The sequence below is a fragment of the Paenibacillus sp. ACRRX genome, assembly GCF_022346885.1.
GTDB lineage: Bacteria > Bacillota > Bacilli > Paenibacillales > Paenibacillaceae > Paenibacillus_B.
Window position 1 is genome coordinate 692,059 of the sequence record NZ_JAKRNK010000001.1, and the last position, 57,671, is coordinate 749,729.

At 42.6% G+C, this 57,671-nt stretch carries 58 protein-coding genes, 1 riboswitch and 1 other annotated feature (2 of these 60 only partly in view); of the genes, 46 read left to right on the forward strand and 12 right to left on the reverse strand.

Annotated features, from left to right (window positions below; all coding sequences use genetic code 11):
* The 10 genes from MH117_RS03055 to MH117_RS03100 form a co-directional block, all read right to left on the reverse strand.
* Positions 1-1,549 carry the start of a phage tail spike protein gene (locus tag MH117_RS03055; protein WP_239327168.1) on the reverse strand. It extends 1,976 nt beyond the left edge of the window, so the window shows 1,549 of its 3,525 coding nt (coding positions 1-1,549); the start codon lies at positions 1,547-1,549; the stop codon falls past the left edge of the window.
* A gap of 17 nt (positions 1,550-1,566) precedes the next feature.
* Positions 1,567-2,208, reverse strand: coding sequence for a phage tail family protein (locus MH117_RS03060; protein WP_239327169.1), 642 nt, complete (start codon positions 2,206-2,208; stop codon positions 1,567-1,569).
* Between the two features lie 4 nt (positions 2,209-2,212).
* Complete coding sequence (locus MH117_RS03065) at positions 2,213-2,848, reverse strand: hypothetical protein (protein WP_239327170.1); 636 nt, start codon at positions 2,846-2,848, stop codon at positions 2,213-2,215.
* Positions 2,849-2,866: 18 nt separating this feature from the next.
* Positions 2,867-3,463, reverse strand: coding sequence for a distal tail protein Dit (locus MH117_RS03070; protein ID WP_239327171.1), 597 nt, complete (start codon positions 3,461-3,463; stop codon positions 2,867-2,869).
* 17 nt (positions 3,464-3,480) lie between these two features.
* A complete protein-coding gene (locus MH117_RS03075) occupies positions 3,481-9,024 on the reverse strand; it encodes a phage tail tape measure protein (protein ID WP_239327172.1) in 5,544 nt (1,847 codons plus the stop codon).
* 190 nt (positions 9,025-9,214) lie between these two features.
* Positions 9,215-9,724, reverse strand: coding sequence for a hypothetical protein (locus MH117_RS03080; protein ID WP_239327173.1), 510 nt, complete (start codon positions 9,722-9,724; stop codon positions 9,215-9,217).
* 76 nt (positions 9,725-9,800) lie between these two features.
* Positions 9,801-10,571 carry a hypothetical protein gene (locus MH117_RS03085; RefSeq protein WP_239327174.1) on the reverse strand — a complete coding sequence of 257 codons (771 nt, stop codon included), beginning with the start codon at positions 10,569-10,571 and terminating at the stop codon, positions 9,801-9,803.
* A 38-nt stretch (positions 10,572-10,609) separates the two neighbouring features.
* Entirely contained in the window at positions 10,610-11,344 is a 735-nt protein-coding gene (locus MH117_RS03090; protein ID WP_239327175.1) for a hypothetical protein, read from the reverse strand.
* Between the two features lies 1 nt (position 11,345).
* Entirely contained in the window at positions 11,346-11,804 is a 459-nt protein-coding gene (locus MH117_RS03095; protein WP_239327176.1) for a hypothetical protein, read from the reverse strand.
* A 279-nt stretch (positions 11,805-12,083) separates the two neighbouring features.
* Positions 12,084-13,295 carry a hypothetical protein gene (locus tag MH117_RS03100; RefSeq protein WP_239327177.1) on the reverse strand — a complete coding sequence of 404 codons (1,212 nt, stop codon included), beginning with the start codon at positions 13,293-13,295 and terminating at the stop codon, positions 12,084-12,086.
* A 542-nt stretch (positions 13,296-13,837) separates the two neighbouring features.
* Here MH117_RS03100 and MH117_RS03105 point away from each other — a divergent pair.
* From MH117_RS03105 to MH117_RS03210, 22 genes are all read left to right on the forward strand, one after another.
* Positions 13,838-15,160, forward strand: coding sequence for a DNA sulfur modification protein DndB (locus tag MH117_RS03105; RefSeq protein WP_239327178.1), 1,323 nt, complete (start codon positions 13,838-13,840; stop codon positions 15,158-15,160).
* Between the two features lie 26 nt (positions 15,161-15,186).
* Positions 15,187-16,158 (forward strand): tyrosine-type recombinase/integrase, encoded by a 972-nt coding sequence (locus MH117_RS03110; protein WP_239327179.1) that lies wholly within the window; start codon positions 15,187-15,189, stop codon positions 16,156-16,158.
* 136 nt (positions 16,159-16,294) lie between these two features.
* The gene (locus MH117_RS03115; RefSeq protein WP_239327180.1) at positions 16,295-16,735 is read left to right on the forward strand and encodes a hypothetical protein; all 441 of its coding nucleotides are present in this window, start codon (positions 16,295-16,297) and stop codon (positions 16,733-16,735) included.
* A 442-nt stretch (positions 16,736-17,177) separates the two neighbouring features.
* Complete coding sequence (locus MH117_RS03120) at positions 17,178-17,408, forward strand: hypothetical protein (protein ID WP_239327181.1); 231 nt, start codon at positions 17,178-17,180, stop codon at positions 17,406-17,408.
* Positions 17,409-17,535: 127 nt separating this feature from the next.
* Positions 17,536-17,687, forward strand: a riboswitch (FMN riboswitch).
* 526 nt (positions 17,688-18,213) lie between these two features.
* The gene (gene ribD, locus MH117_RS03125) at positions 18,214-19,338 is read left to right on the forward strand and encodes a bifunctional diaminohydroxyphosphoribosylaminopyrimidine deaminase/5-amino-6-(5-phosphoribosylamino)uracil reductase RibD (protein WP_239327182.1); all 1,125 of its coding nucleotides are present in this window, start codon (positions 18,214-18,216) and stop codon (positions 19,336-19,338) included.
* A 2-nt stretch (positions 19,339-19,340) separates the two neighbouring features.
* Positions 19,341-20,024 (forward strand): riboflavin synthase, encoded by a 684-nt coding sequence (ribE, locus tag MH117_RS03130; protein ID WP_239327183.1) that lies wholly within the window; start codon positions 19,341-19,343, stop codon positions 20,022-20,024.
* Positions 20,025-20,076: 52 nt separating this feature from the next.
* The gene (locus MH117_RS03135) at positions 20,077-21,318 is read left to right on the forward strand and encodes a bifunctional 3,4-dihydroxy-2-butanone-4-phosphate synthase/GTP cyclohydrolase II (protein ID WP_239327184.1); all 1,242 of its coding nucleotides are present in this window, start codon (positions 20,077-20,079) and stop codon (positions 21,316-21,318) included.
* 47 nt (positions 21,319-21,365) lie between these two features.
* Positions 21,366-21,833 (forward strand): 6,7-dimethyl-8-ribityllumazine synthase, encoded by a 468-nt coding sequence (ribH, locus tag MH117_RS03140; RefSeq protein ID WP_239327185.1) that lies wholly within the window; start codon positions 21,366-21,368, stop codon positions 21,831-21,833.
* A 67-nt stretch (positions 21,834-21,900) separates the two neighbouring features.
* Positions 21,901-22,692 (forward strand): segregation and condensation protein A, encoded by a 792-nt coding sequence (locus MH117_RS03145; protein ID WP_239327186.1) that lies wholly within the window; start codon positions 21,901-21,903, stop codon positions 22,690-22,692.
* Positions 22,661-23,269, forward strand: a complete 609-nt coding sequence (scpB, locus tag MH117_RS03150) for an SMC-Scp complex subunit ScpB (protein WP_239327187.1) — start codon at positions 22,661-22,663, stop codon at positions 23,267-23,269. The genes MH117_RS03145 and scpB overlap by 32 nt, the downstream gene beginning before the upstream one ends.
* A complete protein-coding gene (locus tag MH117_RS03155; protein ID WP_239327188.1) occupies positions 23,269-23,973 on the forward strand; it encodes a metal-dependent hydrolase in 705 nt (234 codons plus the stop codon). Before scpB ends, MH117_RS03155 begins: the two co-directional genes overlap by 1 nt.
* A gap of 171 nt (positions 23,974-24,144) precedes the next feature.
* Positions 24,145-24,831, forward strand: a complete 687-nt coding sequence (locus MH117_RS03160) for a DUF2953 domain-containing protein (protein WP_239327741.1) — start codon at positions 24,145-24,147, stop codon at positions 24,829-24,831.
* Complete coding sequence (gene ytfJ / locus MH117_RS03165; protein ID WP_239327189.1) at positions 24,801-25,247, forward strand: GerW family sporulation protein; 447 nt, start codon at positions 24,801-24,803, stop codon at positions 25,245-25,247. Before MH117_RS03160 ends, ytfJ begins: the two co-directional genes overlap by 31 nt.
* 222 nt (positions 25,248-25,469) lie before the next feature.
* Complete coding sequence (locus MH117_RS03170; protein ID WP_481857224.1) at positions 25,470-26,735, forward strand: D-alanyl-D-alanine carboxypeptidase family protein; 1,266 nt, start codon at positions 25,470-25,472, stop codon at positions 26,733-26,735.
* Positions 26,736-26,765: 30 nt separating this feature from the next.
* Positions 26,766-27,392 (forward strand): nucleoside recognition domain-containing protein, encoded by a 627-nt coding sequence (locus MH117_RS03175; RefSeq protein ID WP_239327191.1) that lies wholly within the window; start codon positions 26,766-26,768, stop codon positions 27,390-27,392.
* A gap of 42 nt (positions 27,393-27,434) precedes the next feature.
* Entirely contained in the window at positions 27,435-27,968 is a 534-nt protein-coding gene (locus tag MH117_RS03180; protein ID WP_239327192.1) for a spore maturation protein, read from the forward strand.
* Between the two features lie 164 nt (positions 27,969-28,132).
* Positions 28,133-28,882 (forward strand): pseudouridine synthase, encoded by a 750-nt coding sequence (locus MH117_RS03185; protein ID WP_239327742.1) that lies wholly within the window; start codon positions 28,133-28,135, stop codon positions 28,880-28,882.
* Positions 28,883-29,032: 150 nt separating this feature from the next.
* Positions 29,033-29,557 (forward strand): thiol-disulfide oxidoreductase ResA, encoded by a 525-nt coding sequence (gene resA / locus MH117_RS03190; protein WP_239327193.1) that lies wholly within the window; start codon positions 29,033-29,035, stop codon positions 29,555-29,557.
* 21 nt (positions 29,558-29,578) lie between these two features.
* Positions 29,579-31,252, forward strand: a complete 1,674-nt coding sequence (gene resB / locus MH117_RS03195) for a cytochrome c biogenesis protein ResB (RefSeq protein ID WP_239327194.1) — start codon at positions 29,579-29,581, stop codon at positions 31,250-31,252.
* Positions 31,249-32,502, forward strand: a complete 1,254-nt coding sequence (ccsB, locus tag MH117_RS03200; RefSeq protein WP_285102932.1) for a c-type cytochrome biogenesis protein CcsB — start codon at positions 31,249-31,251, stop codon at positions 32,500-32,502. Before resB ends, ccsB begins: the two co-directional genes overlap by 4 nt.
* Before the next feature lie 68 nt (positions 32,503-32,570).
* A complete protein-coding gene (locus tag MH117_RS03205) occupies positions 32,571-33,287 on the forward strand; it encodes a response regulator (RefSeq protein ID WP_239327195.1) in 717 nt (238 codons plus the stop codon).
* 1 nt (position 33,288) lies between these two features.
* The gene (locus MH117_RS03210) at positions 33,289-34,731 is read left to right on the forward strand and encodes a HAMP domain-containing sensor histidine kinase (protein WP_239327196.1); all 1,443 of its coding nucleotides are present in this window, start codon (positions 33,289-33,291) and stop codon (positions 34,729-34,731) included.
* Between the two features lie 284 nt (positions 34,732-35,015).
* Here MH117_RS03210 and serA read toward each other — a convergent pair whose 3' ends face one another.
* Together serA and MH117_RS03220 are read right to left on the reverse strand one after the other, a co-directional pair.
* A complete protein-coding gene (gene serA, locus MH117_RS03215; RefSeq protein WP_239327197.1) occupies positions 35,016-36,605 on the reverse strand; it encodes a phosphoglycerate dehydrogenase in 1,590 nt (529 codons plus the stop codon).
* Between the two features lie 214 nt (positions 36,606-36,819).
* Positions 36,820-37,055 (reverse strand) — a binding site (T-box leader).
* A gap of 282 nt (positions 37,056-37,337) precedes the next feature.
* Complete coding sequence (locus MH117_RS03220; RefSeq protein WP_239327198.1) at positions 37,338-38,249, reverse strand: hypothetical protein; 912 nt, start codon at positions 38,247-38,249, stop codon at positions 37,338-37,340.
* 201 nt (positions 38,250-38,450) lie between these two features.
* Between MH117_RS03220 and MH117_RS03225 the strand changes: the two genes are divergently transcribed.
* From MH117_RS03225 to spoIVA, 24 genes are all read left to right on the forward strand, one after another.
* A complete protein-coding gene (locus tag MH117_RS03225; protein ID WP_239327744.1) occupies positions 38,451-39,041 on the forward strand; it encodes a CPBP family intramembrane glutamic endopeptidase in 591 nt (196 codons plus the stop codon).
* The gene (locus MH117_RS03230) at positions 39,038-39,394 is read left to right on the forward strand and encodes a hypothetical protein (protein WP_239327199.1); all 357 of its coding nucleotides are present in this window, start codon (positions 39,038-39,040) and stop codon (positions 39,392-39,394) included. Before MH117_RS03225 ends, MH117_RS03230 begins: the two co-directional genes overlap by 4 nt.
* 2 nt (positions 39,395-39,396) lie before the next feature.
* On the forward strand, positions 39,397-40,245 hold the full coding sequence (locus MH117_RS03235; protein ID WP_239327200.1) for a metallophosphoesterase: 849 nt from the start codon (positions 39,397-39,399) through the stop codon (positions 40,243-40,245).
* A 73-nt stretch (positions 40,246-40,318) separates the two neighbouring features.
* Positions 40,319-40,759 carry a DNA-directed RNA polymerase gene (locus MH117_RS03240; protein ID WP_239327201.1) on the forward strand — a complete coding sequence of 147 codons (441 nt, stop codon included), beginning with the start codon at positions 40,319-40,321 and terminating at the stop codon, positions 40,757-40,759.
* A 273-nt stretch (positions 40,760-41,032) separates the two neighbouring features.
* The gene (locus tag MH117_RS03245) at positions 41,033-41,650 is read left to right on the forward strand and encodes a genetic competence negative regulator (RefSeq protein ID WP_239327202.1); all 618 of its coding nucleotides are present in this window, start codon (positions 41,033-41,035) and stop codon (positions 41,648-41,650) included.
* Positions 41,651-41,841: 191 nt separating this feature from the next.
* Positions 41,842-42,612 carry a glutamic-type intramembrane protease PrsW gene (prsW, locus tag MH117_RS03250; RefSeq protein WP_481857240.1) on the forward strand — a complete coding sequence of 257 codons (771 nt, stop codon included), beginning with the start codon at positions 41,842-41,844 and terminating at the stop codon, positions 42,610-42,612.
* Between the two features lie 69 nt (positions 42,613-42,681).
* Positions 42,682-42,831, forward strand: a complete 150-nt coding sequence (locus MH117_RS03255; protein ID WP_169450857.1) for a hypothetical protein — start codon at positions 42,682-42,684, stop codon at positions 42,829-42,831.
* Between the two features lie 102 nt (positions 42,832-42,933).
* Complete coding sequence (gene ypeB / locus MH117_RS03260) at positions 42,934-44,271, forward strand: germination protein YpeB (RefSeq protein ID WP_239327203.1); 1,338 nt, start codon at positions 42,934-42,936, stop codon at positions 44,269-44,271.
* 160 nt (positions 44,272-44,431) lie between these two features.
* Positions 44,432-45,079 carry a flagellar brake protein gene (locus MH117_RS03265; protein ID WP_239327204.1) on the forward strand — a complete coding sequence of 216 codons (648 nt, stop codon included), beginning with the start codon at positions 44,432-44,434 and terminating at the stop codon, positions 45,077-45,079.
* A gap of 493 nt (positions 45,080-45,572) precedes the next feature.
* Positions 45,573-46,274, forward strand: a complete 702-nt coding sequence (cmk, locus tag MH117_RS03270; protein ID WP_239327205.1) for a (d)CMP kinase — start codon at positions 45,573-45,575, stop codon at positions 46,272-46,274.
* A 4-nt stretch (positions 46,275-46,278) separates the two neighbouring features.
* Positions 46,279-46,872: a lysophospholipid acyltransferase family protein gene (locus MH117_RS03275; RefSeq protein ID WP_239327746.1), complete on the forward strand. Its 594-nt coding sequence runs from the start codon at positions 46,279-46,281 to the stop codon at positions 46,870-46,872.
* 119 nt (positions 46,873-46,991) lie between these two features.
* A complete protein-coding gene (gene rpsA, locus MH117_RS03280; protein ID WP_239327206.1) occupies positions 46,992-48,224 on the forward strand; it encodes a 30S ribosomal protein S1 in 1,233 nt (410 codons plus the stop codon).
* 84 nt (positions 48,225-48,308) lie between these two features.
* Positions 48,309-48,923 carry a hypothetical protein gene (locus tag MH117_RS03285; RefSeq protein ID WP_239327207.1) on the forward strand — a complete coding sequence of 205 codons (615 nt, stop codon included), beginning with the start codon at positions 48,309-48,311 and terminating at the stop codon, positions 48,921-48,923.
* Between the two features lie 71 nt (positions 48,924-48,994).
* Entirely contained in the window at positions 48,995-50,317 is a 1,323-nt protein-coding gene (der, locus tag MH117_RS03290; RefSeq protein ID WP_239327208.1) for a ribosome biogenesis GTPase Der, read from the forward strand.
* A gap of 12 nt (positions 50,318-50,329) precedes the next feature.
* Entirely contained in the window at positions 50,330-50,938 is a 609-nt protein-coding gene (gene plsY, locus MH117_RS03295) for a glycerol-3-phosphate 1-O-acyltransferase PlsY (protein WP_239327209.1), read from the forward strand.
* On the forward strand, positions 50,928-51,959 hold the full coding sequence (locus tag MH117_RS03300) for an NAD(P)H-dependent glycerol-3-phosphate dehydrogenase (protein WP_239327210.1): 1,032 nt from the start codon (positions 50,928-50,930) through the stop codon (positions 51,957-51,959). Before plsY ends, MH117_RS03300 begins: the two co-directional genes overlap by 11 nt.
* A gap of 69 nt (positions 51,960-52,028) precedes the next feature.
* The gene (locus MH117_RS03305; protein WP_239327211.1) at positions 52,029-52,307 is read left to right on the forward strand and encodes a stage VI sporulation protein F; all 279 of its coding nucleotides are present in this window, start codon (positions 52,029-52,031) and stop codon (positions 52,305-52,307) included.
* Positions 52,308-52,433: 126 nt separating this feature from the next.
* A complete protein-coding gene (locus MH117_RS03310) occupies positions 52,434-52,613 on the forward strand; it encodes a DUF2768 family protein (protein ID WP_239327212.1) in 180 nt (59 codons plus the stop codon).
* Between the two features lie 11 nt (positions 52,614-52,624).
* Positions 52,625-52,924 (forward strand): 2Fe-2S iron-sulfur cluster-binding protein, encoded by a 300-nt coding sequence (locus tag MH117_RS03315; RefSeq protein WP_239327213.1) that lies wholly within the window; start codon positions 52,625-52,627, stop codon positions 52,922-52,924.
* A 66-nt stretch (positions 52,925-52,990) separates the two neighbouring features.
* A complete protein-coding gene (locus MH117_RS03320; RefSeq protein ID WP_239327214.1) occupies positions 52,991-53,617 on the forward strand; it encodes a hypothetical protein in 627 nt (208 codons plus the stop codon).
* Between the two features lie 51 nt (positions 53,618-53,668).
* Positions 53,669-53,998, forward strand: coding sequence for a 2Fe-2S iron-sulfur cluster-binding protein (locus MH117_RS03325; RefSeq protein WP_239327215.1), 330 nt, complete (start codon positions 53,669-53,671; stop codon positions 53,996-53,998).
* The gene (locus tag MH117_RS03330) at positions 53,992-54,732 is read left to right on the forward strand and encodes a hypothetical protein (protein ID WP_239327216.1); all 741 of its coding nucleotides are present in this window, start codon (positions 53,992-53,994) and stop codon (positions 54,730-54,732) included. Before MH117_RS03325 ends, MH117_RS03330 begins: the two co-directional genes overlap by 7 nt.
* A gap of 298 nt (positions 54,733-55,030) precedes the next feature.
* On the forward strand, positions 55,031-56,782 hold the full coding sequence (locus MH117_RS03335) for a methyl-accepting chemotaxis protein (RefSeq protein ID WP_239327217.1): 1,752 nt from the start codon (positions 55,031-55,033) through the stop codon (positions 56,780-56,782).
* 441 nt (positions 56,783-57,223) lie between these two features.
* Positions 57,224-57,671: the 5' portion of a stage IV sporulation protein A gene (spoIVA, locus tag MH117_RS03340; RefSeq protein WP_239327218.1), read on the forward strand. 1,031 nt of this gene lie beyond the right edge of the window; the window shows 448 of its 1,479 coding nt (coding positions 1-448); its start codon is at positions 57,224-57,226; the stop codon falls past the right edge of the window.

Below are 57,671 nucleotides of genomic sequence, written 5' to 3' on the forward strand. Positions count from 1 at the left end.
CAGCTTTGAGCAGATCCTCCTGATCCACATACTTATCATCAACGAACTCTTTCTCAATCACATAAACATTAAGCTCTTCAAGCTGCTTTTTCGTAAAATGATTGCTGCTGTCCAACTCTTTTTGCAGAAGCGCTATTTTTTGCTTCACCTCAGCTATCAGGGCTTTAGTGCTTTCTAGTTCAGCTTGCTTAGCTCTAATCGCTGCTTGTCTATAGTCCAGGCTATACTTCTCAATCAATTCCTGCTCATTCGAAGCTGTATTGTATTCGTCAAGCGAAATGTTAGCAACCTGAATATATACCTCAGTGGAGCTGTTGCTTGATACGGAGATGGAGGCCGTATTGATATGATGCAGTTTTCCTAAGACAACCCACTGGTTAACAGGTACTGGGTAATTGTTCCCATTTAAGCTTACTGCGCCTGACGATGAAGAAGTCAATTTAATGAAGACAGCATAGGGCAAGTGGGGGGCTAACGAAAACGATGTCGTATTCGATAATGAGTTGTTTAAGTTGTATTTGTCAAAAAACATACGCTTGTCGAATTGTTGATTTAATACAATGTCTGTCGTAGACGCTTCCTTCTGACGATGCTGGTCGAGGTCAGCGGTTTGCTGTGATGCAAGCAGCTCATAGCCACGTCGTTCCTTGAAATAGGTATCAAACACACTTCGCTTTGTCTCTGTGTAGGCAGCATAATCCAGCAAAGCATGACAAAGGGAATCAGACATATAGTAACTTGAGGACAGGACTTGTTTATTAGCATCCCGCTGGAAGGGATACATAAAGTAGCTATAATCCTCGATGTAAGGCTGCCCTGAAGGATTTACGGCATGGATGGAGAGACCTTCATGACCGTATGCCTTAAGCCGTGTTACCATCTCATCAGCTTTTGAATCTTTGTCCAGTGTTTTGAGATAGTGGCCGTATGAAAACTTTAACCCTTTGTTGATGCCGAAGAACTCTGGCTTGTGCATGGAGATGGTTCGTTTTACTGTGTCCCACTGAATGACTGCGTTATAAGTTTCAGCCACATTATAGATGGCATCCAGAACGGTCGTATTTGTAAAGTCGAAAGTGCGGTAGGTTAACTTAAAATCAGCATCTAAATAATCAATGGACCATAGTGTGGATGCCAACAGTTGGGACAACACTTGTTCCGCATGCGAGGATTCTAATGAAACATCTCGGATCAGCTTGTCCTTTAATTCAAAAGGGAGCAAGAAGCATTTCACTTCAAAATAACAGCTTCCGCCATCTTCCATTTTTTCATTTATGTTTGAAATAACATATCGTTCGATGCTGTCACCCAACTCAACCTGAATCACATACCTGCCTTTAATCCAATCTGTGTGTCGATTGGGCGTAAGCAGATGGTTGCGGTCGAGATCATAGGGAATCTTAAAAGATAATTCGTTAAGAGAAGCCAGACGAAGACTTTGATGGATATCATAGGCCTCAGCAATTTTACTAATAAGTGTAAGATCTGGACGAGCCAAAAATAATTGCGGCTGGACAGGTGATTTTAAGTAGTCAATGTCACCTAACAATCGTTGCACCTCCTTTATCAGTGTAGTCGTGTAAATTGATAACGGAATTGGAGTTTAGCGGAGCCTTGCACCCTCAGCACATTTCGTCCTGCTGGCAGCACCAAATACTCGTTGTTAAAGTTAGTATAACGATACGTATTTGGTAAGTTGGTTTGAATTTCTTCACGTTCGTTGTGCACATATAGGTGCTCTTGATCGATCAAATTTTGAAATGAAAATGGTTTGTTTCCATTATTCATATTTAAAAGTGTCAGGTTGCCGTTGCTTTGTTTGGTAATCCATACTTCAGGTCTGCATGTCAAATCTCCTTTATTATCAATCACAAGGACAGGCTCAAGATAGAGCTGCAATTGATGAAAGACTGGAGAAGTCCGATAGTCTTGAGATTCAAATAGAATTCTGAATATAAGTTCAGAACGCGACGACATGAGTGAAGTACCCTCAAAGGGGAGTGGTGCTCCATTTGTGCAAATATACCAATCAGACCAGTCTTGTTGCTGTAATTGACGTGTACGTACCTGGACAGTTATCGCATCCTCTGTAGAGGAGTCGGCCTGCCAAGATATTTTACTTATGAGATCATCGCCGCTCATGTTAATTTGAATAGGCTCTGTTATATACGTTCCTCTTAAATGACAGACAGTTAACCAATTCGACATATCATCACCCAATCATGCCAAAAGGTTTAAAGGAAGCAGCCACCCCACGTTCTGCCCACTTTGCAACCTTGAGACTAATCCACACGGCAGTATTGTCATAGACGCTGGCACCATTAATGGAGCTCCAGACAGGCTCTTTAGAGCCGCTTTCGCCATCTTTGACACAAACATAGAAACGTCCAATGTCTGTTGTTGGAAATACAATATTATCCTTGTAATACAGGGTGGAAGGCTGCCAAGTAGAAGCTCCTCTTGTATCCTGAACTTCTGCAAGATCGGTAGTAGGAAAAACGGGTTCAAGCACCCCCGTATAGCCTGCCTGAATGCATTCATACACATGACCGTTGTCAGTAGTAGGGACAACATAGGAATGTAGATCATGGAGTGTAGTAGGTTTCCATGACTTGGCTGCTCTCCCTTCCCGAGTGTTGATCCAGCCAGCCGGTTTGCCAGTAGCAGGTGCAGTATTCCATATGCGAGCAGCCAGTGGCCAAACACCATCTAGCGGAGCCAGAGAACTACTCTTCTCAGCTAAATGATCAAGTTTTTCAAAGTTGGTACCCAAGTCCTGAATTGTTTGATAAATCTCGTCTGTGTAATCGGGCTTTGTTAAGCCAATATGCTGCGTAATTGTTGACATCTCAATACCTCACTTTGTTTACGGAATGTCCGACCATTTTGTTGGTGGTGAATATTGCTGCCATGTCGGTTTACTAGGATCAAGCACAAGATGCCCTTGTGCATTGAGTATGATGCCTTCACGTTGACCTTTGTCAAAGGTGTCGATGGTTTGTTCATACGTTCGATCTTGAAACTCATATATTTGTGATGTATATACGGGTGAATATGAGTAGGGGGAACTACAGCGAAAAGTAAGCGTCAAATATCCTTCATTCATACCGTTGTGCAGCAGTGTAGGATCATCAACTACGATGGCGTAGAAGATACGTTCAGGGTCTGTTGAGAAGCTGAGCTCTTTGTAATAATCAACTTCAGTCAGCCATTTGGTTACTTCTCTTATTTTTGAGGTATCCCAACCTTCTTCAAAGGCAAACGTCAAATGGAACTTTAGAGGTTCTTTTTGTATCGTTTGAGAATAGGGCTTATCACGTCCAGCAATCCGAAATTCAGTAATATTTCGGGTAGGCGCAAATGCTTCTTCCAACAGTCCGCCACTAACATTCACATTTACGATGCCAAATGTTTGACTGGATATTCCATTATATGTGAAATATTCTGCGTTTCTTATCGTCATAATAGGGAAAAAGGAGGCTAAAGCCCTCTTTTAAACTCAACTCCTTTCGCTTTAAGTCCGTTGATAATAGAGGAGAACACGTCATCGCCGTTCTTCTGAGCAAAGTTTCCTTGCACGGACACATGCAAATTTTCAATTACATTTCCGCTTGTGGCTAGACTAGGGAACTTAAATGATCGAATTGAGTCCATCATATGACGAGTGACATCAATGATTTTAAGGAGGTTAAACGTATCGGTTTTATTTAAAATGAGTTCCTTTTCATGTGCAAGCAAGTACTTTCCGCCGCTTCCCCAGGCTGGTGTCATCCCGCCTGTCTCCGCGGTGAACGGAGCTTTTCCCCTCAGCTGACTATATGGCAGGTCAGGGAATTTATATGCTGCCCGATAGTCGTCATTCTCTTGCCGAAGCTCATTAATTCTAACCTTATTTTTACCTTTATCCTTTATGATCAGGCCTTCTGCCTCTTGTTTGTTAGCGAGGTATTTATTCCAGGCTGTATTAACATCCTCATTGGATGGATTTACAGGTGCTGTTGAAGATTGATTTCCGATTGCAGGCGGTACGTTTCCAGCCTGGTTAGAGTTCCCGTAGTCGGACAAGTCTTGTGCGAACTGACCGCGAAGATGATCAGCCATTTGTTGACCTACAAGCGCACTATTCGTCTTTAGAAACTCAAAAAACTTATCATATTCGGTTCGCATATCTGCTATGCCCTGATTAAATACAGCTTTATCTTGACTCATGAGCTGCTGTTTTAAGGTGGAGAAGAGAATTTCCTTTTCCATGAGCAGTTTATGCTTTTCTTCAATTGCTGTTTTTTCTTTTTCAAGTCCTTTTATTTTGTCATTATGAAGGTTGTTTTCTAGTTCTTTCTCTTTGTCAAGCGTCGTTTTAAGATCATCTAATTGGTCTTGTAGTCCTTGTTTACGGAGATCGCGTTCTCGACTTTGTTTGAATTTGTTTATTTCATCATCTTTTGCATTTAATTCCTCTTGTAGTGTTTTGCGCTTTGCTTTTGCCTCCAAGGAATTATCAAGATCCAGCAAATGGAGCCTGTCCTGAACGGCTTGGCGCTCATCCACCATTTTTTTCAGAGAAGCATCATAATCTTCGGTTTGATTGGAGCGGTCAAAAGATTTTAATTGCGCATTAATATAATCTTCGTTTCGTTTTTGAAGATCGTCCAGAAGTTTGATTTTTTTGTCGTGTTTCTCTTTTTCAAGCCGTATTTCTTCGTCCTTCGCCTTGATCTGCATTTCCTTATGCTTATCCAGCATTTTTTTGTAATTATCAATGATGGCATTGGCGTTGTCATTACGAATCTTGAGTTCCTCGTCATTCATATCAACGAGTTTCTTATTGACGTTTTTTTGTTCTTCTTGCAGCGATTCCAGCTTGGCCTGACGTTGATGTGTATCAAGAAGGGAAGCGCCTTTTTTCTTTAAATTTTGTTGAACCAGCTTGATTTCATCTTCTATTTTTTTCTGCTCATTAATTAGAGTCGTTTTGATATCAGTAGTAATTTTAGCAGCTTGCTTTTTCTCTTCATCGGTGTCAATTGTACCTAACAAGCTTTTCTTGTACTCTAATTCAGATAGCTGCTTTTGGTAGCCATTTAATAATGCATCAGCTTGTTGTTTTCCGGATTCCTCTGCTTTGGACACGAGCTCAGATTCTACGTTTTGCTTGGCACTCCTCAGAGTCTGTGCATAAATTTCATTCGCACTTCTAGCTTCTGCGGATGCTTTTGGATTGTTGATTATACGCTGAGCCTTATATAACTCATCATTTATTTTCTTTTGTTGCAGGGCTAGCTCAGATACGATTTCTGCAGAGTAAGCTGCGAGCAGCTTTTTCTCGGCACTTGTATTGATTTCGCCTAACAGTGATATTTTATACTGGCTTTTGGCTATTTTTCGTTCACTGCTGCTTTTGATTTGCTCGAGCCCTTTGTTAAGCGTATCTGCTAAATTCATGCTTGCTTGCTGAAGTTGTGATTTTGTATTGTTTATTTTATCGGTCAAATCTACATACTGCTGCACTTGCTGTTCCAACTTTTCCATTGCTTCAGGGTTTGAGCTTTTGGCCAACTTATTAAGTTTGTCGGCAACATTATCAACAACTTGCCCTTTTGACAATAATCCTTTATCCGTTAATGTCTTCTTTAGCGATGCTTGCTCTTGTACTTGAGAAGTATGCAATTTCTTCAAGGAATCGATTAAGCGATGATGAATGTTAATACGAGCGTTAAGTAGTTTCTCGTAATTCTGGCCTTTAGCGATCGCGGTTTCGATCGCTTGGTTGTTGGCTTCAAGTGAGGCAGTATGATTTTTTATATCTTCTTCGTTTTGATCTAACTTAAGTTTAGATTCAAATTTTGCTTCGTTAGCTGATGTCGATCCGCTGTTAGATGAACCGGATGGCTTACTTGATGGTGATCCCTCATTAATTGTAGATTCGATGGCACCTAGTGCATTCATATACGCGATATTTTCACGAATACCTTTTTGATTTTCGAGTAGTGTATTTTTGTTATTTAGAGCTGCTGCTTTAATTTTTTCACTGTACTCAGGGGGAAGAGAATTTACAGCATTAGAGTTTAAAACATGGTCTTCAAAAAGCAATTTTCCAGTTACTTCGTCCATTAGATTTTTAGCATCTTTTACATTATTAATGGCTTGTATTTCAATGCCATACATTTCTAATCTACTTCTAATATTATTCAGAGTGATTAATGAAGCGGCCTTCTCATTTTTTATATCATCTTTTACTTTTTTTGATTTTTCTTTACTTAGATCGGATATAGCATGTTGTTCAATTTTCCAGCCATCAGCGGTTTTGTAAATATTACTTGCAAGTTCAGGATACTGTATGATGAGGTCATACATTGCATCCGATGACATTGATTGGCCCGAGGCCATATCAGATAAAACACCGTTCAGCTTTCTAATATCCGATACATTGTCTTTAATCTTGTCATTAAAACTAGAAGTTCGATCCTCTAGACTCAAGAGAGAATCTGAAACATGATTAGTACCCTTATTGAAATTGGAAAAATTTATTTTTGTGATTTCGTTCCTAAAACCTCGGATGGAGTCTTCATTAAGATTCAGAGTTGCAGGTATTTTCTCAAAAACAGATATTGCTTCTTCGATAGATGTAATATTTTGCTGCTGAAATACATCAAAAATACTCCGGAAATCAGAATCGGAAATGTTTACATTATTTACTGCTGCAACTTGAGCTAACGCACCAGTGAGCAAACGGGTGCTTTCAGTAACTTTTTCCCCTTTAGCTGCATAACCATCGATAAATGCTTGCAGTTCAGCGCTTTTGCCTGTTTCAGCTATGACAACGGAATCACCAAATTCCTTATTCGCGGTGATCATTTTTTCATTTGCCTGTTTAACTTCAGATGCGAGCTGTTCCCCTAATCTTGCTATACCGGCTTGAGCAGTTTGTTTATTGGGATCAAATTTGACCGAGGAAAATAGGTTGTTGGAGAAATAATTATTTTCATTACTAATAATCTCTTTATTGTCTCTTTTACGTATAAATTCCGCATGTTTTTTCGCGGCATCTTCATATTCTAGCCTAGCAGACTCTTTTTTGTCTCTTTTGTTAGCAATATCCTTATCAATACTGGATTTATTGCTTTCATACTCCAGCATCGCCGATTCCCTTTGAAGACGGATCTCTTCTTCCATTAACGTGAGTTTTTGCTTGATGGCTTGAGAGTTGAGATCATAAGCATTTGCTTGGTTGCTAACCGAATCGATCGAAATGCCGTATTGGGCATTTAGCTCACTTTCTATTGCAGAGATGCGTAGTTTGTCTTGAGAAGTTTTACCCTGCACCTCAGACAATTTTTGATACTCCTCTGAAAGCTGCTTGAGATGGGTCGTATCACTAATGGTCTTATTGACCTCATCCATCGAGTTTTTGAATTGCTCCGTGCTATCCTTGGCTCCGCCAAACTTATCCATGAGCGAGCTTGCAAGTGTTCCAACTAATACTAACGCTAATCCTACGCCTGTTGAAGCTAGCAGTGACTTTATGGACAGACCCAAGGTTCGGAGCGCACCGGACAATCCGGTGACACCTGCCGTAGCTGCAGTAGTTGCAGGAGCAATCCCGAATAGGCCTGCAATCATAATGGCATTGCTGGCAATGGCTTGTCTAAACATAACATACAATATGCCAATTGCTGAAGTAACACCCACTATTAAGACAGGCAGGGTACCAAACGTATTGGTGAGCCATACGAGGCCGCTACCTAAGCCAGTTAGGATATTAACAAGTACAACTAATGAATCGGTTACAAAAGCTTCACCGACTTTCAGTGCTAGCTCTTGCCAGGCTGTACGTAATCGCTCTGTTCTGGCTTGTAAGGAGTCCATATATTGCGCATTTTCGCCCATTGCCGAGCCGTGGGAACGATATGCATGGCCTGAAGCATCTATTGCCACTTGATAATTGCTCATTAAGGCTGAGAATTGTTTAAACTGTTCTTTGCCTGCAATCGTAACACCTAAATTTTGTTTTGTACTGTTACTTAAGGTGTTCCATTTTTGAGCTAGTTCGCCTAGTATAGCCGAAGCAGATTTCATGGTTCCGTTGGTGCTGTCTATAACTTGAATGCCAACCTGCTGCAACAAGGTCGAGGAACTGCCAAGAGTTGTAATTTGGCTGTAAATTGTTTTTAGTCCTTCACCGATCGAATCGCCTGACTCTCGTGTCACATCATGGATAGCCGTTGTATGCCCGAGTAACTCCTGTATACTTACGCCATACTGTCTAGCTTGTTCGCCTGCTGATCCTAGAGATGCCGAGAGATTTTGTGCTGAGATCGCATATTCGTTATCCACCGCGTTGAGCTGATCTACGATTTTAATGCTTTGACCTGCCTGAATATTAAAGGCATTCATAGCAGTAGTGATCGTATCTATGGCCTGATCAGCAGATAAGTTAGTCACGTTTTGTGCGAGTCCAACCGATTGGGTAAGTGCCATCACCTGAGGGCCTTCATAACCTGAGCCGGCTATTTGTGCCGACTGCTCGACAACTGAGCTGATCGACATGCCTAATTGCTTACTTAAGGCAATGGATTCGGACAACATACGGTTAAAGTTAGTGTCTTCATTCATTACTTTTTTCAGCTGTGTCATTTTAGAATCGACTTCCATCACGGTTGCGGAAATCGCGAGCAGGGGAGCCTGAAGAAAGGACAGCGATTGAGCAAATTGTTTTACGTGTTCGGCCTTCCCTGACAAAAACTGCTTAAAGGTTGTGTTTAAGGCAGGATTGTCAGCAGTGACAGCTAATCTGCGCATTTCTTGCTCTACATTGCTGATTGCCTGTTGATAATTTCCTGCTGAACTTGTGTTTCGCAGCTTGGCGTTTAAGCTCTCGATATGACGAGCATAATGGTCATCTGATCCAATTCGGTTATTAAGCTCTGCCAACTTTGCAGCAAGCTCTTCTCTTGAACGGAGGTATTCTTGTTCTCTTCTTCTATTTTCCTGGAGGGCATTTTCATGAATTCTTGCGCTAACCATCCCATTATCACTCCTTTCTGTGTCATTTGAAGAGACGTGTTACGACTGCGAAGGCTGTTCCTCATCTATTAGGGGATGAGCGAATATGTAGCGTAGTTCATACATGGCATCTTGCTCTGTGAAGCCTTCGACCGGAGTGCGATTTAAAAACTGTAATACATTTTTCACCATATGTTCGGATAGTTCATACCTAGGCATTTTTTTTACCTCGCTTCGTAACTGCTGGCCCCTCAGGTTTGGATGAAGATGCTTCCGTATTATTGATTTCATTAAGTTTTTCTTCAATCGCATGATTGATGAGCTTTAATGTTTCGTCGATATCCTTATACACTATGCCTAGTTGTGCCGGATCAAATGACTCCAGAATCTTGTTGGTATAGTTACCGTCATTGAGCGTATAGAGCATATCTAATAATCCATCATAACCTTTGACATCTGCTTTAATTGAAGTAAAGTATTTAACGACTAACATCGTCTGAATCGCAAAAAGAGTCGGAGCATCCAGCTTTTTCTTTTGTTCCATTGCATCAGAGAGCACGTCGATAAGCTCGGTTTTGAGCTTCGTTATTTTAGAAGGACGTAGAACAAGATCAACATCAATCTTGGTTCCATTTTCAAATGTTAATACTGTTGTATTTTTATATTTTTCAGCAGCTTCTTTTTTTACTTGTGCGAGTGATAAGTTACGGATTTGGGCCATCAGACAAATTCTCCTTTACGGGGTGATTTGAAATAAAAAGAGGCAAAATATATATTTTGCCTCTTTAATAGTTAGATTATTCTTCGAGCAAATCAATGACAACCATTGCAGTTGAACTAGAATCTTTTAAGACTTCTGTACTAAATGTAAATGGAGTAGGGTCACCAGTTGCTGCCATGTTAATATTAAAGTTAGGCAGTACTTTAAGCTTAGGAATGGTAAAGACGGCAGGAACGTCTACACCATCCTCGTTGCGCCACAGTGTCTCACCCTCAAGTGTGTATGTACCAGGGAACACATCAGATGCAATCGTAATGCTTTTTGCTGATACAGGTGCATCTACATAATAATCAGCGATTACGATATCGCCTTCTTTGATGCTTGCACCAGTCAATACAACCTTAGTAACTGCAGGAGTACCAGTTGTGGTTACTGCAGCTGTAAGCTTTTCACCAATAGCAGCTCCATCCGCTGATTTGTAGAAGAAAGATTTAACATCAACGTTAGCAGTTGGTGCAGTTGCTAATTTTACAGACAAGTCAGTGCCATCTTTTTGCACACGCAGCACTTCTTTTTTATGGACAGGTTTGGATGCAGCTGTAAATTTGGAACCAGTCAACACTTCAAGTCCTTCTTTGGAGATCAGTGTATCCTCCATATTCATCGTAATTTCTTTTTCACTATCCCAGCCGATAAGCTTAGCGTTACCACGGCCGCCACGTGCATATACAGTCGTTCCTTTTGTCTCCAGTGCACTTGTTTTCAATGATTCTAAGTAAACAACGGGTTCCTGTGTTTTAACGTCTTTTAATACCACATTACAAATCTCACGTACTCCATAGCGCATAAATAAATCCTCCTAGTTTATATTGTCAAATATATATTTTATATTTTTGACATCCAATGTTTGATATTGATATGATTTGAGTCTGCTCCGTGGAGCAGTGCTTGAATATTAATTTCGTACTCGTCAATCATCTTCATACGATTAAATTGATCATTAAACTGAAACATATTTAAATCAAATACATTGAACAGATTAATGCCGTTGGCATTCGATACAAGGATTGAAATGAGATCCAGCAAGGTTAGCTGTTCATCATTGGAAGATGATTTTTTTAATTCTTGTATCTTCTTTTTGTTGGCCAGCATTTTTTGCTGAATCAATCGTGCTCGTTCATTAAGTGGACGAAATTGCTCATCTTCCATATGGCGATGAATGCAATTCTGAACGCGTATCACTTGCAACATATCCTCTAGCGAGGAGTAGGGGAGAGAAACATCTCCCAGACGTATTACATCTTCATGCAGATCAAGCTTATCTGTATCCGTAAAATAACGAATGCTGTCTACTATTAAGTCAACATATTCATATTGATGACTCATACGCATTAATTGCAGAAGCGTAATGTCTGAAGGGAGCTCTTTCATAACTTGGGGCGGAAAGACATCCTCTTTTTGTACAGTCAAAATACCTAGATTACGGTTGTATGTCTCATATCCGTCCTCTATAATACTTTTTAAATTTTTAGGAATAATTTCAATTCCATGGATGAAATAAGGGAGATTTGCAATTGTCTTAAGTCGGATAACTTCAATTAGGTTATTGTTAATTGTCATTTTAATAGAAATCCCATATTTTATATGATACATATAAATCTATGTAACCTGATTTTAATGCCAATTCATCCATCCGATTAAATTCAAGCTTGCCCATTCCCAGGCCTGTCTGCCCATTCATCAACTCATCAATCAGACTAATGATATAATCAGTACGCAGTGCACCATAATCTGTCTTCATGAGATCTTTATGTACAAGGGTATGGATATAAAGCAATCCTGATGAGAATGTTGAGTTTACCAACTTCATGTTTTTGAAGCTTACCGTTAGATACGAAGCAGGGCTTGTAGTGCTGTCTATAGGATGTTGATAAGGGAATACATTGTGATAGAGCAGCTGCGAAGCACTAATGTCAGGCTTATCAAGAAAATTGGAATCGTTATAGAATAGAGCTTTACGCAATTCTTGATGAGCCAGTATGTTATTTACGATGGCTTCTTTTTTCTGAATCCAGTTCATTCGACTGTGCATGTTATGCAACACCTTTAATGTAAGTGAATAGGGGATGTAGCATCAGTACACCTCTTTCATACCTTTCGTGACCATGTACAGAGTATGTTACGATGTTATAAAACTAAGTAAATCCATAAATACACATCACTCACTTCACCTCCTTTCAAGTTAATTAAAATGCATAATTTATTTTTTAAGGATCAACATATGTTTCATTCTTTATTGTCTACTGTTTTACCTTCTCATATCTATATAGGGTCTTTCTCATTTTTTTGACCAAAATAATTATCGAAGCGATAAATAATGCTTTCTTATGCTTTGTTTATATGTAATAGCAAGCCTTTCTGATATTCTATCGATATACCTTTTTATTTGTCTCGTTGTATATAGCCTGCCCTGAGTTGCACTGACCTGTGCAGATGCTCGTTCAATAATTTCATATTTAGGATTAATCGTAAATGAACTCAATTTCTTTTCTGTTTTTAACATATCATTTATATTATCATTATTTATTTTATAAAACTTAGCTTCATTAATATATGATTTGTATGCATAACTTAAATCAAGCTGTAGCACGTTATGCAGTATAGTGCGTTCTATTGTTGATAGCTTAGCTGAATTAACAAGTTGAATAAAATCTCGTAAAATTTCAAACATCATTTCATTTACCTTGCCTTCATACAAAGTACTAAGCTCAGCAAATTGATATATTAGCCCTTTAACATGTTCAGTTTTACGCAAATCAATTTTGTTTTCACTAATATGGATATATTCATCGTTATGTAAATAACCTGTATCCTCAGTCCAGCAATACATGGTTCGGCCATTGGAGACACCAAAAGAAAATGAACCTCGGATCATTTCATTCATAAGAAACATTTCGTACTTCAAATCGCCGATAAGTCTTGTCACTTTTCTTCTTGCTAATTGATTTGCTAGCGTAGCTTTAGATTTTTCTAGATTGTTAATATTCAGATGAATTTGTTGTAGATATATGGATTTTTTGATTTCTTTCATACTTACTTTTCGATCCTGCAATGCTTTCTTTTTTGACTTGCGGTAAAGAGTGGCTTGTTGCGTAGTCTCATTTAAGTCGTCAAGTGCTTTCTCACGCAATAAATTGTTAGATTTTTTATTATTAGTCAAAGTAGGATAGGTTAATTTCAAATCACTAACTTCGTTAGCTTCAATTTGCTGCTTATGCGACTCGTTTTTATAGTCAGTAAATAACAGATAGTCGGCTACTTGTTCAAGGAGCTGAGAAAATCCATCACCTTCGGAAATTTGTTGTGTTTTCCCTTTGACTTGTTTCTTAGCAAATTGCTCTGTTAAAGAATAATCAGACAACCAGGAGTGTTCAGACAAAATTGACTCCAGATATTGAATCCGTTCATCTGAATAATGCAAAGAGTAATCAAGTGCTTGTTTCATTTCTTTTATTAATTCATATTTCCCTTTGTTATTTATATCGTATTCTTTGTATTTTACATTTAACATAATGAAGCCTCTTTTCTTTTCCGATGTGATATGGCTGCAATATAACAAAAGTATATAAAAAAAGTCAACCTGCTATGCGCTAACATAGCAGGTTATCGTTAAGGTTGTGTAGTTATCCGATCCCAACAGAAATCAAATTCGTCAGCTATGATGAGGTGACACTTTCCTGATTTAGTATGTACGTCCATTTCAACTTTCAGTGTATTTGCATTATTTAAAATAGCATAAGCTTTGGCAATTGCATTCTCTTGAGATACAGAATTCACCTTTAACATTAAAGGGAAAACTACCGTACCGTGTACATAGCAGCATTGGCTCATTCCAATTCATCTCCTAAACGGGTAATATCGTGGGCATCTGGCGTACATTTATTTTACATCATAAATTAGAAAATATCAAACATATGTTCGTATTTATTTTGATTAACTTTTTATGGCTTTTTAGAGAAAAAGGTTTTATTTATTTAAATCGTATTTGTATAATTTCCACTTTAAGTGATATAATAGACATTAAACTTATACATAAGCAAAGGAGAAACAAGCATGACTATTGAATTAGTAGACGCGCTCTCATCTGTGTTATCAGATGTCGTTAAGAATAAAGAACTGCAGCGGGATATTGATAATCGTTTATATGAAGGATATAATTTTCCTCGTTCCACATTTATTGAGATTCTAGTTAACAATGAAATATTAGATTCATTGCCAGAAGAAGAGATTATCGTCATTATGAATACTGTTTATGAAGTAACTAATGATGATAGAATGAATCCCCAACATCATTTCAAGCCTCGGGATATTAAGAAAGCTTTGTCTTATTTTAGGGAAGATGAGCTTCAGGCTGCATATCCTTATACTTTACAAAATGTGATCTCTGCGCCTACTGGGAGAGACTACGTTACAATTATGAGCTTTAAAGAGTTAAGAGCATTATGGGAATCTAAGATTATTACGTATAACTTTAGTACTCAACGATTGTCGAAGAAGAAAGTCAGGAAAGATGGTGAAATAGTTGAAAAGCCTGACGTCAATCTTAAAAGTGTCAAAAATATATCGCGACTGATGGTAGAGGGAAAGTATAAAGCGGACACGATATTATTGAATATTTTAGTCGATGGTCACGATGATATACAATATAATGATGGCAAACTGACAATTCAAGAAGGAACGACAGTAAATCTAATAGATGGCATGCATAGAGTCCAGGCGATATTAAATGTGCTTGAAGAGGATCCTCAGTATGAAGGATTTATTAATGTCTCGATTAAGCATTATCCGCTGCAGGAGGCACAATTTTTATTAGGTCAGATTAACACAGTTAATCGTTTTGACAAAACATTAGTAAAGCACTATATGGCTGAAAGTATTGGCTCTCAAGTTACGAAAGAGCTTATGAATATTCCAGAATTGAGAAAACGAGTTTCTATAAAAACTACTCTGGATAAAAAGATGAATTATTTAACTAATTTTTCTATTTTATCGGAGTCAATAGAAAGTATTTTTCAACCTCAAAATAATAAAGACCGGTATGATATTACAGAAGTTCTGACTAAATTTTTTGGTTATCTCATTCCTGCTTTTGAGGAAGAGTTTTTAACCCATACAAAGGAAGTTGCCAAAACGAGTTGGGTAAATCACCATAATACGTTTGTTGGGTACATTGTCATTGCAAAGAAACTCTTTGATAAATACGGTAAAGATTATCCGGTGGATGAGATTGTGCGGATAGTGAATGGTATTAACTTATCTAAAGTAGATTCCGATTATAATGATTTGATGACAACACAAGGGAAAGTGAACTCTAACAAAATTAAAAGGCAAATAAGAGAATTTTTTGAGCATTGTGTTGATAAATTATTAGCCTAATACCTTTATGATGGACGGTGACGAACATGGCTAACATTGTATACGAAGATCGATTATACAATGAGAAGACAAAGCTGGCATTTATGTCTGAGTATGCTGAATCAACTCAAAAAATACTTTCGAGGCTGTTTAAGGTATCGCAGACATTAGAATTCGATTTGGATAAAGATTTATTTGAGTTTAATCGTGAACAGCTTAGGCGATTATTTTTTTTGTATCTTCCCAAAACTGCCTATTCTTCAAAGGCAAATGTGACCTGGGTCTCAAAATATATTGATTGGGCATTAGAAGAAGGATATTTGGATGGTTTAAATCCTTTGGATGGAACCGCTAAAGAGTGGAAAGAACAGTTCGTCATGAAGTCATTAAAGAAATATTGGACAGCCAAAGAACTGGACAAAATTATTAATAAATGTGTGAATGCTCAAGATGCAGTGCTTATTAGTCTTCTTTTTAATGGAGTGAGAGGAACTGCGAATAGTGAAATCCTAAATTTGCAAAAGAGTGATATTTTATTTAGTACCAATCAGCTGAGTTTAAGAGATGATGATGGCACATCGAGAATAATTACAGTTTCTGATGCTTGTATAAGTCTGTGCGAGAAGGCTTTAAGAGAAAGTGAATATGAGAAGAAAAATGGAAACGCAAGTAAAGATATCAAGTCTCCTACTGCTGCCTTAGTTTCCAATGATTTTGTGGTGAAAACTGCCTTTACTCGAACAGAACATTTTCATGAGGCAGAGAAAAACATTGTGCATAGACGACTGTCCGTTATAGGCGAGGAAATCAATGAACCTAATTTTACACCGTTTAATATTTGTTACTCAGGAATGCTTGCATTAGCAAAGGATCTTTTTTTGCAGTCAGGTGAATTAGGTGATCATGAATATGAGGTTGTGTTTAGGCAATTTCAAGAGAAGTCTGATCAGTCCATTTATCGTATTAAAGCCGAATTTCTGAATCTGACTCAATTAAAAGAGTTATATAAAATATCCTAGTTCAAGCTAGGATATTTTATATTGACTATTAAAAATAAAATATGGTAGTATTGTGATTAAAATGGAAATGATATTTAATAACAAGGTGGATGACTTTTTATTGCAAATCATTACATATATGTAGGGGGAAATAAGTTTGGTAAGTGACAGCGAGATTAGCAAACAACAGCGATTTATAGCCTCAATCATGATAATTTGTGGATTGAATAAAAGCGATCCTTTAATTAAGAAGCTACAATTTTTAATTCGAGACGAACAAGATGTTCAACAATGGATTTTACTTTTTAATGGTAATATCGACGATGTCGTATCTACTACTGATGATTTTCGTGATTGGAAGTTAAGAAATGAGATGATTAGCTTAAAGGATTTTTTAGATTTAGCGCAGAATGATTTAAAAAATGCAATGGACGGATTATTTTATGAGGAAAATGAGGAATGGATTATGGAAAAACTTTATATTAAACTTGAAAATAACGAAATCAGTTTAGAAAAAATATACTACTTGCTAAATAATGATGCCTGGTATAACAGTTTGAGGAAAATAGTTAAAGCAAACTGGTTAATTGATATATAAAATATGAATAAATGATCAAATATAGTTTTAAAAAATTATAAGTTTAGTTTAAAACATAACTTTAAATTCGTGGTATGATCAATTTAGAAAATAAAAAATTTAAAGGTGATACATATATGAAGACAGTGGATGACATTTTGAACTATTACAAACAAAACGCAAATACTAAGTCTGAAGCAGAACATGAGGAGCCTAAATACAATATTGAAAAGAGTGATGAAATTGAGTGTACAACTGAAATGCGATATCACTGTAGAAGTAAAGTTTGATTTAGATGATACAATTGTATTGTACGAAATATTAAATAAATGTTTAGAGCATGTATACATGCCAGATTCTGATTTTAACTTAACTTCAGCTGAATATTTATTAATTACTACACTAAGTAATAAAATAAAAAATGAAAAAATAATAAGTTACATATAAATTATAGGAGGGTAACATGTCACAACATAAAATATACACGAAGATCAGAAATGAACAGAATGAGACCGTTTTTTTAACTTTTAGAGATGAGAAATCACTTGATCAATATCTTTATAAAAATAAAAAATCAATTATATTATACAAATCTAATAATAGACCGATGAACAAAGATTTAATTCCCTCTTCCTCCTTGTACTTCAGCTTAGTTGATTATGTTGCTGGTCACTATGCTGGAAAGAGAGCATAATTTTTTTGGAATTGACTTGCAAAGTTAAGGTACATATAACTTAGATAATCAAGAGGGGGGATGGTCTTGATTTTTTGTTGACAGGGTGATAATCTCATAAAGTAAGCAATTTAATAGCAATAACTGTACAAACCTTCAGGGCAGGGTGCAATTCCCGACCGGCGGTGTTGAATAAGCATAGCTTATTCTCAGTCCGTGACCCGTAAGAGGATAACCTCAAGCGGTGGATCTGGTGAGACTCCAGAGCCGACAGTATAGTCTGGATGGGAGAAGGGAGTCAGGATGCAGTTTTATAATAGGGGACAGTCGTATTCTCATCAAGCGAATACATCTGAGCAGCCTTTTATTTAGCTGTGCAACGTGTTTTTTTTCACAAAAAGAATAGAGGATGCTTCCCTATTTCATTTTGTATGGAAGTTTATATTGTTGTATCCTTTGTGTCGCTCTTTGTTAGGGATTAGAGCTTTCTTTTGTTCTATTCTCTAGGAGACAGATAAGGTGACATTAATCCTTATGTCCATGTTTTGAGGCTGGACTTCTTTATTGTGGGAGAGAATACGTGCCTGAGTCTATATATTTCCTATGCGCCCTTCGGAGGTTATCCGGAGGGCTTTTTGTTTTTCATTCTTTCGTGCAGTGTTAACAAGTGGATGGAGAGGGAGGTCGTACATGAATGCCACTGTTCATGGAATCCTAAGAGCTAACGGCTGATGTAGGCGAGTTGGCAGATCTTAGTTTAGTGTCAGCTTAGTGTGATTCCATTCCAGATTCAATTCGATGAGCAACTCTAGTCAAGGAGGATGTTATGCACACCGTAATCAACGATGAATTTTATATGAAGCTTGCGATCGAGCTGGCGGAACGGGTAATCGGCCAGACCGGTATCAATCCTGCTGTGGGCTGCGTTATCGTTAATGACGGTCAGATTGTTGGCATGGGAGCGCATCTGAGGCGAGGAGAGGGCCATGCTGAAGTTCACGCTCTACAGATGGCTGGATCACGTGCTGAGGGTGGTACTGCCTATGTGACACTTGAGCCATGCAGTCATTTCGGCAAGACTCCACCATGCAGCTTGCGTCTAATGGAGGCAGGTGTGAAGCGGGTAGTGGTCGCGTGTACAGATCCCAATCCTGTCGTCGCTGGCAGTGGCTTAACATTGCTGCGCCAACAAGCAATTGAGGTCAAGGTAGGGGTATTAGCACTAGAGGCGTACCGGATTATCGAGAAGTTTGCCAAATACATCACGACAGGATTACCTTATGTCACACTTAAAACGGCGCAGACATTGGACGGCAAGATTGCTACACATGAAGGGCACAGTCAATGGATTACGAATGAGCAGGCAAGGGAAGTAGTGCACACGCTGCGCCATCGCCATCAAGCCATTATGGTAGGCATCGGAACAGTTTTGCAGGATGATCCTTCATTGACGACTCGTTTGTCTGTACAAGGACTGAACCCCATCCGTATGATCGTGGACTCCAAGTTGAGATTGCCACTAAGTGCTAAAGTAGTCAGCGACAAGTCGGCCCAGACCTGGGTACTTACCACGATCACAGCAGATCAGGATCGTGCGGCAGCACTTGAACGTAATGGAGTAACGGTTATTCGGATAAATGAAGGAGACCGTGTGGATGTACGTAAGGCGATAGAAGCTTGCGGTCAGCGCGAAATCAGCTCCATCTTATTGGAAGGCGGTGGCCACCTGAATGGTTCTATGTTGGAAGCAGGCTTGATCGATCAAGTGGTTCTTATGATTGCGCCCAAAATAGTAGGGCATAAGGATGCGCCTGGGAGCTTTATTTTCCCAGGACCCGCAAAGATGAGTGATGCTTACTGCTTGGAACAAATAAGCGTGGAGACGCTGGGTGATAATGTTATCATTAGCGGTCTGCCGGTTCGGCAAGAGCAAGAGGGAAGGGAGGAATAGCTGTGTTTACAGGATTGATTGAAGAAATTGGGACGATGCAATCTGTCACTAAGCGTGGAGAGGCGATGGTATTACGTATTAAAGCCTCCAAAGTGCTTGCAGGAATTGGGCTGGGAGATAGCATTGCGGTTAATGGCGTCTGTTTGACAGCTACTTCTTTTGACAACTCGTCGTTCTGCGTTGATGTGATGCCGCAAACTTTTCGACATACGAATCTGAAAGACTTAAGCCCTGGACAGCCCGTTAATTTGGAGCGGGCGATGGCTGCGAATGGGCGGTTCGGGGGTCACATCGTACAAGGACATGTGGATGGGGTTGCAGTCATTACACGGCGGACACCGGATGCAAATGCGATTGTGTTTGATTTCCGAACAGAAGAGTCTGATTTGGAGCGGTATTTGATTCCAAAAGGCTCTATTACAATTGATGGCATCAGTCTGACGCTTGTTCGGGCAAACGAGGACGGCTTTGCGGTATCGATTATTCCGCATACATTAGCACAGACTGCTCTAGAGAAAAAGCAGCCTGGTGATACGGTGAATATCGAATGTGACATTCTTGGTAAATATGTGGAGCATCTGCTTCGTTATGGTTCAGGAATAGGGGGCCATAATACTTCTAATACATCTGTCGCCAAGCCATCTACTATTAGTACTGCTTTCTTAGCTGAAAATGGATTTATCTGATTCCATAATGAAAATACACAACACCCGTTATATAGGAAAGGGGCGGCTACTTATGGACGACCAAGTTCGTTTTGATTCCATTGAAGAAGCGATTAACGATTTAATAGAGGGGAAAGTCATCATTGTGGTGGACGATGAGGATCGGGAGAACGAAGGCGACTTTCTTGCATTAGCAGATAAGGCAACACCAGAAGTGATTAATTTTATGATAACCGAAGGTCGCGGACTAGTATGCGTGCCCATTTCACCTGAACGTGCCGATGAGCTCGAGCTGCCCCCTATGGTCACTCACAATACGGATAATCATGGTACGGCATTTACGGTATCGATTGATCATGCAGATACATCTACAGGAATATCTGCCCATGAGCGGTCCCAGACGATTTTGGCTTTAATTGATCCTGCCGCGAAAGCAGCAGATTTCAGAAGACCAGGTCATATTTTCCCATTGATTTCGAAAAAAGGCGGCGTGCTGAGACGCGCAGGTCATACAGAGGCAGCGGTTGATTTAGCTCGGATGTGTGGATCAGCACCTGCAGGTGTGATCTGTGAAATTATGAAAGAAGACGGATCGATGGCGCGCCTCCCAGATCTGGTGGAATTTAAGAAAGAGCACAATATGAAGTTGATCAGTATCCAAGATCTTATTCAATATCGCAACGAAACAGAAAATCTAGTTAAGCAAGAAGTAGAGGTGAACATGCCTACTGATTTTGGTCAATTCCGCGTAGTCGCTTTTACGAATGAGGTAGACAACAAAGAGCATGTTGCATTGGTAAAAGGAGAGATTGATTCCTCTCAGCCGATACTGGTTCGGGTACATTCGGAATGCTTGACAGGTGATGTGTTCCATTCTCATCGTTGTGATTGCGGACCACAGTTTGAAGCTGCGCTTCGTAATATCGAGGAGGAGGGTACAGGTGTCCTACTCTATATGCGTCAAGAAGGGCGCGGCATTGGTCTAATTAACAAGTTAAAAGCTTATAAGCTGCAAGAGCAAGGCTATGACACCGTCGATGCTAATTTGAAATTGGGATTTCCACCTGATCTGCGTGATTATGGAATAGGTGCACAAATGCTCAAACATCTTGGCGTGAGACAAATCAGGCTTATGACAAACAATCCGCGTAAAATTAAAGGACTGGAAGGTTATGGGCTAAAGATCGTGGAGCGAGTTCCTATTCAGATGGCAGCAAATGAAGACAACACAAAATATTTGCATACGAAGCAAGCTAAACTAGGTCACATGTTGACTTTTGATAACGTGGAGCAAGATGAAAGTGCTAACGTATAGATTTTGATTTTCCCATAATATCGAGCTAATTTTGAGGAGGATACAACATGCCACACATATTCGAAGGACATTTAGTATCAGAAGGATTAAAATATGGAATCGTTGCTGGTCGGTTTAATGAATTTATCGTATCGAAGCTTGTATCAGGTGCGTTGGATGCCTTAAAGCGACATGGAGTTAAAGATGAAGAAATTGACGTCGCTTGGGTGCCTGGTGCATTTGAAATACCATTAATTGCTCAAAAGATGGCTGAAAGTGGGAAATACGATGCTGTCATCACGCTGGGAGCGGTTATCCGAGGTGCGACGCCGCATTTTGACTTCGTATGCAACGAGGCAGCCAAGGGAGTTGCACAGATTGGCTTAAAGACAGGCGTGCCTACTGTGTTTGGTGTGTTAACGACGGATACGATCGAACAGGCCATTGAACGTGCTGGAACAAAAGCAGGAAATAAAGGCTGGGAATCTGCTGCGACCGCAATTGAGATGGCAAACTTGACGAAACAGTTAAAATAGTGCTTAGTTAATGTAGTACCCTTTTTAGGGTGCTACATTTGTTTTTTATTTCAGGAGGTTTTATCGGTTGTCCGTTACATATAAATTACAATCGTTCGAAGGGCCGCTCGACTTGCTGCTCCATTTGATCGATAAAGCTGAGATTAATATTCAGGATATCTCGATTAGTGAGATTACAGATCAATATCTCGAATACTTACACAGCATGCATGAGCTTGAGCTAGAGGTTACGAGTGAATTCCTTGTCATGGCAGCAACGCTATTATCGATGAAGTCGAAGCAGCTGCTGCCCAAGCCTCCAGTCATGGACTGGGAAGACTTCCCTGAGTATGAGGAAGAAGAATATGATCCGCGTGAAGAGCTTATTCGAAAGCTGATTGAATATCGTAAGTACAAAGGAATTGCAGAACATTTGCGCGAAAAAGAGACGGAGCGGAGTTTAATCTTTTCAAAGGAAGCGGAGGACTTAACACCTTTTCTACCGAGCACTCCAAGCAATCCGGTGGAAGGTTTGCATGTGGACGATTTGATACAGGCCTTTCAGCGTGCGCTTCGTAAGGCGGTCAGAAGAACGCAAGTCGCTACTATTCATCGTGATGAGATATCGGTTAAAGATCGCATAAGGGACATCGTTACGATTTTAAAGCCTTCGGGTAAAGGCTCTAAAGTAATGTTTTCCAATTTATTGCATCAGGAGATGTCGCGGCATGAAATTGTAGTGACTTTTTTAGCTCTGTTGGAATTGATGAAGCTGAAACAGATTCGTTGTTACCAAGATCAATTATTTGAAGACATTGTGATTCAATGGCACGGGGAGTTGGAGTCGGATGGAATTTCAGACGTTGAAGTCGATTATTGAGGGCTTGCTATTTATGGTTGGTGAGGAAGGGCTAAGTTTAAAACACTTGGCCGAAATTACCGAAATTCGCGCAGAAGTGGTTGAAGAGGCGTTGCATGATTTGAAAGGGGATCTGGAGCGTGCCAAGCGTGGGATTCAACTGGTGGAAATCGCTGGTATGTTCCATTTTACAACTTTGCCTGAGCATGTCCCTTACTTTGAACGAATGGCCTATTCACCGTCTCGCTCGTCGTTGTCACAAGCTGCTCTTGAAACGCTGTCCATTGTAGCCTACCGTCAACCGATTACACGCGTAGAAATTGAAGAAGTGCGGGGTGTAAAATCAGATCGTGCCATTCAAACATTAGTGAATAAGGATCTAATCGAAGAGGTAGGTCGTGCTGAAGCTATAGGGCGGCCGATTCTATATGGAACTACAAAATCTTTCCTTGATTATTTTGGATTGTCTAACTTATCCGAGCTGCCGGAGGCATCTGAATTTGAACGAACGGAAGGTTTGGAGGAGGAAACCCAACTGCTGTTCGAGAAGTTAGAAGGCAGGCAGTTAACAATTGAAGATGTAGGGGGCGAAAAATAATGCGGTGTACATTCCACGGACATGCTTGTGTGGAAATTCAAAGCGACAAGCATCGTTTGATCATCGATCCTTTTTTGACGAGCAATCCATCGGCTACCGTTCAGGCAGTCGATATTAAAGTGGACACTATCCTGCTCACGCACGGACATGGCGATCATATTGAGGATGCCGCAGCAATTGCTAACCATAATGAAGCAACCGTTGTGGCTATTGTGGAATTAGCTGACTTTATGTCTAAGCAGGGTGTTCATTCGACCATCGGAATGAATCTTGGTGGTGGAGCAGAGTTGTCATTTGGTCATATCAAATGGGTTCCTGCGCTGCATAGTTCTTCTTACTCGGTTGATGGTCAAAATGTGTACATGGGCAATCCTGCTGGCATTGTAATGCAGATAGATGGGATGACTATATACCATGCAGGTGATACTGCCTTGTTTAGTGATATGAAGTTAATCGGTGAGCGATACAAGCCGGATATCGCATTTCTCCCAATCGGCAGCTTCTTTACGATGGACCCAGTAGATGCGCTGCAAGCGGCTAAATGGGTACAGGCTAAGCATGTGGTACCCGTACATTACAATACGTTTCCACCTATTCAACAAGATGGTCGTGCTTTTGTGGAACAACTGGCTCATTCCTGTATTCAGGGCCACTACATGGAGCCTGGACAGACGTTAAATACGGCAGATTGGTCTGTGAATTAATTCAGTCACATTATTGTACCTCATATAGATTTATTATTCCCAATGTATTTGGGGCTCTTAGGCCCTTTTTGCATTGGGTTTTTTGTGCTGTCAGGACACCATTGACGAATGTTGTATGCGATGGAAGGTCATAATACGGTTAGCATGGAAAAGGGAGGTGTTTTCGTGAATATGTGGGTGTTGATCTTGTTATTGTTTGTGTTCGTCCTTGCTTTGCTCGTGATAAGTATTTTGATGTCTAATATAGAAATTAAATTACTAATACATAAATCGGGTCGTTACGAGCGAATATGGATAGGCGTTCGGGTGTGGCATGGCATTATACGTTGGCGTTATGAGATTAAGTCCATCCAATTCAAAGGGATGGAGGAGGGATTTAATTTAGGCGTTCAGCATAAAGATAACTTTGGGACAGGTCATGCTGGCAGTTATCAGGATAATGTCAACAAACAGAAAATAAGACGAGCTGTAGATTGGGTGGAACTGTGGAAGAAGCATATTTACGGAATATCGCAGTGGCTAAAAGAAACATTTTTCAAAATAAAGGTGACACAGTTTATATGGGATACTGAGGTGGGAGCGGGACGGGCACCCGATACAGCCATTTTGTCCGGACTGACGTGGAGTGCGACCACAATGATTACGGGGATCATGACACGTTATTTTCGATTTACGGACATGCCGCGATTAGAAGTGGTCCCGCATTTTAATACCCCTTATTTTTCCACTAGAGTCGTTTGTATAAGCCGTATTCGTGTGTCACAAGCTATAGGAGCAGTTCTTGTGCTTATATACCGCATGATGCGGGTAGAAGGAGGATTAAGGCCATGGCGGATCATCCAATCGAAGGCCTCATGAGGGCCGCTCTTGAAAATATAAAGGCTATGGTTGATGTTAATGCAATCGTTGGCGATCCCGTGCAGACACCAGACGGAAGCGTTATTCTACCAATAAGCCGTGTTGGAATAGGTTTCGCTGCTGGAGGTAGCGACTTCCGCGTGGAAAGTAAAGGGGATCATCGTGGTGAACATGCAGGCAACCAGAACCATACGAAGCCGTTTGGCGGTGGAAGTGGGGGCGGTGTGTACATTAATCCAATCGCTTTTTTAGTTGTAGGGAAGCACGGCGTACAAGTCGTATCTGTGGACAATCAGACGCATCTGCTAGAAAAATTAATTGACTCTGCACCACATGTCATTGATCGCATTGAAGCCATGTTTAAGCGTCAAAGTAAACAAGAGAAACCAGTATCGGATGATATCATCATTCCATGACGAATTAACAAGTTTAGCGTCAATTGCTGCACACACGCCGCACATGTCCGTTGCATTCAAGCGGGATGCCGCGCAGTGCGAATTGGCGCTTTTTGCCGATTGCTTGACGGAGAATCTGTGTTCAATTAGAAGTATCACTTAACTGTTGGACATACCTGCCAGTTTGTCTGCATACATATGGAGTAACTTCGTATGGTTGTCTGGAAGATGAAGGAGGATTATATGTTGCGAAGAAATTACAAATGGAACAGTATTCTGCTTAGCTTAACTTTACTAAGCTTGACGATATGCCCTCTGTATATGGGTGAAAAAGTGTATGCAAACTCCTATACGTTAAGTGCTTTGCAGGAGCAGCAAGAGAAGCAGGAGAAGAACCCAGTAGCCAAGCCGGACACAAATGCGCGAGCTGCTGCTCTCATTGACGTAACTACAGGACGAATTCTCCATAGTGAAAACGGTGATATAGAGCTGCCTATGGCTAGTACGACGAAGGTAATGACGGCTATCATAGCGATTGAAGCAGGCAAACTGCAGGCTAAAGTGAAGACGAGCAAACAAGCATATGCTAAAGAGGGATCATCTATATATTTGCGACTAGGTGAGGAAATGTCACTTCATCACATGCTTTACGGATTAATGCTGAGATCTGGCAACGATGCGGCTACAGCAATTGCTGAGCACGTAGGGGGATCAGAGGAAGGTTTTGTTTATTTAATGAATCAAAAGGCAGAGGAATTAGGATTGGAACACACACAATTTCGTAATCCCCATGGTCTGGACGAGCCTGGTCACTACACGACTGCTAATGATTTGGCACGACTGAGCGCGTATGCACTACAAAACGCTACGTTTCGTGAAATCGTGAAGACCAAAGTGAAAGTCGCTCCTAATCCTAATGATCAATGGGATTACAAATGGGCTAACAAAAATAAAATGCTCCGATTGTATGAAGGTGCGGACGGAGTGAAGACAGGCTACACGAAAAAGGCTTTACGCTGCCTCGTAAGTTCTGCAACACGCAATGGCCAGCAGTTGGCTGCCGTGACGTTAAATGATGGATCAGATTGGGTGGATCACGAAAAGATGTTAGATTACGGATTTGCCACCTACCCGTTATATACAGTAGTAGATAAAGGTCAGAAAGTGAAAGGATATCCGCTGCAGACGGTTCGGGACTGGAGGTATCCTTTGTCGGATCAAGAGCGCGCACAGACAACGTTTAAAGTTGACTTGCATAAGCAGCACAGTCTCGATTATCAGCTAGGGTACCGGGGACATTTGAAAGTGTTTTTAGAAAATACAGAAGTAGGCAATGTACCGCTTGTAGACACGAAAAATCCATCACAATCGAGCAATCAGCCAAGTGAGGCGGAGCAAGTGACATCTATAGAACGTTCAAATCAACTGTCTCAAGATGCAGCTGAAATGCAAGGCTGGCTGCAGCAATTTCAAACTGTGGTCGTTGAATTGTTTCGACTGGGAGCATAGATTGAGGAGTTGCTGGGGGAGGAGATATTGATGATCAACGTAATCTGGATCTTTATGCTAGTAGTAGGCTTTGTAGCAGCGGCAGCGCAAGGGCGTGTTGAAGTCGTAACCGAAGCGGTATTTGATGGTGCAAAAACAGGGGTTAGCGTTAGTTTTGGCTTAATTAGCATTATGGTATTTTGGCTGGGAATGATGCGAATAGCTGAGGATGCAGGACTGCTGCAAAGACTGGCGAAGTTACTCGGCCCGGTTGTGCGATATTTGTTTCCTGATGTACCCCGCAATCATCCGGCATTGGGTTTTATTATGTCAAACATGAGTGCTAATTTGCTGGGCCTTGGCAATGCAGCGACACCGATGGGCATTCGTGCTATGCAGGAGCTTCAAAAGATTAATCCGGATAAGTCTGTTGCCTCTCCTGCCATGTGCACGCTGCTAGCCATAAATACGTCCAGTATAACGTTAATCCCGACAACATTGATTGCCATCAGAATGAATTTTGGTTCTGCTCATCCAGCCGAGATTGTTGGAACGACGTTAATTGCTACGATTATTGCAACGATAGCGGCTATTTTGGCGGATCGCTGGTACAGAAGCAGGCATAAACCGCCAATCATACCTTCACTACCTCAACAAGATCAGGCAGCGGTTGGTTAGGACATAAGAGCGCCGACGATTTTCAAGAGAGGGAGGATATCCGTGTACGCGTTAATTTCTACGATATCGACGTGGGCGATACCTGCTATCATTGTATTTATTCCTTTATATGCTTACTTTCGAAGAGTTCCGGTATATGAGTCGTTTGTAGAAGGGGCAAAAGACGGGTTCCAGACCTCCATTAATATTATTCCTACTCTCGTTGGCATGATGGTTGCCATCAGTGTATTTCGGGCATCCGGTGCGATGGATTGGATCGTAGGCTTGATGAGACCGCTGCTTGATATGTTTGGGGTTCCTGGAGAAGTCATGCCGCTTGCATTCCTGCGTCCGATCACAGGTGCTGGCTCGCTAGCTTTTACAACGGATCTAATTAAGACATTCGGTGCTGACTCCTTAATTGGTCGCATTGCCTCCACGATACAAGGGAGTACGGATACCACGTTATATGTCTTAACCGTTTATTTTGGTGCCGTAGGCATACGCAAAGGGAGATACGCTTTAAAAGTAGGACTGTTTTCGGATATGGTTGGTTTTGTGGCAGCGATAGTGATATGTATGATTATATTTACATAAAATATAAAGAAGATTGTTTACGCACTTATAAGGTATTTTAGATCGGGCAGACTCCTAGTAAAGCAGGAGTTTGCCCTTTGTTTTGCATTTCGACAAGTTTTTGAACGATTAACTTGTGGTATCGTTCACAAACGGATATCATAGTTGTGAGGTGAATGACACAAATGGAAGAACGTCTACAGAAAATTATGGCAAACGCGGGTGTTGCGTCACGCCGCAAGTGTGAACAATATATTCTTGAAGGAAAGGTGCAGGTTAACGGCGAAACGGTAGAAACGCTTGGTATTAAAGCGAATCCTCGAAAGGATATCATTACCGTTAATGGACGTCCGATCAACAAATTGGCGCAGGCGGACAAAATCGTCGTTGCTCTTCATAAACCTAAGGGAGTTATTACGAGTATGTCAGACCCCGAAGGTCGCAAGACAGTAAAAGACTTTATTAAAGGCATCAAAACTCGTGTGTATCCGATTGGTCGGCTTGATTATGACACAGAGGGATTGCTGCTGTTTACCAATGACGGCGAGCTAGCTAACCGCTTGACGCACCCTCGTCATCACGTGGGCAAGATCTATTGGGCAACGGTCAAAGGTGTTCCCCATGGCGATGCACTTGAGAAGCTTAAACACGGCATTATGCTGGAAGATGGCATGACTCAGCCTGCGGAAGTGGAATACCACGATGTAGATATAGAGAAGAATGAAGCCACGATCAGTATCATTATCTATGAAGGACGCAACCGACAGGTCCGCCGAATGTTTGAAGCAATCGGCCATAAAGTTATTCGATTAAGACGGGTTCAGTTTGGGAATATAACGCTGCATGGTTTAGCTCGTGGTAAACATCGCCTGCTGACGAAATCTGAAATAAATGAACTGAAACAGTCGATTAAGACAATATCTGGAGATAAATAGGAAGTTTCGTACAATCTATGACACATAATTTTCATATTGAGGAAGAAATGGCTGACTTGAATTGGATTATAATGGACGTTAATGGTGTAATCAAATTGTTGCAAGTTAACCGCCTAGATGTGAAAAAAGTCATAGAAAGGACGATGTGCTATGGGAAAAAGGAACAAAGTCGTCCAAATCGTCATTCTCGCATTTATACTTGTGCTTGGCGGTTCAGCGATCGGCTCTGCTTTATTCAAGTCTGAAGAAGTTCCTGTAGTTGGAAGTACTGTTCCCGATATTAAGCTTCAGCAGTTAAATGGTGAGGTACGCACCTTGTCGGACCTCAAAGGTAAAGCCGTTGTGCTGAACTTTTGGGGCTCTTGGTGCGAGCCATGTAAGCGCGAGATGCCAGCTTTGCAGAGTGCTTATGACCAGTGGAAGAACAAAGGTGTAGAAATTATCGGTGTTAACTATGGAGAAGATTATTTGGTCGTTAACAACTATGCCAGTCAAATGGGGGTTCATTTTCCGATGTGGCTGGACCGTAAGAAGACCGCCTCCAAAGCCTTTGGTATTCGCCCGCTGCCTACCACGTTTTTTGTGAATCCGGATGGTAAAGTTCATGCGATCAAGCTTGGTGAGGTAACCGCTAATGAGTTGGATACTTACATTAAGCAGATGATCGGATCTTAAGTTGCCAGGGAGGAGCGAATTGTGGTTCTTACATCATTTCAAAATACAAAATGTGAATGCGGCCATCAAAATGCGGTTGGTACTGTATTGTGTGAAGCGTGTGGCAAGCCATTGTATGACGATGACGCAAATAATTCGATACTGGAGATGAGGTATGACGGTGTAGCGAGAAAGTCGCAAAAAGCCAGTCCCGGCCTCATCGATTCAGTGTGGAATTTTTTCTCGTCTGTCAAGATTGCTGTTATATTGATTGTGATTACATTAGTTGGATCTTCGCTTGGGACAATTTATCCTCAAGAAAGCCAATTTGTCAATGTGGATGCTTCACAATATTACAAAACAACATACGGTACACTGGGTCATATTTACTATTTGTTAGGTTTGTCGCATACATACGAGTCATGGTGGTTTATTACATTGTTAGTAATGATTGGTTCCTCGCTAGTCATATGCAGTCTTGACAGGGTGCTTCCGCTTTATCGTGCTTTGCACAAGCAGAAAGTCAGGAAGCATGATCAATTTTTGAAACGTCAGCGTATCGTATATGAACACGAGTTAACCGTAGATACAAAGCAATGGCTGCATGACACAGAGCAAGCTCTGCGCAAGAAGAGATACCGCATAACCAAAAATGATGGCGCTTTAATGGCTGAGAAAAATCGTTTTAGCCGATGGGGACCTTATATTAACCATATTGGTCTGATTATATTTTTGTTGGCGGTGCTTGCTCGGAGTATTCCTGGGTGGCATATGGAATATTATGCAGCTTTTCCGCAAGGAGAGCCGCGACCGATTCCGGACACACCTTATTATTTGCAAAATGATAAGTTTACAGTGGAATATTACAGCGATAAGGAAATGCCTGAGCAGTTTGTGAAAGAAGGCAGGGTGATGCCGAAGCTGTTTGAGACTAAGGCAACATTGTTTCGCTGCGTGAGCAATTGTGACGACCCTGTACTAGAACCGAAGCTGGAGCAAGTGACTAAATACGATATTCGCGTCAATGACCCACTTGAATATGACGGCATATTGGCGTATCAGTACGACTTCGACCTGACTCCTAAGCTGATTTCCGTCAAGCCAATGCTGAAAGACCAGAAGACCGGAGAAAATTTCGGTTCTTTTGATGTAAAGATGTCCAATACCGACACTCAGTATACAGTTGGTCCTTATACACTGGAATTGAGAGAAAAGTATTTGGATTTTGCGCTTGATGAGAAAGGGACACCGATGACGAAGACTCAAGAACCGAATGCTCCTGCCTTTGTATTTGTCATCAAGGGTCCCAATCTTCCGGAAAGCGGCGAACCGTATATGTACTTCCCGCTGCAGAAAGACAAAGTTCGCTTTCAGGAAGAGGCCATTAACCGCGACATCATGAAGAAGCTTCGTATTGAAGTAGCATCTATGAATGATGTATCCATCTCTGAATCGACCAGTTACTTGAATATTCGTAAAGATACAGCAATGCCGTTTGTCTGGATAGGAGCAACGATCAGCATGATAGGTCTTGTTATGGGCTTCTATTGGCAGCATCGTCGTATTTGGATCAGATTAGAAGATCAACAGTTGCTCCTTGGAGCGCATACGAATAAGAACTGGTTTGGATTGCGTAATGAAGTAGCTCGGGTTTTGCAGGCTACACAATTGGAAGTGGACGCTAAGGCTATTGACCGTGGGGGGAATAAGGCGTGAAGTTGTTATTGGAAATTAGTCAGGACGCTTATCTAATCGCATTCTTCTTATTCTGTATTGCTTTTATTATGTTTGTATTTGCTATGGCTGGGAACAAGAAGAAATCGAATCCCGCAGTACATGAGCGCAGATGGGGAACGATCTCATTTGTTATTACACTGATTGGACTTGTAGCACAGATCGTATACTTCATAACACGCTGGATTGGCGGAGGACATATCCCGGTAAGTAATATGTACGAGTTTATGTCATTCCTGTCGATGATGATCATTGGTGCGTTTATTGTGATGTACCTTATTTACCGTTCACCTGTTCTAGGGGTATTTGCGGTTCCGCTTGCCTTTATTATTATGGCGTATGCTTCCGTATTTCCGAGTGAAGTACAGCCGTTAATTCCACAACTGGATTCGGTATGGCTCAAAATTCATGTAACGATGGTTGCGCTTGGATACGCTTTTTTTGGGATCGGATTTATTGCCGGCTTAATGCATTTGATCCGCTGCGTGAACTGGGCACCAGATGCACCTAAACGGCCGCAGGTGTGGCTGGAAATGATTATGGTGCTAATCGTTGTCATTATCGGCTTTACAGCAGTAGTATTCAGTTATCGTGGCGCTGGTTATGAAGTGACTATCAATCAACGTGTCGAAGAAGTTGACAAGCAGGGCCAAATTAATAGTAAAATAGAATCAACTGTGTATACAATGCCGCCGCTTATTGCACCACTGAACAGTGAACCAGCAGATATTAAGCCGCTGCTTGGCATCCCGCTGCCGTTAATGGAAGCGCCAGACTGGATGAAAGGTGTGCAAGCTGCCCGTAAGTTAAACACGACTGTCTGGTCTCTTATAGGCGGATTGCTGTTATACGGGATTATACGACTCCTTATTCGTAAGCCAATAGCAGAGAGAATTCAGCCGCTGCTGCGAGGGATGGACCCTGATGATCTTGATGAGATCAGCTATCGATCCAATGCGATTGGTTTTCCAATATTTACGCTCGGCGGACTTGTATTTGCGATGATTTGGGCTCAGATTGCCTGGTCTCGATTCTGGGCTTGGGACCCGAAGGAAGTGTGGGCGCTGATTACTTGGTTATGTTATAGTGCTTATTTGCACCTTCGCTTATCTCGCGGTTTCCAAGGCACGAGGTCCTCGTGGTTGTCTGTTATTGGATTTATCATTGTGATGTTTACGCTGTTAGGGGTTAATCTTATTATTTCTGGTTTGCATTCTTATGCAGGTGTATAGAGTGACCTGACTTATACTTAGAAAATACAACAATACACATGTTTTCGATCTGGAAAGGGGAATCGCGCATGTCCGAACAAGTGAACCGCATCCTTGTGGTGGATGATGAGGAACGGATACGGCGTTTGCTAAAAATGTATCTGGAAAAAGAAGGGTTCGATATCGATGAGGCCGAAGATGGTGAGGAAGCGCTGCGTAAAGCAATCGGCGACGATTACGACCTGATACTTCTTGACTTGATGCTGCCTGGTATTGACGGGATGGAAGTATGCACCCGGCTGCGCCAGGTTAAGGCAACGCCAATCATCATGTTGACAGCCAAAGGGGAAGAGATGAACCGGGTTCAAGGATTTGAAGTCGGGGCAGATGACTATGTGGTGAAGCCATTTAGTCCTCGCGAGGTCATTTATCGTGTGAAAGCGGTTCTGCGTCGTTCATCAGCGACGGCTTTCTTGACCAATGATCCGAAGACAAGCAACAACATTGTGTTCCCGCATCTTATTATCGAGCACGATGCTCATCGGGTGTCTGCCGGAGGCCAAGAGATTAGCCTGACACCGAAGGAGTACGAATTGTTGCATTATCTTGCTGTGTCGCCTGATAAAGTCTTCTCGCGTGAGGAGTTGCTTAAAGACGTATGGAATTATGAATTTTTCGGTGACCTCCGTACAGTGGATACCCATGTGAAGCGCTTGCGTGAGAAACTGAACAAAGTATCCCCAGAAGCAGCTTCCATGATTACAACCGTCTGGGGTGTTGGCTACAAATTAGAGGTGCCTAAATAACGTGAAATTTTGGCGCAGTGTTGTTGGAAAGTTGTGGATGACCATCATTGGTCTTGTCGCGTGTATACTGCTTATTTTAGGTTTTTATTTGCTGCCGTATATTGACAGTAATTTTACGCATCCGAATGATATTAAGCAGCTATTTGTCTATACGGGCATTATCGGATTTTCGTTAACAACGTTTTTTGCTTTTTTTCTGTTTACGAAAATTACACAACCGCTTCGACAATTGAAACAAGCTGCGGATACGATCCGTCAAGGCAAGTATTCTTCACGGGTAACGATACGTTCCTCGGATGAGCTCGGCGAGTTGTCCAGCACATTTAATCATATGGCCGAGGAACTTAATTTTTTGATTCAAGATTTGCATCAGGAGAAAGAGCATCTGTTCAGTATTTTAAGAAGTATGACAGATGCTGTCATTACCTTTGATGCAGATGGGAATGTCCTGCTAGCCAATCCGCATGGTCAGGCTAACTTATCAACATGGAACGCAATCGAATGGGATGACTTTGAGGATGATCAGACTGCTTCGGCCGTACCAGGCCCGCTACGCAGGCTCTACCTTAAAGTATTATCCGAAGCAGTTGAAGTAACGGAGCGGGTACATGTCCAGAAGGAAGTCTGGTCTGTCGTGATGGGTCCGTTATACAATGCGAACCGTGTTCGTGGTGTTGTGGCGGTGCTGCGTAATGTGACTGAAGAGGTTCGCTTAGAGAAGCTGCGCAAAGATTTTGTAGCGAATGTGTCTCATGAGATCCGCACGCCGCTCTCTATGCTCCAAGGCTACAGCGAGGCATTGATGGATGATATTGCAGCGACACCGGAGGAACGTCAAGAATTGGTGCAGGTTATCCATGATGAGTCCTTACGAATGGGCAGATTGGTGAAAGATTTGCTTGACCTGGCCCGGATGGAAGCTGGACATATTCATTTGCATTGGGCTGAAGTGGATACAAACGAGCTGGTCCAGCGTGTTGTACGTAAATACGCGGTTATTGCCAAGGAACGTGGAATTCCGATATCCGCTTTATGCGAAGCTGAACCTTCCATTTTGCCTTCAGCAGATGAAGATCGGTTGGAGCAGGTACTCACGAACTTACTGGACAATGCGTTAAGGCACTCTCAAGCGGATCAGGCTGTTGTGATCCGGACAGTCCGGCTGAGCGAAGGCAAAGAAGAGCGACTTTGGATTCATGTGGAGGACCACGGTCAAGGTATACCACATGAAGATATACCATACGTATTCGAACGATTTTATAAGGCTGATAAGGCAAGAACGAGGGCAGGGACAACGGGCACTGGCCTCGGCTTAGCTATTGTCAAAAATATCGTTGAAGCTCATGAAGGCACCATCCAGGTAAGTAGTTCATTTGGCTATGGAACGACCTTCTCAATTGGAATACCGGTTAGGCAGAGACCTATGCTGTTGGAACGCGATTAATGGTATTCATCATAATAGTGGCTGGCTGGAAAACGGATTATTCGTTTTCCAGCCAGCCATTTTGTTGTATGGAACGATACAAGGCAACAGGTTACAGAAGATTACGACATAATTATCAGCGCAAGCCATAAAGTGTGGTCGTCTGCGCAAAAGGACTTGTCTTCTGTCGAGGGTTAGATAGTCGGATCAGGTTGAGACGCAAAATGACGTCTGCCGTTGGCAGACGTCATAATATAAGTATAAATCTTGTTGTTCGTGAAACAATTGAGGTTTAGATGTCTAAGCTACACAAAAAGTATTTCTTTTGCTTTGTTTATATCAGCTATGCCTTTTAATTTCGCCATTACATCTTTAGGAACAACACGATCCACGGCCAGTACCATAATCGCCGAGCCACCGACAATCTTGCGTCCAACCTGCATCGTAGCGATATTAATATCGTTTGTACCGAGCAAGGTTCCTACATAACCAATCATGCCTGGCTTGTCGTTATGTTTGATCAACAGCAGATGTCCTTCTGGCGCAACATCTACTGGGTATTTATCAATCTGAACGATCCGCTCGCCATAACCATTAAGCAGTGTTCCAGCTACAAGGCGTTCTTCCTCATTCGTACGAAGAGTAACGGTAAGCAGATTCGTAAAGCCTTTTGCCACATGTGATTTCTGAACAATAATGTTAATATCGCGGACTTTAGCAAGATGCATCGAGTTAACGATATTAACTTCAGAACCAAGATGCTGCTGCAGCACGCCTTTTACAATATATCGTGTCAGAGGCTGTGTATCGACTTCGGCCAAGTCACCCGAGTAATTGACAACAATTTCCAGAAGGGCTCCCTTTGACATTTGAGCTGCAAATTGACCGAGTTTTAAACCGAGATTAAAATAAGGCTGAATTTTGTTCATGACTGTAGCAGGAACGGGCGGCATATTAACAGCATTCTTAAACGGTTGATCACGTAAAATATGCAGGACCTGCTCCGACACGTCAATGGCTACGTTTTCTTGTGCTTCAACAGTAGAAGCACCAAGGTGAGGTGTTACAACCACTTTCGGATGACTTAGGAATGGATGATCTGGTGCTGGTGGCTCTACCTCAAAGACGTCAAATGCCGCCCCAGCTACAATGCCCTCATCAATAGCTTCAACTAGTGCAAGCTCGTCTATAATGCCGCCGCGTGCGCAGTTAATAATCCGCATCCCACGTTTCATAACCTCGAATTGCGGACGTGCAATTATGTGCTTGGTCTCAGGCGTGAGCGGTGTATGAACGGTAATAAAATCAGCTTGGCGAATAATCTCGTCGACGCTGCCGAGCTTTACGCCAAGCTTCTCAGCACGTTCGTCTGTCATAAAAGGATCATAACCTATGATTTCCATACCGAATGCTTTAGCTCGTTTAGCGACCTCGCTGCCGATTCTACCCATGCCTAGTACCCCAAGCGTCTTATTGCGTAATTCTACACCTAAGAAACTTTTGCGGTCCCAGACTCCGTTGATTGTCTTGACGTAGGCTTGAGGGATATGTCGAGAGAGGGCCATCATCATCGCAAATGCATGCTCACATGTTGTGATCGTATTGCCGTCTGGGGCATTAATGACAATAATTCCGCGCTGTGTTGCCGCCTCCAGATTAATGTTATCTACACCAACGCCTGCACGACCAATGACTTTCAGTTTTTTTCCGGCTTCCATTATCCGCGGAGTTACTTTTGTTTGGCTGCGAACGAGCAGCGCATCGTAGTCGCCGATGATGTTAACCAGTTCATCCTCAGTCAAGCCGGGATTCTTGTCAACCTTGACGTCTGGTGCATCCATGAGCAGCTGAATCCCGAAATCGCTAATTGGGTCCGACACTAATACTTTAAACATGTGAATTCCTCCCTCAATCTCCATTAATAATAATGTTGTCTTTTACAGACAGTTAGATCAATCTCATAACGAGATTATTCACAAACAAAAGACCGCGTTAATGCGTTAAAACCAACGTTTGCAGCAGGTTTTGAGAAGACGACAATCGATGCACTTCTCTTGTGTATTCCTAAAATCTAAACAAAAAAACTCCCATCCACATACTACTGCCGTAGTAAGGGACGAGAGTTGGATTCGTGGTACCACCCTAATTCGCTGCGCATTCGCATGAACAGCCTTGTCATCTCCGGGGAGACGATAAACGTTAACGGGTTCTAACCGACTATGCCTACTACTAAGTTTCAGCATAATAACTCAGGAATGCTGGAACATAACTTTTCGCCGCCGATTCGCACCTAACATCGGCTCTCTGAAGACTCCAAGTCTGTTCTTTTCCTTCAATGTTGTTCGAGTCATGAAATTTTACTTAATGTAACACGGTTCTTAACAACTGTCAATACCTTAAAACACGAATAATATCAATTGGCTGTATGTTAAATGTTCATGTTTTGAGAGATAATGCTTTGGAATTGAGTTCGAACCTTCACAAAATATTAAAAAATACGTTTAATCAAGCTGCTGCATATTTATTAGAAATAGCCCTGAATTGTGGGAAGTCCCATTCGTTACAAGGGGTGTAGTTGAATACTGGTCAAAAGTTTTGTTAGGATAAGATAGGGTGTGCAATCGTCTTTATTCTACAAACATCGGGAGCATCGGGATGCTGTCGACTTTGTATAGAGCACCCTTTACTCGTTTGTAATCCTGTGCATGAACACCATTTGTTGACAGTAATTGCTTAATTATATGATCAACACTTTGGCTATTGACTGCTGTACTGGAACGTCCTGCCTGTCTAGTAATTTCATCTACTCTAGTCGTTAAGTCTTGTGGCAGAAAAGGTTTAATTACTCCTTGATGGAGCAGGTAATCAGCTATGTATTTATTTTTGGCAGAGAATGAACTTGTTTTCCATTGCTCGGTACTTGCTTTGCTTTTAAGACTAGGCTGCTTGATCATATCATCCTGCGCCCTGCTCCAAACAAGAATCGAAGAATAATACTGCTGCTGACCCTTTAACGCAAACTTCATTGCTTCTTTGATCTGCGTTTGTTGCTGAATGTGGGAAGCATCCAGCTTACTGTCTTGTTGGCGCGCATTTTTTATGATGTGGTTCAGCCCGTCATTGAAACGTGAAAGGCTCGCGGCATAGTTGGCTTGAGAAAGGGTAAGTTCAGAAGCACCCTTTGATAAAGCAACAAGCTTAATTAGCTTGTATTGTTCCTGAGCCATATGCTGCAGCTTAGATAATGATTCGACTGCTTTATGGTTATTTTGAGATAATTTAGCCAGTGTGTCGAACCAACGGATTTCAAATTCACGGTAAGGCCGAAATACGTTATGATAATACGAGACCAGGTCCTGCTGTTGATAACTGCCAGGATGGCTTTCGGCATATATTTGTTGCAGCTGTTTACTGTACTTATCCTCTGTTTGATCGGTACCGTACTTAACACCGTAGAAAAAAGCCGCAATACATAGAATGAGCGTGAACAGAAAGCTCATGCTGAATAAAAATTGTATTTTTGTCGGATTCCGTTCCATTATACCTCTCCTTTTGCACGTTCAGTAGGAACAATGTCTTATTTTTTAAGAAATACTGCTGTGTGAGAACGTCAAACGTTGTATGTACTAGGTATATCGGCTCATTCCTGACATAAGTATAGGGCAAAAGTGAGAGAATTGGAAACAGAATTGAATCGTATTTATGTATTCCAATTACATCAAACATTGGGTAGGGATGAGATGAAAGAGAAATGGAAAGATTTCAAAAAAAGACAGGTTCAAATTGACCAGCTTGATGATAAGACGCTGTTGCTTAATTTGTATTTGACACAAGCCTTAACACTAATTGTAGGCGTAATCTGGATTGTTGTTTCCCGCAGGAACCCGCTTGAATTGCTGTTGTTTCCAAACGGGTATGAAGCGTGGTTGTGGGGGGCTGGACTGGCAGCTGCGGTTATAGTGTTGGATTTAATTATTTCTCGATTCGTTCCTGATGATGTCACAGATGATGGTGGCATTAATGAAAAAATGTTCCGCACGCGGCCATTCTGGCATATTGCCGTTATAGCGCTTGTTGTGAGTATATGCGAGGAAATGCTATTTCGCGGAGCTATTCAGCATACATTTGGTCCTTATTGGACCAGCATTATTTTTGCAGCCATTCATGTCAGATATTTGAGGCATTGGTTACCAACTGCGCTTGTATTCAGCATCAGTTATGGATTAGGCCATATATATATTTGGACAGAATCATTATGGGCGCCGATTGCAGCACACTTTTTAATTGATTTTATTATGGGATTGATATTGCGTTATCGAAGGGAAGAATGAGTAAGATGCAAATGACAAGACACAAAAGGGAACAGCAAGCAGATGCACTCAAGGCTGAATCCCCTTTAGAGCCTTCATTTGTAGAGAGCCGGGCACTTAAAGCACTAAGTCAGCTAAAGCAACAACCTGCTGAAGAGGAAGTGGATGAACAGGCTGCTGCTGATGATGAGGAAATTCACAAAAGTTTATTAGAAGAGGAAGAGGATCGGTCCCTTCCACCGCGTCAAATTTTGTTTCCTTCCAATTATGGTAGGCTGGCGAAATGGTTTTATAATTTATTGTTTTTGTTGTTTATCGGATTGCTTGTGGCATTGTTGTTTTGGGGGCGTCATACGACGATGGAGGGGTACTGACGATGAAGGCTCTGGGCATGTGGGCAGCTGCAAGTATGCTGGCAGTACTGCTTATTATACTTATACTGCTTCTGCATATGAGAAGAGTGGCACGATTATTTCAAGTGACAGAAGAGGAAGTATGGTTGACAAAGTTGCCTGTATCTATGGATGGGCTCCGATTGTTTTTTATTAGTGATCTACATCGTAGGAAGCTTACGGAAGAGCATATGACTCATCTTAAGATGCACCAACAAGCGCAGCTTGTTATTATAGGCGGAGATGTAACGGAGCGAGATGCTCCAGTTAAGGAAGCAATTGATAATGCTATGCAGCTGCGTACCCTGGGCGCCACTGTAATGGTGCATGGCAACCATGATCATAAGGGAGATACCAGAAGGTTGGATGCAGAGTTGTCCTCTCTCGGCATAAAGCTGCTCGATAATGAGGCTATGCGCTGTGAGCAGGGAGATGGGACGATGTGGATTGTAGGCGTTGATGATCTGACGACTGGGAATACGAATCTCGATTGGGCGTTAGAGGCGCCGCGTGATGAGCCTCATTGCTGCATTCTAATTTCTCACGACCCAGGCATTATTCGTTCAAGTATTCCCGATATGGTTGAACTTGTGATCTCTGGACATACACATGGTGGGCAAATTATGATTCCTGGATATGGACCGATCAAGACGAGTGCTTTCTACAGAAAGTACTTGGCTGGGTGGTATTCAGTCAAACGTGGTGACAGTGATGCCATACCATTAAAGTTGTTTATTTCTAGAGGGTTCGGAACATCGCATTTGCCGCTGCGCTTAGGATCGGTTCCAGAAGCACATTTTATTACATTAAGAAGCGGTGTCAGGGTTTCCTGAAATTGAAGCGAATGTGAAACGCTTGTGACGCTCACACTACAACTGATCCTAACATGACAAGGAGGGAACAACGGTGAGAATCACAACATTTATCGCAGGTATGGCTGTCGGTACGTTAGCAGGCATGTACATGGCAGACCGTCGTTCATTATCACAATTGCAGTCCAAACTGCAGATTGCGGGAGACATGATGTCCGATGTTGTAGGAAAAGCAAAAGGCAAAGTGATGGAATCGGCTTTTTCTGTAATGGGTAATACCGGATTAGAAGAGCAGTTGCAGGACAGTTCTGGACATCAGGCAAGCCACACGTCGCATAACGATTCTTTTAACCTTGACCGGGTGAAGGAACTAATTGAGCGTGACCCTGAAGTGAAGCGCCAAGTGGACGCCATTTTACGGGACAGTCAGAGCAGCTCAACAAGCGCAGGTACTGGGGCAACATCGGTAGGAACAGTATCCAAGACTTCCGATCCTGTGCGGCATAAGCCAGTGGGAGTGCCTAATTCTCATTGAAAGTCAACGCTTCACCGCATGAGACAAAGACGACGGTCTCGCCGTCAGAAGAGCCACCGCAAGAGTGTCTAAGGAATTAATAACAAGCATAGTATATAAGGAAAAGCCGTTGATACCTATCAACGGCTTTTTCATTGGAATGGTCAATTCTATTTTAGTAGGTGCAAAACAATTAAAAAAATGATAACATGAATTACATAGAACCATTTTCAGCACATATTATATGTTGCATCATAATCTGTTATAACCGGAGTTGCAAAGGAGGGTCCTGTCATGAAAATCGAACGTTTAAGTCAAGATAAAATCCGTATTTTCCTTACGTTCGACGACTTATCAGAGCGCGGGATCCAACGTGAAGACTTGTGGCGGGAAATGTCTAAGCTACAGGATTTGTTCGCGGAAATGATGGATCAGGCTTACACAGAACTCGGATTTGACGCGACTGGACCGTTAGCCGTTGAAGTATTTGCAATGCCTGCTCAAGGAATGGTAGTCATCGTCACTCGTACACGCTGGGAAGGCTCACGCGCTTCTGGTATGGATGAGGAAGAGATGGATGATGTATATGAGATGGAAGTAACACTTGAGGAAAGTGATTCCATTGTATTTTCTTTCCGTGATTTTGAGCATTTCATTGAAGCAGCTCATGCGGTGAACGGTCAATTCACCGTTTCCGGCGCGCTATACCAATATAATGGTCAGTGGATATATTATGCTGAGTCGGCGGCTCTGGAGTCATCTAACCGACTACAGGCGTTCATAGCGATATTAGCGGAATTCGGTGAAGCAACGTCAGTTACGACTGCTGTGCTTGAGGAGTACGGTAAGGTGATCATCCCTGATGATGCAATTGCCGTGACGTGTCAACATTTCAAACCGCGCAGCGAATAGTACGGCGTTGGAGGGAGGGAGTGTTCGATCAAGGGGTCGACGCTCCCTTTTTATGTGTAAAGACAATCATATTTTTACTATATGCATGGTTTAGTTAATCGGACACACTGATCTACACATAAAGCCCAGCATCAGGGGCGCGAATTGATATAAGCAAGAGATCTTTCAAGGGGGAGTATATACAAATGAATATGTCGTTCTTGAGCATGCTGACGACGGTTCATGCGGATGCCGTAGGCCAGTCTACGGAATACTCGACTCCGGTTGCGGCAATTTTGACGGCTGCGATCGCGCCTGGAATCGCATTGCTTATTTATTTCTATTTAAAGGATCGTTATGCTGCTGAGCCTATCTCGATGGTTATACGTGTCTTTTTACTTGGTTTCCTAATTGTATTTCCAATTATGGTCATACAGCATGGACTCGTGCTCGGTTTAGGCAGCAATCCATTTATTTCATCATTCTTCATCTCGTCAGGTGTCGAGGAATTTATGAAATGGTTTGTACTCTACCACATGATTTATAATCATGTGGAGTTTGACGAGCACTATGATGGTATTTTATATGCAGTTGCGATCTCACTTGGATTTGCGACAATCGAGAATGTAATGTACGCATGGGTTAACCATAGTTCTTTTAGTTACCTGCTCATTCGTGCGCTCCTTCCTGTTTCAGGACATGCATTGTTTGGCGTAGTGATGGGTTATTATTTAGGGAAAGCCAAGTTTTCTTCTGGGAAAAAGACGAAAAAGTATTTATGGTTTTCACTGGCTATCCCTATATTTTGGCACGGAGTTTACGATATCATTATGCAGACGTTTACCCGTTATTGGATATGGCTTGTCATACCACTTATGGTCTTTTTATGGTACTACGGTATGGCTAAAGTTCGTAGAGCGAATTTACGTTCCCCGTTTCGGATGTTGAATCATGACGATGATTCGAGAGAGATTAAATCTTGACGAATTGGGAAATAATGCTGTGTATATTTGTTGGAGCGGGAATGTCGGCTTCAAGAGAGGGGTACACAGATGCGTATCAAAATTACAATTCGATGCAAACATTGCGGGGAAAAGTTCGTACTTCGTGGCAAGCGCGAAAAGGGGCGGATTGAGACAGGTTTCAAACAATGTCTTTGTGACAATCGAGATGATTTTATTATTGAAGAGTTACCAGTATAAGCGTGATTATTGGATTCCATCATGTATGCATAAAGTCTTACTTTTTCCAGCACAATAGCATTAATGTTTAATAATTGCTGCTGTGAAAGGAGACGCTTGTCGATGTACAAACGACTAAGTGCCGTGATGTTTCCAATTGTCACGCTTTTATGTATCGGCTCTATCGTATGGGGGTATCAGGAGCATCAAGAAAAAAACTCCATTTTGTTAAAAGCTGAGAACCAATACCAACGCGCTTTCCACGATCTGACTTATCATATGGACAAGCTGCATAACGAACTAGGACAGACGCTAGCTGTCCATTCTTCCTCGCAGGGCATGCATCGCAAAGGACTTGTGAATGTGTGGCGACTAACAAGTGAAGCACAAAATGAAATTAACCAGCTTCCGCTGACACTGCTTCCATTTAACCAAACAGAAGATTTTCTGTCGCGAATCTCGAACTTCGCGTACAAGACAGCAGTTCGTGATATGACAAAAGAACCCCTTAGTCCAGATGAAATGAAAACGTTAAAGACGTTGTATGCCAGCTCCAAGCAGATTTCAAAAGATTTGTTTCATGTCCAAGACAAAGTGATTCAAAACCGACTTCGCTGGATGGATGTGGAATCAGCTTTAGCAACGGAGAAGGTGTCTGCAGATAATACGATCGTGGATGGTTTTAAGACCGTAGATAATAAAGTGAATGAATACCCTGAAATTAATTGGGGTCCTTCCGTTTCAAGTATTTATTCCAAAAGATCCGTTAGAATGCTGCAAGGCCCGTCCGCTACGCCTGAACAGTTAAAGCAGAAGGCGCGCCAATTTATGAAACCACATCAAGTCAAGGCAGTCAATATAAAGAAAAATGGGAACTCAGTTGATCATGAGACGTATACGGTTAGTGCCAATCATGCCAAGGGTGATGGTGATATTACAATCGACTTCACTAAGCAAGGAATGATGATGTCCTATTTGGATACACGGACCATTAAGAGCACACGACTATCTGGTGATGATGCTGAGAAAAAGGCAAGTGCATTTTTAACTAAGCATGGTTATCCTACTATGAAGGCTGTGCGCTATCAGGACCATAACAACGTAGAGAGCTTTACGTTTGTACCGGTTAAAAACAATGTGTATATGTATCCGCAGCAGATTCAGGTGCGCGTAGCATTAGACAATGGTGATATTACAGGTGTGCAGGCTAGTGATTACATTTACTCGATGGCAGTTGTAAAATCGGTTAGTCTGAAGCCAAAGCTGACGGCCCAGCAAGCAAAGGAACATGTCAACTCAGATATGAAGGTCGCTTATACACGGCTTGCTGTTATCAAGAACGACGCCTCTAAGGAAGTATTGTGCTACGAATTTGGCGGCACATATGATAAGCAGGGTTATCGAATTTATGTTAATGCAGATACAGGCATGGAAGAGTCCGTAGAATCCGTGTCATCATAGTAGTGAAATGGCCGTTTTGAAAGCGCGACTTGTTGCTTTTGAAGCGGCTATTTTAGTTGTGCGCTTGTGGAATGCATTCATTTGAGATGAATTAATTGTCGACTAAATCTGTTTACAGGGCTTGCGAGATGCTATAATCGACAAGGGAGGGGAATCCTGAATGTCATTACGAGTAAATGATACGGTATACATCTTGCCGAGTTCGGCAGGAACAGATGAACAAGAATATAGGGCGCGCGTCACGGAAATCGATGATTACAGTATATGGATCGAAATACCACTGCAAGAAGGAACAGGCCAATTTGCGCGATTCTCATTAGGCGAACAATTGGACGTTACTTATGTGCAGCTTGATGGTGTCCGTTGTAACTTTATAACAAAGATGGTTGGTAACCGGCATGAGAGCATTCGCATGCTGGCTTTAGTGAAGCCGCAGCCGGATCAAATCACACGGACGCAGCGCCGTTCCTATCTGCGTGTGCAAGCAGCACTTGAAATGGCTGTGCGCACGGCAGAAGGCGTACAAAAAGTAGCACGAACCGAAGATATAAGCGGCGGTGGCGTGTCTTTTATTGCGGAGCTGCAATGGGGACTAGAAGAGGGGCAACTACTCGATTGCTGGCTTGTAATTCCGCCAAAGGCTGGAGATGTAGATCATATTTCATTCACAGCCAGTACAGTCCGGATTGAGCCCCGTGGGGACAAGCATTGTTTGATTATGATGCAATTTGACCGCATCACAGATGTAGAACGACAGAAAATCATCCGTTATTGTTTTGAGCGTCAATTGGAGATGCGTAAGCAATAACTTGAGTAATGCTGACGATCACCATACATAGAAGACGAGGGCAACAGCCACACTACTCATACCAATTATTGGCGTGAGGTGGTAAGTCGTGTCTCATTTAAAATCAACTACAAGTAATAGTGAATCTGAAAGCCCTGATAATGACGAATTTAGAAGTCGTCTATTGAGTCGATGGGACAAAGGTTGTCGGCTGTTGGTCCGAGCGTTTGCTGTTTGCGGTATCTTACTGTTGCTGCTGCAACTGCTGCTGCAGGCTCCGACAGTAAGGCAATTGATATGCCCGGTCGAAGAACTGGAAGGCATTAGAGTGAGATTAGAATAGCACTTCATGATCAAATGGGATGTGCTTGAAATTGCACCGGAATGGTGATTGTGAATTTTGCATACCTTTTTCAGGTGTGGTATAATTTTCACGTCCGCAGGCATCGCCTGCTTTTTTCTTGAATGGATCATATCATTCCATTCGGAGTACAGAAGAGAGGAGACAGACCCGTTGAAAGATTTGCAAGAACAGCATCAGAATCGAATCAACATTGCGATCGACGGGCCTGCTGGAGCGGGCAAGAGCACGGTTGCGAGACATGTTGCGCGTCAGTTAGGATATATTTATATTGATACGGGCGCCATGTACCGCGCAGTCGCTTTACATATGCGTAGATTAGGTATCAAGCCGGAAGAAGCGGATCGTGCGCAACTCGAGATGAACAACGTTGTGATCGAGCTTCAGCCCGGCATAGATGGTCAGCGTGTATTTTTGAATCATGAAGATGTGACGGATCTGATTCGTACACCAGAAGTCAGTCAGTTAGCCTCGTCATTTGCCCAGCTAGAAGGTATTCGTTCCGAACTGGTGCGTATACAACGACTATTGGCAGCTAAGAAGGGCATCGTCATGGACGGAAGAGATATTGGCACATCAGTGCTTCCGCAAGCCGAGATGAAGTGGTTCTTGACTGCTTCGGTGGAGGAGCGAGCCCGACGCCGACATGCCGAATGGCAGGGCAAGGAGACTGTTACGCTGGAACAACTGATGCATGACATTGCAGCGCGCGACAAGCAAGATGAGACGCGAGCTATTTCACCGTTAAAGCAAGCTGCTGATGCGAACTTGTTGGATACCACACATTTAAACGTTGATCAGATCGTACAACAAATGGTGGAACAAGCCCGATTACGGATGGATGGTGAGCAATAACTTTATGTTTTATACGTTTTGCAGTGCGCTTCTGCGAGGAATTTATCGATTATTGTTTCGCTTTGAAGCGAAGAACATCGAATATGTGCCCAGCACAGGCGGTGTAGTGCTTTGCTCCAATCATATTAGTTTGCTGGACCCGCCAGCAATTGGTATAATGCTTAACCGGCGCGTACGTTTTATGGCCAAGGAGGAATTGTTTAAGATTCCCTTGCTTGGACCGGCGATTGATGCGTTAGGCGCATTTCCTGTCAAGCGTGGTGGCGTTGGCAAGGAAACGATAAGAACAGCTTTTAAGCTGCTTCAGGATGGCGAGATTATGGGGATATTTCCTGAAGGCACCCGTAATATGGAGGGGGCTGTTGCCGCCAAGAAAGGTGCTGCTATGATTGCACTTAAGAGTGGTGCAGCTGTTGTTCCTGTTGCAGTGTGTGGTAAGTATGGTTTATTCCGTAAGACAAAAGTTGTTTATGGACCACCTATTGATATGAGCGACTTGCTAGAGCGTAAAGAAAGTAATATGCTTGAGCAAGCGACTGAGCGTATCATGGATACGATTAACGCGATTGTGCGTGAAGAGCAGCAAGGTCGTGCATGATTTTTAATCGTTGGTAAGATACTACAGGTATTATTTGTAGGTTGTTCCTTCAATATGCGTTATGGACACTGCACTACGCAGGTTTCTATAAATGGGGTTTTAATCGAGGAGGTTATCACATGTCCGAAGAAACAAAAGTTAACGAGACAGCTGAAACGACAAACCAAGAAGCATTAGAAAATTTCGTTGCTCTTAAAAAAGGAGATACTGTCAAAGGCACGATTGTCAAAATTGACGATGATCAAGCTTATGTAAGCATTGGATATAAATACGACGGTATTATTCCTGTTCGCGAATTGTCATCTGTATCTGTAGACAAAGCTTCTGAAGTCGTACAGATCGGTCAAGAAGTCGAAGCTAAAGTTGTAAGCGTAGACGATAATAAAGAGCGCTTGGTTCTGTCCAAACGTCAAGTAGACAGTGGTTCGGCTTGGGAAACAATGCAGAAGCATTTTGAAGACCAAGATGCGTTCGAAGTTACAGTTGCCGAAGTTGTTAAAGGCGGCATCGTGGCTGATGTAGGCGTACGTGCATTTATCCCTGCTTCTATGGTTGAACGCCATTTTGTAGAAGACTTTAGCGATTATAAAGGCCGCACACTTCGTGTCAAAGTAAAAGAAATCGACCGTGAGAACAACAAGTTGATTCTTTCCCAGAAAGACGTGCTGGATGCCGAGTTTGAAAGCAACAAGCAGCGTGTTATGGAAGGTCTTAAAGAAGGGCAGGAGTTGGAAGGTACTGTTCAACGCTTGACACAATTTGGTGCTTTCGTAGATGTAGGCGGCGTAGACGGACTTGTCCATGTCTCCGAACTGGCTTGGCAGCATGTCGAGAAGCCTGCAGATGTTGTTCAAGAAGGCCAGCAAGTTAAAGTAAAAGTGCTCAAAGTTGATCCTGCTAACGGTAAGATCAGCTTAAGCTTAAAAGCTACTCAACCGGGTCCTTGGGATCAATCGGCTGAGAAGATTAAAATCGGCGATATTATTACAGGTACGGTCAAACGTCTTGTTAACTTTGGTGCGTTTGTAGAAGTAGCAGCTGGTGTAGAGGGTCTTGTTCATATTTCTCAGATCTCACATCGCCACATTGCCACTCCATTCGAAGTGCTCAAAGAAGGCCAAGAAGTTCAAGTGAAGGTACTTGACTTCAGTCCTGCTGAAAAGCGCGTCAGCTTGAGTATTAAAGAGACTGAGGAAGCTCCTGAGGCTCCAACTCCTTCTCCGAAATCCGACAAGCGCTCGGAAAAGAAATTCAAAGAAGAGCTGAACAACCCGAATGTATCGTTGAGCAACCAAAGCATGAGCTTTACACTTGCTGAACGTTTCGGCGACAAGCTTAACAAATTAAAATAAGTTTTATCATCGGCGGACTCCTTGTGAGTCCGCCGATTATTTTTGCCTTCATTTCAAATACTAACTTGGAATGGGGGAATTATGGTGACTATACTGCCGGGCATCTTATCAACGATAATTGTCATCTGCTTATTAATTCTAATGTTCACAGGATGGAAAGAACTTCTTTTTCCAATCGTTTCTAACTTTGCTGTACTGGGATTTATTCTATTGTGGATGCTGACAGCAGGCAGGACATTAACGTTTGGAATGGTTACAGTTGATCTTGCTTGGCTTCTCTGGATCTTGACGGGCATTGGATGTGTGCTGCATATCATTATTCGGAGCAAAGAAATGTCGCATATCCTGCTGCTGGCCGGACATATTGGAATATTATCGGCATTACTTCTGATGATAAAGCTGAATCTAATGTCTGGATATGGGTTGCTGTTGAAGTTCCCGGATTGGACAATCAGCTTATTTCTAGGCTGTGCTGCAGGATTTACTGGGGCTTCCGTTATCCGACAATGGGCCGTGATTACCCTCAGCCTTGCAATCGGTGAGTATTTGGTAGCCGTGAAAGCGATCGGTGCTGTACAGATTGTTTTAGGGGCTTTGTCTACCTTTGACGAATGGTGGATTGCATTTGTCGTATCACGGATGTGTGTATTGTTATTGGAGGTTTTGCATCGTTTTGTATATGTTCAACGGAGAGAATAGTTAGCCAAGCCGCCTTTTTTTTGATATGATGTTCTACGTGTATATGTTTGAGTAGATGAGGAGTGAACTGCATGGCAAAACCCGTTGTTGCCATAGTCGGGCGACCGAACGTCGGGAAGTCCACCATTTTTAACCGCGTCATCGGTGACCGATTGGCAATTGTGGAAGATAAGCCTGGCGTAACACGAGATCGTATTTACGGTTCGGGCGAATGGAACGGGAAGCCGTTCAGCATTATTGATACGGGCGGAATTGAGATTGATGGCGAGGATGAGATCCTGCGCTCGATTCGTGCTCAAGCTGAACTGGCCATAGAAGAAGCGGATGTTATCGTGTTTATGTGCGATGCGAAAGCTGGTATGACCCAATCGGACGAAGAAGTTGCTCAGATTTTGTTCCGTTCTGGAAAGCCAGTAATCGTTGCTGTCAATAAAGTGGACAATTTGAATCGTATGGATGACATTTATGAGTTTTATGGTTTGGGCTTTGGTGATCCCATTCCGATCTCAGGTTCTCATGGTACAGGTATCGGCGACCTGCTCGATGAGATGGTTAAGAATCTTCCTGAACCAACGGAAGATATGTATGAGGATGACGTTATTAAGGTTGCACTTATCGGCCGGCCAAACGTTGGGAAGTCGTCACTCGTAAACGCCATACTTGGTGAGGATCGTGTAATTGTAAGTGACATTGCAGGCACGACACGTGATGCGATTGACACTCCGTTTGAAAAGGATGGCCAGAAGTACGTCATTATTGATACTGCAGGTATGCGTAAGCGCGGTAAAGTGTATGAGACTACAGAGAAGTACAGTGTAATGCGTGCTTTAAAGGCAATTGAACGCGCTGACGTTGTACTGGTCGTAATTAACGGTGAAGAGGGCATCATCGAACAGGACAAGCATATTGCTGGATATGCGCATGAAGCAGGAAAAGCGGCACTGTTTGTGGTGAATAAGTGGGATGTCGTCGAGAAGGATGATAAGACGATGCATCAGTTTGAGCAAACAATCCGCGATCATTTCTTGTTTATGCCATATGCGCCAGTCGTGTTCCTGTCTGCTAAGACGAAGCAGCGTTTGCAGAAGCTGCTGCCGGTTATTCAACATGTGGCGCAACAGCATGCGAAACGTATTCCTACGCATTTGCTGAATGACGTAATCTCCGATGCGGTGGCATATAATCCACCTCCTACGGATAAGGGCAAGCGTCTGCGTATTAACTATGTAACGCAGGTTACGGTCAAGCCTCCTACAATTGTCGTCTTTGTTAACGACCCTGAGCTAATGCATTTCTCTTATGAGCGGTATATGGAGAATCGAATTCGTGCTTCGTTTGACTTTGAAGGTACACCGATACGTTTGTTCACGCGACGGAAATCAGACGAGAGTTAGGAGCGAGCGGAAGTGGCGATTATCGCAATTCTAGGCAGTTATTTGCTCGGATCTATAAGCTTTAGTGTCTTAATAGCGAAATGGCTGCGCGGCATTGATATACGACATCATGGAAGCGGTAATGCAGGCGCGACCAACACGCTGCGTATTCTTGGCAAGGGGCCGGCCATCGGCGTATTGCTGCTTGACGCGCTTAAGGGGATTACAGCAGTGTTAATCGGACATTTGGTGTCCGATGCCAGTTGGGTAGCCGTGGCTTGCGGGATCGCAGCTATCATAGGACACAATTGGCCCGTATTTTTCCGCTTCCGTGGGGGAAAAGGGATAGCTACGACGATTGGCGTCCTAGCTATGTTGGCTTTTGTGCCTGCGCTGATCGCTGGAATTATAGCCATTGCGATGATCATCTGGAAGCGCTATGTATCCCTTGGATCGTTAATTTTCACAGGTCTCACACCTGTGTTTATTTTACTGTTCAGAATGGATACCAGTATTTTTATCGGAAGCTTACTATTGTGTGCATTTGCATTCTACCGTCATCGTACCAACATCATAAAGCTGGTGAAGGGAACGGAGAATCGATTAGGTTCGAGTAAGGGAGGATTGCCACGTGTCCGTTAAAGTAGCAGTATTTGTAGCAGGCAGCTGGGGAACGGCATTAAGTCAAGTACTTGCGGATAACGGAAACGAGGTAGTGGTCTGGACTCGTAATGAAGCACAAGCATTGGAAATTAATGAGCGGCATTCAAACGAGAAATACTTGCCTGAAGTTTGCTTGCATGAGGGAATACGTGCGACAACTTCAATGGAAGAGGCAATGAAGGGGGCAGCGGCCTGTGTCATTGTTGCGCCTTCTGCTGCTATGCGGCAGGTAGCGGCTCAGATGAAGCCGTTCTGGACTGATGATATGATTGCGATCCATGCAACCAAAGGTTTTGAGACGGAGACGTTGGAACGCATGTCGCAAGTCATTGAAGAAGAACTGCTATGTGGTGAAGATCGCATTGCTGTGTTATCTGGTCCAAGCCATGCTGAAGAAGTGGTTCGCCAATGTCCAACTACAGTTGTGATTGCTTCTACCTCTATCCAGACTGCAGAGCGTGCTCAGGATTTATTTATGAATGAATCCTACTTCCGTGTATATACCAATACAGATGTGCTTGGGGTCGAACTTGCAGGTGCACTCAAAAATATTATTGCGCTCGGAGCCGGATTATCGGATGGGCTTGGCTTTGGTGATAATGCTAAGGCAGCCTTGCTTACCCGTGGGCTAGCGGAGATTGCGCGTCTTGGTGTGGAGATGGGTGCCAATACAGTCACATTTGCTGGTTTGGCTGGTGTTGGCGACTTGGTCGTCACGTGTACGAGTACACATAGCCGCAACTGGCGCGCAGGTTCAATGATTGGCCAAGGAATGCCAATCCCCGAAGTGCTGGATCGTATGGGAATGGTGGTAGAAGGCATCCGTACAACCAAAGCGGCTTTCAAGCTTTCCGATCAATATAATGTGCAATTGCCAATCACGGAACAGCTGCATCATGTCCTATTTGAAGGGCTTGACCCGAAGACAGCCGTTGAGAGCTTAATGGGTCGTGTTCGAAAAAATGAGATCGAAGATGTAGCTAAATCAAACTGGACGTAACATGCGCCTCACCTCTGTACGATTCCGTTCATACACTATACGGAAGTACAGACCCTAGGGAGGAACGACATGACGAACAACAAAATTCCGAAAGATGCGTTGAATGCCATTAACAAAAAGGCGGGCAAGAACATCACGGAGAGCCAGATTAAAAAGGTGGCTAGCACGGTTAAGCCGTCAACAGTAGAGAGCGAAGCCCAGCTCCGCCAATTGATCAAGCAGGTAGCCAAAATGGCCAATCTGCCTGTGTCAGAATCAACCGTTAACGATATTGTAGCTATGGTGAGGAAGAGCGGTATGAATGCAAATAGCATGGAAGCTCTAATGAAACTGATGATGAAGAAGTAGCCAGCTGCTGTTTCTAAGAAATGACTAAGACGACAAGACATGCATAAAATGCGTGTCTTGTCGTCTTTTGTTTCATGCACCTGAATGGTATAATGGGATGATATTGGAAGAATGGGAGACATGCACATGGACAGTATGACAAAGATGTGGGTATCTTTTATCGGACTCGGCTTAATGGCGTTATCCGCTATTATTGTCATGTTTGCACGTTACAAGACTAAAGGCTGGGTCAAAGGCATTCTCACTTTTGTCGCATTTATCTTATTGCTGGCAGGTATGTTATACGGCTTTATTTCAATTGTCTAAGGAGTGACAGGATGGCAACGCTGCAACTAAAGGGACGTACATTGGAAGCAAGTATGCCGGCTCGGACAGGCATAACATTGCTGCAGGCAGCCATGGAACTAAAGCTTGATTGGAGTTTTAACTGTTCTCGCGGAACCTGTGCACGATGCAGATGCTTGGTGGAAGAGGGGGCCGAGCTGCTGAATGATGTCACGGATGCTGAATGGGACCGTATGGATGAAGCTGAGTTTGAACAGGGATATCGTTTAGGCTGTCAAGCTGTGGTTGAAGTAGAAGGTAACATCCGAGCGTATAATAAGTCCTATTTTTAGAAGCAATTTAATGACAACTTAGAGCATTCATATACTTAATATTGGACGTGTTAGGAGTCTTGCATAATGAATGAGATTAAGCTGCCGCCTTCGATCGCAGGTGCTTTATTATGGTTGAAGGCACAAGAAGTAAACGACATAAGATGGCTGCTCGGCGGAAGCTGCAGCTTGCTTCTGCAGGGCGTAGAATTGGAACAGCCACCGCGTGACATTGACATATATGCGGATTCACAGCAAGCGGAACAACTTCACAAGATATGGCAAGGGGCTTCAATCGATACGCCTGAATGGGACGAATCACCTATTTATCGATCTTTACTTAGTCATTATTCGTGCGACCATAACGCGGTTGAACTTGTGGGGGAGTTCAGCGTACGTACAGATTGGTGTACGTATCAGACCGTAATTAACGAAGGGTTATGGAACCATCGTATTCGGGAGCATACAGACAAGCTCATGCTGGATTTAACACCTTTATCGCATGAGCTTGTATTTAATATGCTGCGCGGTAGACTTGATCGTGTGGAGAAAATTGCCGAAACCATAAACCGTGATCCGGAGCGGCATGTGGATGCGATGAATGCGGTGTTGGGGCAGTGTAAGCCTAGACAGGCGATTGGCAGCAAGTTAACGGTGCATGTACCCACGCTGATGGAATTCGTGAGCAATTGCAGAGCGTTGTATCATAAATAATGTTTGCACCATGAATGCGGAAATGGGGGTATTATGCGACGAGTTACGTTTATGCCTGATAATAGAACGATAGAAGCCAAATCGGGTGTGACACTGCTGGATATGGCAAGATCGACCCGTGTTAGCATACGAACTCGGTGCGAGGGCAAAGCGGGTTGCCTCATGTGTAAGGTGCAAGTTGCAGGTGAAGGTATTTCGCCCCCTACCGCAGCGGAGCGGCAAAAGCTTGGTATTGATTCGTCAACGGGATTAAGGCTAGCATGTCAAGCGAAGATTACTGCTTCAGGTGTGTGTGACCTCGTTGTAACAGTTCCAGAGGATCCATTAAAGGCGGCAGTTCGGCGACAATTGCAGCAGCAGGAGGATGACGAATTGTGGTGAAAGTATGTTTGAATCACCATCGTGTGAAGGTGATACTTCTGACCGTATTGTTCAGTATAGTGCTGCAAGGATGCTTGTATCCGAAAGACATGCGCAAAGCAAACCTAGCTCCCGCCAAAGAAGGAGTTATGCTTGTACAGCATGCGGTAGATGAGTACCAGAAGCAGAAAGCCCTGCTGCCACTTCTGAACGCGGACGCAGGAACGCCGCGTTATGAGAAGTTCAAAGTGGATTTTGAAGCTTTACGAGTTAGTCAGCTGTTAAGCACTGTGCCTGCCAATGCTTTTGAGAATGGAGGAACAGGTGTTTATCTCATTCTTGATGAGGAGACGACTCCACTTATTCGCATCATGGATCTTAATACTGCACAGCGAGTGAACGATTTGCAGCGGTTGAGTGACAAGTACCAAAGCAGAGCAGGCCAAATACCAAAAGACGAAACGCTGTACCCTGGATTTTACAGTATTAATTTAACGGATATTGGGGCGCGACACGTTGATGTAAGTAGTCCTTACAGTGGGGATCCTTTAGTTTTTATGATTGATGAATCAGGTAAAGTGTATGCTGATTATGCAGCTGACCTGATGCAGGCAGCAGAGCGCGCGGGAGAACAAGCTCAACTGACTGATAAGCAGGACATTCGAACGATCCTAACGGAGCAAGGATTGTATGTTCCAGTAAAGTCAACGAAGTATGTGTGGCGCAACAACAGCCCCGTACCAGTTCTGGAATAATAGTGTAACATGGTGTAGCCTTTTTCATTGCATTATAATGAGGTTAGGGACGTTCAGCTGAAGCTGGACGTCTTTTTTTGTACCTGTAGTGATTTTAAGCGTGTTATGTACAAGCAAAGATTAATAGGTCAGGAACAGAGCATGTTCAACAAATATTCAAAAATGAGAATCCGATTAAAATTTAAAAATGATGAATTTTGCTATTAAAAAATGGCCTGCTGATGTCGATAAAGAAGAGCGTAATATAACGTCATATACACAAATAAAAATAAAGTTTGGATAGGAGAGAATATTCTGCATGAAAAACATGAGTGTCATGGTAAGGCTCATTTTAATGGTTGCAATTTTGGTAGTACTTATGACCAGTATACATACAATCATGAGTTATCAAGATAGCAAAAGTCAGTTTACAAGCAAGATTGAGTCCGTACATCAATCGCTGCTCCAGCAAATATTGATCGAGGATGACAGTATCGTTAAAATAGAAGATCATCTTAATCAGGCGGATGCCAAGCAATACATCAAAGGAGATGAGATGGCTTGGATTCATGAAAACTTAAACAGCATGCTGCGTGAGGACTTTATTAATAATGCCTATCTGCTCTCACCAAAAGGTGAACAAAAGGATGAGGTTGTACAGGTTAAAGTATTAAATGCCAATCAAACATTTGAAGCATCAGGCCACACGCCTGGGACAATGTATGAATTGCCGCCCGCATTGACAAGTGCCTATGAAAAAGTGTTGTTAGCAGGGAATGCATTAAGCACTAGTGATAGGTATACAGAAGGAGACGATACTTGGATAACTATATTAGCTCCCATTAAGGAAAAGGACAAAGTGAAAGCCATATTTGCTGTTGATTTTAATAGTGAATATATTGATAAGGAGCTTAATTATATTTTTTGGAAAAATATCGCTATCGGTGGGGTTATCGGTATCGTATTTGTGGCTATTATGTTATTTGCGGTCCGCAGGGTCATTTTACCTCTTAAAGCATTGGTCAAGGTGACTCAAGCTGCTGCTGGTGGCGACCTGACAGTATCGTTGGATGTGACCCAAAGGGATGAGGTCGGGTTATTGGCGGTAAGCGTGAACACGATGGTAAAGGACATCCAGCGATTAGTGTCAAATGTGAAGGTAACAACGGATGAAGTGACGGACTCTTCTGCACAATTAGTCGATGTAGCGGATGAATCGTCACGTTCTGCGCAACGAATTGCAGAGGCAATGGCACAAGTGTCCCTTGGGGCAACTTCCCAGTTGAAGGGAGCGGAAGAGAGTACAATTGCAATGAATGAAATTGCGATTGGCATCCAGCGAATCGCAGAATCCACTTATCACATTTCAACGTTAAGTGAAAGTGCGTCGTCAGCGGCTCAAGCAGGGGATGAGTATACGCAGGAAACGATGCGCCAGATGGATCAGATCTACTTATCGGTGTCGGAGTCGACTACTTTAAGCCGAGAACTGACCAAGCATACCACTGATATGGAACAAGTTGTTGCTTTGATTGCTAATATTGCAGAACAGACAAACTTGCTTGCGTTGAATGCTTCTATTGAAGCGGCTAGAGCAGGGGAGCATGGACGTGGATTTGGGGTTGTAGCGTCAGAGGTTCGTAAGTTGGCTGAGCAAACGAGAGTGTCTACAGAACAAATATCAAATACGCTGCAAACCTTCGTCCAGGGCATGAAGGCTTTGGCTGGTTCGATGGAAGTAAGTGCTGAGTCAGTGGAGAAAGGCAGCGAAGTGGTTAAAATAGCTAGTGAAAGCTTCCAGCAGCTCTTGAAGCATGTGAATGAGGTGAATGAGCAGGTACAAGAGGTGTCCGCTGTGTCCCAGCAAATATCAGCGGGGAGTGAGGAGGTGGCTGCTTCCGTTGATAACTTGTCACAGATTGCAGAGACAAGCGCACGTAATGCTGATGAAGTCCAAACTGATTCGATGCAGCAAATGGCCATCGTGCAGCAGCTAACAGATTCTGCGGATAAACTGCGGCAAGACATGACACAACTTCAGGGGGAGCTTCAAAAATTTAAGTTATCATAATCTATATCCCAATTAAATAATAGAAAAAACAGCATGGGTGCGCTCATGCTGTTTTTTCTATTACTGGTTTATTAAAGAATACGTGGGCATTTATACGATGTTCAGATTTAAGATGTATAAATACAGTCGTAAGCACATATATCTGTGCAGGAAGGCAATGAATACGTGCCATTTAAGAAACGAGATTGGAAATTGCGTTGGCGGATCTGTAAAAAAAGTTTGTCCAGTCGTCATATTTGGTCCGCTTTCTCAATATGATGATATTAGTCCAAAGCATGTACGAGTTGCGTCGCAATGCATATGTACGACGTTCTAACTCGGCGGCGACACTGGCGACAACGGCAACAGCTCTAATCTAGCAACGGTGCCAATCGTTTCTGAGGGACGTGAGGCGGATGTTGTCTTCATGTCCGTCGGGAATTATTTGAGGAGGGGATATCATTGGAGAAAGTGGACATTTTTAAGGACATTGCCGAGCGTACCGGCGGGGATATTTACCTCGGGGTCGTTGGTGCGGTCCGCACGGGGAAGTCGACATTTATTAAACGCTTTATGGAAACGGTGGTTCTGCCTCACATTACGAACGAGTCTGACAGAATCCGCGCCGTGGATGAGCTTCCGCAAAGCGCAGCCGGCAAGACGATAATGACGACAGAACCGAAGTTCGTTCCGAACAACGCTGTTCAAATCCAAGTAGCAGAAGGTCTTGAGGTGAATGTAAGACTCGTAGACTGTGTCGGCTACGCGGTAGAAGGCGCAAAAGGATACGAAGATGACAACGGTCCGCGTATGATTAATACACCATGGTTTGAAGATCCGATTCCATTTCAGGAAGCAGCAGAAATCGGTACACGCAAAGTTATTCAAGAGCATTCAACACTAGGTGTTG

Coding starts and splice junctions, on each gene's coding strand:
- MH117_RS03275 (WP_239327746.1), top strand. CDS start 46,279: ATGTTTTATACGTTTTGCAGTGCGCTTCTGCGAGGAATTTATCGATTA.
- MH117_RS03305 (WP_239327211.1), top strand. CDS start 52,029: ATGACGAACAACAAAATTCCGAAAGATGCGTTGAATGCCATTAACAAA.
- ribH (WP_239327185.1), top strand. CDS start 21,366: ATGCCACACATATTCGAAGGACATTTAGTATCAGAAGGATTAAAATAT.
- MH117_RS03265 (WP_239327204.1), top strand. CDS start 44,432: ATGTCATTACGAGTAAATGATACGGTATACATCTTGCCGAGTTCGGCA.
- MH117_RS03160 (WP_239327741.1), top strand. CDS start 24,145: ATGTGGGTGTTGATCTTGTTATTGTTTGTGTTCGTCCTTGCTTTGCTC.
- serA (WP_239327197.1), bottom strand. CDS start 36,605: ATGTTTAAAGTATTAGTGTCGGACCCAATTAGCGATTTCGGGATTCAG.
- MH117_RS03245 (WP_239327202.1), top strand. CDS start 41,033: ATGAAAATCGAACGTTTAAGTCAAGATAAAATCCGTATTTTCCTTACG.
- der (WP_239327208.1), top strand. CDS start 48,995: ATGGCAAAACCCGTTGTTGCCATAGTCGGGCGACCGAACGTCGGGAAG.
- resA (WP_239327193.1), top strand. CDS start 29,033: ATGGGAAAAAGGAACAAAGTCGTCCAAATCGTCATTCTCGCATTTATA.
- MH117_RS03315 (WP_239327213.1), top strand. CDS start 52,625: ATGGCAACGCTGCAACTAAAGGGACGTACATTGGAAGCAAGTATGCCG.
- ribD (WP_239327182.1), top strand. CDS start 18,214: ATGCACACCGTAATCAACGATGAATTTTATATGAAGCTTGCGATCGAG.
- rpsA (WP_239327206.1), top strand. CDS start 46,992: ATGTCCGAAGAAACAAAAGTTAACGAGACAGCTGAAACGACAAACCAA.
- MH117_RS03080 (WP_239327173.1), bottom strand. CDS start 9,724: ATGGCCCAAATCCGTAACTTATCACTCGCACAAGTAAAAAAAGAAGCT.
- MH117_RS03100 (WP_239327177.1), bottom strand. CDS start 13,295: ATGTTAAATGTAAAATACAAAGAATACGATATAAATAACAAAGGGAAA.
- MH117_RS03325 (WP_239327215.1), top strand. CDS start 53,669: ATGCCTGATAATAGAACGATAGAAGCCAAATCGGGTGTGACACTGCTG.
- MH117_RS03085 (WP_239327174.1), bottom strand. CDS start 10,571: ATGCGCTATGGAGTACGTGAGATTTGTAATGTGGTATTAAAAGACGTT.
- MH117_RS03105 (WP_239327178.1), top strand. CDS start 13,838: ATGACTATTGAATTAGTAGACGCGCTCTCATCTGTGTTATCAGATGTC.
- MH117_RS03235 (WP_239327200.1), top strand. CDS start 39,397: ATGAAGGCTCTGGGCATGTGGGCAGCTGCAAGTATGCTGGCAGTACTG.
- scpB (WP_239327187.1), top strand. CDS start 22,661: ATGGAATTTCAGACGTTGAAGTCGATTATTGAGGGCTTGCTATTTATG.
- MH117_RS03220 (WP_239327198.1), bottom strand. CDS start 38,249: ATGGAACGGAATCCGACAAAAATACAATTTTTATTCAGCATGAGCTTT.
- ypeB (WP_239327203.1), top strand. CDS start 42,934: ATGTACAAACGACTAAGTGCCGTGATGTTTCCAATTGTCACGCTTTTA.
- MH117_RS03120 (WP_239327181.1), top strand. CDS start 17,178: ATGTCACAACATAAAATATACACGAAGATCAGAAATGAACAGAATGAG.
- MH117_RS03095 (WP_239327176.1), bottom strand. CDS start 11,804: ATGAACTGGATTCAGAAAAAAGAAGCCATCGTAAATAACATACTGGCT.
- MH117_RS03185 (WP_239327742.1), top strand. CDS start 28,133: ATGGAAGAACGTCTACAGAAAATTATGGCAAACGCGGGTGTTGCGTCA.
- MH117_RS03225 (WP_239327744.1), top strand. CDS start 38,451: ATGAAAGAGAAATGGAAAGATTTCAAAAAAAGACAGGTTCAAATTGAC.
- MH117_RS03255 (WP_169450857.1), top strand. CDS start 42,682: ATGCGTATCAAAATTACAATTCGATGCAAACATTGCGGGGAAAAGTTC.
- MH117_RS03205 (WP_239327195.1), top strand. CDS start 32,571: ATGTCCGAACAAGTGAACCGCATCCTTGTGGTGGATGATGAGGAACGG.
- MH117_RS03135 (WP_239327184.1), top strand. CDS start 20,077: ATGGACGACCAAGTTCGTTTTGATTCCATTGAAGAAGCGATTAACGAT.
- MH117_RS03320 (WP_239327214.1), top strand. CDS start 52,991: ATGAATGAGATTAAGCTGCCGCCTTCGATCGCAGGTGCTTTATTATGG.
- MH117_RS03170 (WP_481857224.1), top strand. CDS start 25,470: ATGTTGCGAAGAAATTACAAATGGAACAGTATTCTGCTTAGCTTAACT.
- MH117_RS03310 (WP_239327212.1), top strand. CDS start 52,434: ATGGACAGTATGACAAAGATGTGGGTATCTTTTATCGGACTCGGCTTA.
- MH117_RS03070 (WP_239327171.1), bottom strand. CDS start 3,463: ATGACGATAAGAAACGCAGAATATTTCACATATAATGGAATATCCAGT.
- ytfJ (WP_239327189.1), top strand. CDS start 24,801: ATGGCGGATCATCCAATCGAAGGCCTCATGAGGGCCGCTCTTGAAAAT.
- MH117_RS03065 (WP_239327170.1), bottom strand. CDS start 2,848: ATGTCAACAATTACGCAGCATATTGGCTTAACAAAGCCCGATTACACA.
- MH117_RS03155 (WP_239327188.1), top strand. CDS start 23,269: ATGCGGTGTACATTCCACGGACATGCTTGTGTGGAAATTCAAAGCGAC.
- MH117_RS03075 (WP_239327172.1), bottom strand. CDS start 9,024: ATGGTTAGCGCAAGAATTCATGAAAATGCCCTCCAGGAAAATAGAAGA.
- MH117_RS03090 (WP_239327175.1), bottom strand. CDS start 11,344: ATGACAATTAACAATAACCTAATTGAAGTTATCCGACTTAAGACAATT.
- prsW (WP_481857240.1), top strand. CDS start 41,842: ATGTCGTTCTTGAGCATGCTGACGACGGTTCATGCGGATGCCGTAGGC.
- MH117_RS03335 (WP_239327217.1), top strand. CDS start 55,031: ATGAAAAACATGAGTGTCATGGTAAGGCTCATTTTAATGGTTGCAATT.
- MH117_RS03060 (WP_239327169.1), bottom strand. CDS start 2,208: ATGTCGAATTGGTTAACTGTCTGTCATTTAAGAGGAACGTATATAACA.
- MH117_RS03230 (WP_239327199.1), top strand. CDS start 39,038: ATGAGTAAGATGCAAATGACAAGACACAAAAGGGAACAGCAAGCAGAT.
- MH117_RS03175 (WP_239327191.1), top strand. CDS start 26,766: ATGATCAACGTAATCTGGATCTTTATGCTAGTAGTAGGCTTTGTAGCA.
- MH117_RS03110 (WP_239327179.1), top strand. CDS start 15,187: ATGGCTAACATTGTATACGAAGATCGATTATACAATGAGAAGACAAAG.